Raw genomic sequence first — 57,671 nt, 5'->3', positions numbered from 1 at the left:
GTACACTTCATCATCGCGCACATCTTTTATGTAGCTGTCCGCACTATATTGTTTCTGTTCACGAGCATCCTGTTTTTTATCCGATTCTGGACTAACAACACAGCGAACAGAAGCGCCAGAGAAATAATCAGTAATTTTTTTTATTTCAGCCCCTGCAGAATCAATCCATAAAACAAAATTTTCATAAGAATAAATATCCGTCGTCGAAATCCATATCGCGACACCCTTTTGTTCATATTCTTGTCTGTGGCCATTTTTATCATACCACCAAAAATCTATACTGAAGGGCCCGTCCTGCAGCGCATTGAAGCCATCCACCGCCATCAACGAATCAGCAGCACTTTTCCCGGCACCACCATATTGTAACAACAAATTTTCAACTTCGTCATATCGAGGCAAACGAGATCCTACAGGGCAAATTTTCGATGCAGATTCATACTTGTACAAGTACACACTTTTAAAAGGCTTTGGGCCATACTGCAAATTGCTAATCATCCAAAAGGTATCCCCAAAGCGTTTCATCTTATATGTCTTTTGTTCTTGCAAATCAACTATTCGAGAAGAATCGGAGTCCGAAAAATCAGCGACACCCATCCAAATCCAATGCTTATGATAGTCTCCATCGCATTTAAACTTCATATTATAGAACTTGCTATGCTCATCTGCATTATTACGTATTTCACCCACGTTTTCATCACTACACTCACCAAGCCCATATTCTTTTACCCAAAAATCATACATATACACTTCCAAAGTAGAATCTGCATAATATTCCCTCTTCAAAGGGTCCACATTCCAAGACTCCACATTTTTCTTAATCTCGGTGATTAAGGGCCTAGTGGCACCATAACCTGCATCCCAATATTCCTTTTCTGTCAGGAACGCCCAATCCGCAACTTCAGCCTTTTCGGGTCCATTCCAGACTCCGCTATCCGCAAATGCAATGGCCGCTTTCGCGAGCAGTTCAGAGAACGCCGCTTCAGCTCTCTCGCCTTGCATCAAAACAGATATTGCAAGCAACACGGAACCATTTTTATTTTCAAACAAATCCAAATCTTCGCTATTTCCAACATCATCCGTAACAGCAAAAGATTTCAGAACTTCCCTTTCCGCCTGCTTTTTTGCTTCCACAAATGTTTTTCCATCGCGTCGAACCAAAGTCAAAATACGGTCTACCGTCAAATGGGTCAGAATATTCACATTCACATGGCTACGATCCGACAAATCCGTAAGAGCATTTAACGCAATCATTCCCTCGGATTTTTTCCAAGAGACTTCATTCAGATAATAACCGTTCACTTCCAACAAGGCATACGGCGAAACCAGATTTATACCACCAAGCACAAAATCGCCCCGATCGCTTTTCACACTCGTTCTAAAGCTTTTCCCAGTCTGAGCAAGCGTTTCACCATCGAGTTCCTGGACCGTCAACGAGGAACCTGTCAAGAACGGCCCCTTCTGCGTCACGCCCGCGATTTCACGATCCTTGATAGCGACAATGCCCTCGCTTTCATCACTCGTGCCGGCGGTATTATTTTCGGTACACGCCCAAAACACAAGCCCAAAAGCAAGCATTGCAAAATTTGATATAAACTTCATCACCTTCATAATCTCACTCACTCGTTTTTGTCAATTTTTTCCGTCAACGGGAAAAACTGAAAGTTCAATCGACAAATTTTTTCTGGATTTTTCTCGTCCGCGACCATTGACACAATGCGCTTGCGGAACGCTGCAATTTCATCCACAATTTTCGCATAGCTTTCTGATGTCACGCCCATCGTGATACCGCTAAAGTGGCGTTCCGAGATTGGAAGCGTGTCAAAAGCGTCCAGCGCAAATTCGCCCATCTGGCGCAAAAGCGAATGCACCGCCACAGCAACCACGTTCAAGCGCCCCGTCGAAAGCGATTGGTTCGCCTGGTGGTAATTGCCCTTGATGTCACGCCTCAAAAGTCCAGACTTGACAAGGAAATGCAGACTATCGCTCACATCCGCCGCAGAAATCGGAGGCCTGCAAACTTTCGCAATCTCGTTCGGTTTCGCACCCGGCATCGCAACAGCCAATTCACGGACAACAGAATGTTTCCACGTTTCATAGAACGTGTACATTTCGCTCCCGAGGATTTTCACACGGCTAGCCTCAGCAAGCGTCTGCATCTCTTCAAAGCACTTTTTCTTCTCTTGGTCCGTTTTCGCATTTTCGTAACGCACCATCAAGACAAAATAATCAAACTCAAAACCCACCAGGCCCATCGCTAGCGCAGTCTTTTTCGCGCTCTCTTCGCGCAAACGAGTCTTGCCATCGCAAACCAGCTTCAAGTACGAGCCCGAAGCAAATCCGGCATCCTTTGCAAATTCGCGCCACGTAAATGCAGAACACCGCTTGCGCTCGCGATAGTAATCCAGCACATATTCGCGGTATTCCTTATATTCAGTTACAGACTTCATGAATTTAAAATTAAAAATTCGCACTCTTGCCTGCAATATTTTCGCGAAAACAAAAATGGCGTTTTTAAACAAATTTCGGCAATTATAAATTAAAACACAAAAAAGTATTTATCCATAAAACAAAAGTGAAATTCTATAAAACAAAAAAATCCCCCGGCGCATTGCCGAGGGAATTTAAAGTTTTCATTTCGTCATCCTGAACAACGTGAAGGATCCAGTAATATCTGGAGATTGCTACACGCTATTCGCAATGACGAATCGGTAAACTAGCTCAAGCGGCTGATCATATAACCAGCGCAAACTGCCGTACCAATCACACCAGAGACGTTCGGGCCCATAGCGTGCATGAGGAGGAAGTTCTGCGGGTCATACTTGGCACCTTCAACCTGAGAAACACGGGCAGCCATCGGCACAGCGGAAACGCCTGCGGAACCGATAAGCGGGTTCACCGGGTTCTTCGGAGAGCACTTGTTCATGATCTTTGCGAGGAGCAAACCGCCGAAAGTGGAGAAGCCAAAGGCAACCACACCCATAGCGATGATCATGAGAGTCTGCGGCTTGAGGAAGATGTCAGCAGACATCGTGAGACCCACGGACGTGCCGAGGAAGATCGTCACAATGTTCATGAGTTCGTTCGAAGAAGTCTTCACGAGGCGTTCAACGACACCAGCTTCCTTGAAGATGTTGCCCATCATAAGCATGATGATAAGGGCAGAAGCATCCGGCACGACGAGCACGCAAACGATCATCACCATCACGGCAAACACGATGCGTTCGGCCTTGGAAACCTGGCGGAGAGCCTTCATGCGAATCTTGCGTTCAGCGTCGTTCGTCATAGCGCGCATGATAGGCGGCTGGATGAGCGGCACGAGAGCCATGTAGGTGTAAGCAGCAACGGCGATGGGGCCGATGAGGTGCTTAGCAAGCTTGTTCGCAGTGAAGATGGACGTCGGACCGTCAGCACCACCGATGATACCAATGGAAGCTGCTTCACCGAGCGTAAAGCCACCAAGAGCGACAGCTGCAAACATGGTCATGAACACGCCAAACTGTGCGCCACCACCGAGGATGAGCGTACGCGGATTAGCGATAAGCGGTCCAAAGTCCGTCATGGCACCCACGCCCAAGAAGATGATGGGCGGGAAGAGTTCCAGATGGATACCCTGGCTGATGTAGTAGTAGAGACCGCCAGTCGGGCTGAACATACCTTCGATGCTCCAGCCACCGTCGTAGAACGCGACGGACGGGATGTTCACCGCAAGTGCACCGATAGCAATCGGCAAGAGCAGAAGCGGTTCGTATTTTTTGACAATCGCAAGGAACATCAACACGAAGCTCACGATCCACATGATTACCATCGGAACGGTAATCTGCGCGAATCCTGTGCTCGAGGCGAAGTCCGCGACTGAGTTAATAATTCCACTCATTGACTTTTACCTCATTAGGCAATGGTCATCAAGACCTGGCCATCAGTAACGGTGTCGGTTTCCTTGACGGAGATAGAGGTGACCTTGCCTGCGCACGGAGCGACGACCGGGTTTTCCATCTTGAGGGCTTCGATAACAGCCACTTCCTGGTTGGCAGCAACAGTGTCGCCAACAGCAACCTTGAGCTTGAACACAGAGCCAGCGAGCGGGCTCTTGACTTCGGTGCCACCAGCGACGGCCGGAGCGGCTGCCGGAGCAGCAGGAGCCGGTGCCGGAGCAGCAACCGGAGCAGCAGGAGCTGCAGCAACTGCGGAATCAAGAACTTCTACTTCGACGTCGTAGGTCTTGCCTTCGAAACTGATACGGACTGTTTTCTTCATTTTTATTTTTCCTGGCTTAAAAGCCTGTTAAGTTTTAAAAGTTGAACCTTACTTGACGATCGTCCAAGCAGGGGAGTTAATGTTTCTGTAAGCGGTCACGCGGCAGGGCTGACCAAGAGCCTGCGTTGCAGCAGCGGTAGCAATCACGAGGAACTGTTCGTTTGTCAGTCCCGGATGTTCTTCGAGGGCGGCGACGGCGGCAATGCCGAGGAACGCCTGGAGCTGCTTGTTGGTGAATCCCGGATGGATGCTCTTTGCATTCGGATCCCAGTCGCAGTGTGCCGGAGCACGAACCGCAGGAGCCGGAGCGGCAGCAGCGGCAGCAGCCGGAGCAGCCTTCTTAGCAGGAGCCGGAGCCTTGACCTTGTCCAAACCGAGCTTCTTCATGATTGCGCTCATGATAGTGCAGAGGACGAGGAGGCCAATGATCACAGACATCACGACGATGAGGCCTGTTGCCTGGAATTCGACTAGCTTGCCAAGGGTGAACTTCTGGACTTCACCATGGCACTTGCCACCTTCCATCTTGCCCTGGCAGTATTCGCTGCCGAGCTTAGCCTTAGCAATCGGGAGCACGGCCGTACCGTTCGCATTTTCGACGGAATCGCGAATATCGCGGGCGCGAACGGACTGTTCGTATGTCTTATAAAGAATGGAATAGCCACCACCGTGAGTTTCCACAATCTGGAAAACAGTAGATTCATCCATCCACTTGAGCTGTTCCTTGATCGGAGCGGCAATGGAGTCCGGCATCAGAGCGATCTGCTCGTCAAAACGGCCAACCTTTGCAGCCTGGGAAGCAGCAGGTTGAGCTACGATTTCAGACGCGAAGGCACCGGAAACCGTTGTCACCGCGGCAAAAAGCATAGCTTTCTTTAGTGTATCATTCATATCGGAATGCGTCCATGTTTAATTAAGTGAACTGTTTGATAAAAATCAACGCGCGTGAATATAGCAATTTTTGGTGGGCAGTAGACAGTAGGAAGTAGGAAGTAGGCAGTGGGAAGCCGACAATTAGGAATTCGGATTTCGGAATGTGGAATTTAAATAATCGCGGCGAAGCCGCCAAACTAAACAATTGTACTTTCGTTTTACTCAAGTACCTAATGTTGGGCTCGGAAATAGGCTTGCAAGCAATCCTGCTTCACTCGCCCTATGCATTAGTCCTAATTCATACTTCCTAATTCCGAATTCCAAAATCACATCGTCATCGTGCCGGAAGTTAGGCCCTTCACAGGCACATAGCGAAGCGAGCCGTCGGTACCCAGGATGATCGCCACGCCGGCAAGGTAATTGATCCACTGCTTTGTGTCAAAATAGCGCAGATTGACCTTTCCGTCCGTGCAGAACACCGTGAGCGGAACGACAAGCATGTCATGAGAAATCCACACAGCCACCTTATTGACCTTTTCAAAACGCGGCTTCACAACCTCGGTTATAAATTCTTCGCCACGGGACTTGAGCGGGTAGAACGCATCCATATAAATTCCTTTGTACGCATAGGCCGATGTAACCACCCAGCCACCGCCATCGGAATTCTTGTAGCTTTCGAACTTCGCTTCGTCTTTTTCAAACCAAGCACCGTCCAAATCCGGAATCGTATCGCTCACAAGGCTTGTGAATCCCGCACCGGCCGCCACATTTTCGCAAGTCTCATAGCTTCGCGTATAAGTCGAGTTTGCAAAGTAAATATTTTCACCCTTGAACTTTTCGCCCACAGTTTGTGACTGCTTCTTTCCGTTACTCGTCAAGTGCCCGCTCTTACCAGTATCATCTGTACGCTCCGCATGGCGCAAAATAAAGATGACCTTTTCACCGGCTGCAACAGTCTTCAAAACATCGCCAACATCTTCAAATTCAAGAATTTCGCCCGGCTCGGGTTCACGCCAGGTCTTTTTGCCCTGGTCGTAAATGTAAGACTTATCCTGATTGACTTTTCCGCTCTTGATTTGTCCATCGTAATCACCAGCGCCCAAGCCATACGTATCTTTTTCAAGGTCAGTCGCCACGCGCCAGTTCTTAGTGGTCCTGTCGCAAATAAAACGGATCTTCGGGCCATCCGGCTGTTCATAGTAAGAGACAAAGTATTCGCTCTGGCTGTTACCCACATGCTTCACCTGGCCAGCATTCATCGTACCGCAAGTTTCAAAGCCGTGAGTCTTTGTCCAGAAATTCCGCACATGCTTTTCAAAATCCGGTACCTTGCCAAGGTTCCAGCCTTCCATGTTCTTGCGGATTTTTTCAAGGCCACCTTCAGCATCGAGCATCAAAAGCTTATCAGCAAGTTTCGCCTTGGAAGAATTATCGCCCCAGTTGCCATCGCCACGGATATCATCGGCCACGGAATTTGCAAACTTGAGCATATCGCTTACCGAGCCATAGCTCTGTATCATCACAGAAACCGCCAAAAGCGCCGCACTGTAATCGTCCGAACCGAACAAGCTAATATCTTCTGCGGACTTGCTCGACGCTGTCGTCTGTCCACCGCGATTCCAGCCGCCAAAACCGCCATAGCCTCCACCGCCAGAACCGCCAAGGCTAATCCCGAAAGACGAAAGCACATCGCTCAGGGCGCGACCGCTCTGGCTCCCGATTGGCTGGTTATTGCCGGAATCTTCGACAAGCTTCCTCACACGCGGAGCTGCCATGTGCGTTAGCATGTTAACGTTGAACGAATCGCGCTTAGACAAGTCCACAACAGCATTGAGCTTTATCAGTGACGAGGAAACCCCGCCAGTCAGCTCATCCACATAAAAGCCATTCGCCTCGACCCTCACATACGGCGAAACAAGATTGATATTTGCAAAATTAAACGAGCCATCCGTAGTGACAATGCATGTTTCATGCGACCTGTCAGAATCGGCCAAGCGCTTTACGCTATCCAGCTCAACAATCTTTACCGAAGTCCCGTAACGGAACGGACCCTTCTCGGCTAAGCCCGAGATCGCAACTCCCGCTCTACGGAAATCAGCCGCTTTGTCTTCCGTTTCCTCAGCAGCTTCAGCAGGAACAAGAACACCATCGTGACATGTGAATGTCCCGGTTATAGTCGTATCGATAATGGGATTCTGAACTTCCGAAGTATCCTTGCCGGACCCTTTACTACTAGAGCTTCGATGACGGTGTTCCCTTTGCGAAGAACCGTTCACTGAAGAAGAGCTACTCTTATTATCTTTGCGCGGATTTTCACTAGAAAGGCTATCCTTCGAATCAGAACTTTCTATTTCGGATATATCACCGCATTCATCGCCTTCACACGGCACAGAGCCATAACGGACAGAATCACACGCTGTCCACAGCAAAAACGACAATACTATTATCCAAACCCGCATAAATTGAATATTAGTAATTTCTAGTTCGCGTACCCAGACTTGAGACCGCGAATAGCGACATAACGGCGGTTTCCGTCCTTGTCGATGATGATCGCGACACCAGCCAGGTAGTTGATCCACTTGCCGTTATTCTCGTACTTCTTGAGTTCCACCTGCAAATTCGAGCAGTAAGCGACAAGGGGTACCATAAGCTTGTCATGAGAACTCAAAAGGACGAACTTTTCTGTCGGATACTTTTTGACAAGAACATCTTCGATGAGTTCCACCGAGCGTTCCGCAAGATTATAGTATGCGGCATCGGCACCCGTCGAATAAGCCCCCGTGTAAGCATACTTGGAAGTCACTTCCCAACCGCCACCGCATTCATTTTTCGCCTTTTCGACCGCCTCGTTATTCTTGGCATACCAGTCATCATTCAGCTGCGGGATCGTATCGCGCTTGTCATAAGACTGTCCGCGGCCTTTCGCAATCGATTCCACAGTCTGGTGCGCGCGCAAGAATTCAGAAGCACCAAGGACAAAGTCTTCCTTGAACTTCGTGAGTCGAGCGCCAACTTCTTCGGACTGCTTTTTACCGTTGTCCGTGAGCGTCCCGCCCTTGCTTGTATCGTCACCGCGTTCTGCATGGCGTAGCACAAAGATAACGCGCTCGTCATCCTTGATGCTTTCGTAGACATCCTGAATATCCACAAATTCCTTTGCATCGGAGTTCAGGACAAAATAACGGTCTTTTTCAACAGCAGTCGCCTTGCGCCACTGTTTTGAGCTTCCGTCATACGTAAAGAACTCTCCAGAGAAAGTACCACGGCGAACTTCGCCATCTTTTGCTGGAGTAGTTTCGCCCATGAAGTCCTTCAAGCTATCCGGAATAGACGTCCAGCCGGACTTTTCATCACAGACAAATCTTTCCCTAGACTTTGAAACATCGCCATAATTCGCTGCATAAAATTTACTCGCCTTATTTTTCACGAAGAAAATTTCACCAGCGGATTCCGCATCGCACTTCGGGAATTCCAATTCCGTCAAATAAAAGTTCCTGACGAACTTTTCAAATTCAGCAGCCTTGCTCCATTTCTTTTCAAGAGCCTTACGGACCGATGCGTAGCCATCTTCCAGGTCGTTCGACAAAGCCCAATCAGCAATTGCGATTTTTGCATCAGAGTCGTCCCACACTCCATCCTTGCGGACATCAGCTGCAACCGCCTTGAAGGACTTCGCAAAATCGCCGTTTGCCCCCGCCTGCAACAGGAGCGTTGACGCCAAGAGCGCAGCACCAGACTCGCTGAGGTCAGAAACATGTATCAGTTCGCTTGCATCAAAGTCAGCAGCGGCCAAATGGAACACGCCCCATACATCTTCCGAAGCCTTTTTCTTCGCATCTTCAAACGAGACTTTCTGCCGCCCACTCAAAAGGCCAAGAGTACGTTCCGACTCAAGCGTCGTAAGCAAGTTCAAATTGAACACTTCGCCCGAAGTCGCATCACTCAAAGCCGAAAGCGTAATTGAAGCAGACTTACCGTCTACAATGTTATCGACTTTACCATCTACAGAAAAGATCACATAAGGCTGCGGCAGGTCTATTTTGTCTATACCGTACGTTCCACCCTTGCCGACTTTGCCCGAAAATACGTTTTTCGTTTCCTTGTACGAATTTGCCGTATCCAGCTGCACCATTTTGACTTTAGCAGTACTTGCAAACCCATCCAGGGCAATAGAACCCGACACGGATCCATTGACAAGCACATAAACGATATCTTGACCGTCAAGGGGATCAACCTCCTTCAGGCTACTGGAAGACGAGACCTTGCCTTTAGAGCTACTCGACGAGGATCTACTGGGAGTCTTCGAACTTGATGAAGATTGCAAGCTATCGATCTTGCCAGACGAGCTGGAATCATCCTTCAAATCATCTTTCTGTCCGCTGACGGGATCGTCACCGCAAGCGAAAAGGAGTGCAGCAAGTAACGCGGAACAAGAAACCTTGAACCCAAAATTCCAACCCTTAGAACTCTTTTGAGAAAAAATCCCCATAGAAGTTGCCCCTTACCATCAAGTTTTTTTTTCAAAAACACCCCGTATCAAAAATATAACTATTGCACAATTTGCGCAATAGCTAACAGGAATAAATTATCGCAAACAAGGGCTTAAAAGGACCAAAAATATAGATGGTAAGGGTTACAGCATCTTGCCTGTTTCGAGGAAGCGGGTATGCATCTCGAAAGCGCGGGAAAGTGCAAGCGGCAAGTGGACGCCTTTCGCATGCTTGAGACCGTACTCCAGAACATCCGTGAGCGCATCGCGGTAGTCCGGGTGGGCACAGTTCTTGATAATCAGACGGGCGCGTTCTTCGACCGGCAAGCCGCGAAGATCCGCAAGGCCTTGCTCCGTCACAAAGATCTGCGTATCGTGATCGGTATGGTCCACATGGCTCACGTAAGGCACAATGCTCGAAATCGCACCGCCCTTCGCCACAGACGGCGTGAGGAAAAATCCGAGAGCGCAATGGCGAGCAAAGTCAGCCGAGCCGCCGATGCCGTTCATCATCGCCGAACCGCACACAAGCGAACTGTTCACATTGCCAAAGATATCCGCTTCCAGAGCCGTATTCATGGAAATCACGCCCAGGCGGCGAATTACATCCGGGCTGTTGCTCACTTCCTGCTGGCGGATAATGAAATGCTTTTTCCATTCGGCGCTATTTTCAACAAATTCTTTCTGCGCCGCCTGCGAAAGCGTAAGTGCCGTTCCAGACGCGATGCCAAGCTTGCCTTTTTTCAAAAGCGGGAGCACCGCTTCCTGAATCACTTCAGTAAACAAGTCAATTTGCCCAAGGCGGTCATCGTCCGCCATCGCGCAAAGCACCGCATTTGCGACCTTGCCCACGCCACTCTGGTAAGCAAGCCCCTTCGGAAGTCTGCCGTGCGATTCTTCGAACCGGATAAAGTCCAAGATGCGTTCGCCGATGTTCTTAGAAACTTCATCAGGTTCCACAAACGGAGTCACTTCATCATACGCTTCGTTCTCGACAATCGCAATGACCTTGTTCGGGTCAATCTGTACAAATTCACCACCCACGCGGTCTCCGGCGCTGTATATTGCAAGCGGTCTTGCATGCGGCGGAAGTTCCGGAAGGGCGTTATCGTGCATGCCGATACAGCTATCGCCCAGACGAGTGTTCAATTCAAGGATAATCTTCGGTGCCATTTCTAGGTAGCAGACGGAGTTACCGCCCGAAGTCGAAAGGCAAACGCGTCCATCCGGCAAAATCGCAGAAACTTCAATAATCGCAACCGTCGGCGCAGGGACAGCCCCAGTACGCACAAGATAACCCATCTTACCCAAATGCGCGTCAATGTAGCGGATGCTTCCATCGTTAATCGCCTTGCGCAAACTCGGATTGGACTGGTATGGCATGCGAAGTTTCAGAGCCTTCGCGCGGGCAAGAGCGCCATCGCAACTGTCGCCTGTCGAGGCGCCTGCGAACAACGTTACCTTAAATTCCTGACCCGCTTCGTGCAATTTTTCAGCACGTGCTGCAATCGCCAAGGGAACCGCTTTGGGGTATCCTGCCAAAGTAAATCCGGAAACCCCGAGAACATCGCCATTACGAATCATATCTGCAGCGCTGGCAGCACTGCATTTCTTAGTTGTAATCCAGGTCATATCGTAGCAAAAATAGTATTTTTACCGCCGTGAAACATTTTATCAAATACAACGCCATCGGTGTAATGAACACCTTGATCACCCTTGCCGCCGTCTGGATATTGCACCAGGTCCTGGACTGGAATCTGGAACTTTCGAACTTTCTTGGTTTCGTTGCCGGCGGCCTCAACAGCTACATCATGAACCGCATTTGGAACTTCAAGAGCACCAACAAGAAGCGCACGGAAGTCGTACGTTTTATCATCGTTTTCCTCTGCTCTTACGGCATAAACCTACTTGTTCTGGAAGGTTCCGCCCACGTGCTCACGAACGCTTCCTGGTGCGCAGACTTTACCGCCTTCATCTCCAGATTCATGAAGCCGACCTACTTCGCGAACATCATCGCAAACGTCGTTTACGTCCTCGTAAGCTTTACGCTCTATAAGAAATGGGTGTTTAAGAGTTAATTCGGAATTGTCATCCTGAGCGGCCCCTGGAGCCGTAGGCGATAGGGGGAGTCGAAGGATCCAGTTATTTCTGGTTAACAGAATTTAAAGTTTAACTACTAGTCATTGGTTATTAAAAAGGCGCACGGAGTAACCGTGCGCTTTTTCGTTGTTCAATTTATGTTATTGAGCAACACTTGGAATTGCGCAGCTCGTTCATAACGGCCTGCAGCATTCTCCAAATACAGACTTTCTTCACATACAAAAAGGGCGTCCTTGCGGACGCCCCTTTTTAGTTCTCAGTTAAGATCGAAGATTACTTTTCGAACGGAACGAGTTCAACACGGCGGTTGAGCTTGCGGCCCTTCTTAGTCTTGTTATCTGCGATCGGCTTGTCAGAACCGTAACCGACTGCGCGGAGACGTTCGCTGTCAATGCCCTTCTTGACGAGGTACTTGACAACAGCCTGTGCACGCTGTTCGGAGATCTTCTTGTTCTTTTCTTCCTTACCAGTGTCATCCGTGTGGCCCTGGATTTCGAGGTTGACAGCCGGGAGCTTCTTGAGCAACTTAGCGATATTGTTCAAGGTCTTGTTGCTGCTTGCGGTGAGCTTAGCAGAACCGGTCTTGAACTGGATACCCTTCTTGAGCTTGTCGAGGTCCTGGTTCTTGTTCGGGCAGCCGTTCTTGTCAACTGCAACGCCAACGAGGGTGTTCGGGCACTTGTCGAGGTGATCGGCAACGCCATCCTTGTCGGAGTCAACCGGGCAACCAACTTCGTCAACAGAGACGCCAGCCGGAGTATTCGGGCACTTGTCGAGAGCATCAACGATGCCGTCGCTATCGCCGTCCGGGCTGCAGCCATCAGCGTTAACCGGGAGACCAGCAGCAGTGTTCGGGCACTTGTCGAGGTAGTCAGCAACGCCGTCGTTATCAGCGTCAACCGGGCAACCCTTAGCGTCAACAGCAACACCAGCCGGAGTATTCGGGCACTGATCGAGGTAGTCAGCAACGCCGTCCTTGTCAGAATCGATCGGGCAGCCGTTAGCATCGATAGTAGCACCAGCAGCAGTGTTCGGGCACTTGTCGAGGTAATCAGCAACGCCATCCTTATCAGAGTCAACCGGGCAGCCAGCAGCGTCAACAACTACGCCAGCCGGAGTTTCAGCGCACTGGTCGATACCATCAGCAACACCGTCATTGTCGGAGTCAACCGGGCAGCCAGCAGCGTCAACAACAGCACCAGCCGGAGTTTCAGCGCACTGGTCGAGACCGTCGAAGACACCGTCATTGTCGCCGTCAATCGGGCAGCCGTTAGCGTCAACAACAGCACCTGCCGGAGTAGCGGCGCACTGGTCAACATTGTTTGCTACGCCATCGTTATCTTCGTCAGCACCACGGACGTTACCGAAGCGCCAGGTAAGAGCGGCGGTACCAGCATAACGCGGAGTCGGGGTGTAGCCGTAAACGATCTTGTTACCATGCTTGTCACCGTAGTGGAGCTGGTAAGATTCAGCAGCGTGCATTTCGTCCTTGTACTTCCAAGTGAAGTTGGAGAGAGCACGGATACCCACATCGAGACCGAGGGCGATGTCGATGTTTGCCGGGAGGTGGAAACGGAAGCCCGGAGTAAGAGTGAACGGATCATAACCCGGATCACGCGGATATTCACCCTTTTCTACACGGAATTCACCGTTAGCTTCAACGAAGAAGTCCATCCAGTCAGTCGGGAGGACGTTGATGCCACCACCGTAGACCAACGTGTTGGAACCACGGCCAACAGTACCGACGAAACCGACGTTACCGTTGAAGCGGAGCGGAGCGCCAACCTTCTGGAGGTCGAGAGTGAGGATCAATTCACCACCAAAAGCCATGCCATTGAGGGTGTACGGGTGAGTCTGTTCGCCCTTAGCGTTCAAGTACCAAGCGTGACGCGGACGTACGCCAACGGACTTGTCGCCAGTCGGGAAGTAGAACTGAGCAGCGATAGCAGCATTGAAGATGCCATCAGTTGCTTCATCGAGCGGAAGCTTTGCCTTTGCCCAGAGTTCGAGGTCACCACGGCTAGCCTTCCACATGTCGCCTTCACCGACCTTGTGTGCGTTAGCATGGTCGTAGTAAAGCGGGAGGGCAAGACCGATATCCATGAAGTCCGTCACGCCAGCTGCAAAGTTGATATTTGCAGTCAAGCTACCAACGTTGTCATGGAAGCTGTCCTTGTTGCCAGCCTTGCTGAAATGGCCACCGCGAGTGAGGGACCAAGAGTCATAAGAAGCCTGGCCACCGAAACCGGCAGCAAAGCCACCCTGACCGAGGGTTTGGGCTGTTTTCTGGTTGAGACCATCGGCTCCGCCCATCAGACCGGACTGCGCGAACGCGAAGCTACCGGCCAAGAGAGACATTGCGACTATTTTTTTCATCTATTCTCCTTGTTATTGGTTAATATTTCTTGTGATAGCCATAGTAGCCGTAGCTACCATAGCCGGACCCCGCATGACGCTCGCACTTGTTGAAGACGAAAGCCTTCTGCAACGGTGTTTCCGTACTGCGGTCAAAAGTATTCAAGGCATCTTGGATGCTTTCAATGGTATGAGCTGCATGCTTCAAAACACACAACAGATAGTCCGCATGCTTTTCGACAAGCAATGCGTCACTGCACTGGAATACCGGAGGAGTATCCAGAACAATCAAGTCATACTTATCCCTGAATGCATCAAGGAAAGCGCTAAATCTAGAACTGGTCAAAAGTCCACCCGGATTCACGACACGGGCGCCTGCACCTAGGACATGGAAATTGTCCATCACCTTGACAACATAGTCGTCGCCATAGTTTTCTTCTTCAAGCATTTCGCACAAGCCCTTCTGGCTATGCTTGAACAGGTGACCACGACGAAGGTCCATATCGACCAGCAAAACTTTCTTGCCCGACATGGCAAAGGACGCAGCAAGGTTTGTAGAGACAAAGGACTTACCGACTCCCTGCACAAGGCCAGACACCATCAACACCTTCTTGCCATCCGAGAAGACAGAAAATTCAAGAGCCGTACGAAGAGCGCGGATGCCTTCTGCAAACGGATCGTCCGGGTTAGTGGCAACGCAAGGCTTATATACATCGTTCAACGTCTTACCGTCAAGCATAGGAAGCTTGCCGTAAACGCCCACGCCTGTAGCCTGCTCCACTTCGCTGCTGCTGCAAACACCGTTCGAGAGCAAGCGACGGATATAGACAATAAAGCAGCCCAGAAGCAGAAATGCACCCATAACCCCAAGGAAGATAAGCTTCCTGTTGGGCTTATTCGGCTTAAGCGGTTCATAAGCCTGGTCCACAATGCGGACATTGCCAACTTCACCGGCCTGGACAACTCGCAACTGCTGGATATTGTTCAGCAAGTTCGTGTAAAGCTTGTTGTTGACTTCAACTTCTTCCTGCAACGAAAGCACTTCCTGCTGCAAGACCGGCAAGCTAGATGCGGAACGCTGCTGTCTGGCAAGTTCGCGACGCAGTCTGGCCTGCTGTTCTTCAATCGTACGGACCGTCGGGTGTTCCGCACGGAACAGGCGAAGGACTTCTTGCTTTTTCTGTTCCAGCTCGATGATGCGCTGCTGGAGAGTCACGTCCTTTTCAAGGTGCAAACGAGTTTCGCCCGAAAGGTCAATAGTTCCCTTTGCATTGCGGAACGAGGTCAACTTCTGTTCAGCAGAATCGAGCTTGGCCTTAACGCCCGGCAACTGCTCTTCAAGGAACATCAAAGTTTTCTTGGCTTCGGCACTGCGCATTTCGATATTCTGTTTCAGATATGTATTAGCGACAGTGTTCAAAATAGCAGCAACTCGATCCGCGTAACGGTTTTCAAGAGACACTCTGATAATGCCAGAACTCTTACCTTCTTCCGAAATGCTAAGACCCTTGAGGAGATTCCCAGCAGCAACCTGCGGATGCACGGCAGTGAGCAAGAAAGTCTGACCAACGGTTGCGGTCAGGTTCTTGACACAAATGGCTAAAGTATCACCAGCAAAAGGCTTACGGTAAGTTTCACCGACCTTGCCGGACAGTACGACCTCGCCCTCTAGTCCGATTACTTCGTATGCACTGGAGTCGGCTGTGACGCGGGCCACAAGTTCACCCTTCGCTTCTTCGAACGCGCGCGGAATAACCAGAAGTTCAAGATCCATGCGGCCTTCGCGATGCATAAGACGATCAAGCTTATTGAGCGGAACAGCAGAATAGCACAGTCTCTCGTCCTGGACGACCTGATCCAGAATGACACGGCTCTTGATGAGTTCCATTTCGGCAGCGGAAGGCGTCGAGACATCAAACAACGCACCCATTTCGCCAAGAGCAAGGCCCTGCTTATTTCCCTTAACATTTACCTGGAGAAGAATGTCGCTCTTAAAGGACGGGCGAATCCACATTGCGGCAAGGCAGCCAAAAACAACGCCAAAGAACAAGAAAACGAGCAAGAATTTCCACTTGCTTTTCAAATACACAATTATCTCAAGAATATCGATTTCGCCATCAGCAGACGCATTCGACATATTCTGAGTCATTTTCTCATTCATTAAAATCTCCAAGGGCACATGAACCAACCACCTGCTGTGGTCCAATTCGGAATATAAAATAAAAAAAAAATTATTGTTTATACATTGAAACATAACAATCATCTGATTTTTTGGTGTTTTTCCAATATTTCACTCAGCAAAGAGCGAAAAACCATATTTATTCGATGTAAAAGCAACCAATTCAACAGGTTAGAGCATCCAAAGAGGCAAATAAAAGGTCTTTATGCAAACCGCTTCACCGATTCTTTCTGTACAAAATTTGCGCCGTGATTTTAAAATGGGCGACGAGACCGTCCACGCTCTCCGGGGAGTAAGTTTCGACATCTACCCAGGGGAATTCGTAACGATCATGGGAACATCCGGTTCCGGCAAGTCCACCATGCTGAACATTCTGGGGTGCATGGATCGACCGACTTCCGGACACTATATATTGGACGGACAGCATACCGAAACACTGAAACGCGATGCGCTCGCCCGCATCCGGAGCCAGAAACTCGGATTCGTTTTCCAGAGCTACAACCTGCTCAGCCGCACGACCGCCATCGAAAACGTGGAACTCCCGTTACTGTACAATTCCAAAATTTCCGCTGAAGAGCGCCACCACCGCGCCATCGAAGCGTTAAAGATGGTCGGACTCGAAAGCCGCATGAACCATTTGCCGAACCAGCTCTCGGGCGGCCAGCAGCAACGCGTAGCCATCGCCCGTGCGCTCGTGAACGACCCCGTAATCATTCTCGCCGACGAAGCGACCGGCAACCTCGACACCCGCACTAGCTACGAAATCATGATGATTTTCCAGGAGCTGCACAGGCAGGGCAAGACAATCGCCTTCGTGACGCACGAACCCGACATCGCCACGTTCAGCGGACGCACCATCACACTTCGCGACGGTTTACTGAAAAAAGATGTCATCAACGAAAAAGTGCAAGATGCAAAAGTCGCATTCGAGATGCTCCCGCCACCAGAAACATTTGAAGACGATGATGAAGGAGAAGTGGAATGAACCCGTTTACCTTAGCTAAGATTGCACTCCGCGCACTGCTCCGCAACCGGATGCGCACATTCCTCTCGGTGCTCGGCATCGTCATCGGCGTTGCAGCCGTCATCACCATGGTCGCCATGGGTGAAGGCTCCAAGAAATCCATCAAGGAACAGATGACCGCGATGGGCACAAACGCAATCACCATCATGCCAAACCAGAGCCGCCGAGGCGGCGTCCAGACGGAATCGGCCGAATCCCTTGAAGAAGAAGACGTCATCGCCATCCGCGAAAACGCAAGCTACATCAACGGCGTATCGCCAATGGTCTCAGTCGGCGGGCAAGCCATAGTCGGAAACAATAACTCCCCCACGACGCTTTCCGGCGTCTCGGCAGACTACCTCAAGATCCGCAACTACGAAATCCAGGACGGCGTGATGTTCGACGACGAAGCGGACCGCATGGCAAAAGTCTGCGTCATCGGGCAAACCGTCGTGAAAAACCTCTTCCCGGACACAGACCCGATTGGAAAAACAATCCGCTACAAGAGCATTCCGCTCAAGGTCATCGGCACATTAAAAGCAAAAGGCTCCGGCGATTTCGGGCAGGACCAGGACGACGTGATATTCACGCCGTACCAGACCGTAATGAGGCGCTTCTCCGCAACGACGAACATCCGGCAGATTTACGCAAACTCCATCGGCGAAGGCTACGCCGCAAAAGCCACCGAAGAAATCATGACCATCCTGAAGGAACGCCGCAACTGGACAAAACCGACCGACCCGTTCCGCGTGTTTACGCAAGAAGAAATGATCCAGATGGTCACAAGCACATCCGACATGCTCTCGCTCGTGCTTACCGCCATCGCTGGAATTAGTTTGTTTGTTGGCGGTATCGGCATCATGAACATCATGTACGTGTCCGTCACGGAACGCACCAAGGAAATCGGGCTTCGCATGGCCATCGGCGCCCGCGGCCGCGACATCCTTTTGCAGTTCCTCTTTGAATCCGTGATCATCAGTTTGCTCGGAGGAGCCATCGGAATTGCACTTGGCATTGCCGCCTCCGAAACGGTAAAGATTGCCATGAACTGGCCCATGAGCGTTTCCGTCACAAGCGTCATCGTGAGCTTTGGCGTGTGCTTTGCGACAGGCGTGTTCTTCGGATGGTACCCCGCCCGCAAGGCAAGCAGACTTGACCCGATCGAAGCGCTGAGGTTTGAATAGGTTATATTCTCTGTAAATAAAAAAACAACACTTTTTTATTTTCTTTCGTCTCTCGTCTTTCGTCTATAAACTATTTTAAAGTCATGAATTTTCTTGAATTTTTACAACCGATGCCGGTCGTGGGCATTCTCCGCGACATTCCTCAGGGTGCCGAAGAAGCGTGCGTGAACGCGTCCGCAAAGTGCGGGCTCAAGGCGATTGAGGTCACGATGAACACCGCAGCAGCAACCGAAATTATCGCAAAGCTCAAGTCCATTGCAAAGCCGCTTGGAATCAAGGTCGGCGCAGGTACAGTCCGTCACGGGAGCGATGTGGAAAAAGCGATTTCTGCAGGTGCCGAATTCATCGTCACGCCAAACACGCGTCACGAAGTCATCCGTCTTTCGAACACGGCAGGCATTCCGATTATCCCGGGTGCACTCACGCCGACCGAAGTGCAGAAGGCTTACGACCTTGGCGCAACCGCCATCAAGATTTTCCCGGTGAACTGCGTGGGCGGTCCGGAATACATCAGGGCTTTGCGCGGACCGTTCCGCGACATCCCGCTGATGGCATGCGGTGGCGTGAATGCAGAGAACGCCGCAAGCTACCTCAAGGCCAGTGCGAACCTGCTATCGTTCGGCGGAAGCATCTTCAATGCAGAACTGATGAAGGCTGGCGACTGGGCGACCATCGAAGCAAGGATGCAGAAACTGCTGGAAGCTGTCAAAGCAGCAATTGCGTAAGCAGCCCGATGAGACAATTGCGAAAATGCGACAAAGCCGCGGAAAATTCCGCGGCATTTTTTTTAGATCCTTCGACTTCGCTCAGGATGACACAATCAGAACGACTAACCGCGTTCTGCGCGCATTTTGCGCTTGCATTCGTACATGGAAGAGTCCGCGCTGCGCAACATCTCGTCCATGTCCTTGTAGTCTTCGGTGGAACTTGCCGTGCCATAAGCAAAGCAAACCGTCTGGTCTACAATCGTAAGCGACTTCACCGCCTCCTGCATTCTCTCGGCACAGACGAACGCACCCTTCAGATCGGTGTCCGGGCAGATGACCAGGAACTCGTCGCCGCCCATGCGGAACAGCATATCCGATTCACGGAGCAGCTTGTTGCAAGCGTTCACGACAGAACGCAGCAGCAAGTCGCCTGCCAAATGCCCGTGCTGATCGTTGACCTTTTTAAGACCGTTCAAGTCAAAATAAACTATTGAGAAATTCGTGCCGTAGCGCTTGCTGCGCGCGAACAGTTCACGCAAAGAACAAATCGCATGCCTGCGGTTGTAGGCGCCCGTCAGATCGTCCGTCAAGGAAATCTCGCGCAAGTTGCGAAGCGAACGCGTCAGGCGCAGATGCACAGCAATTCTTGCAAGCAGGATATCCGGCGCAGAATTTTTGCAAACAAAGTCAGAAGCCCCCGACTGGAACCCCTGCGTTACGCTGGCCTCGTTCTCCTGATTCGTGAGGAATATAATCGGCAGGTCATCTAGCGGGAACTGCTTGCGTATATTCAGGCAAACGTCGTAGCCGTTCATTCCCGGCATGTTGACATCGAGCAGAACAAGCTCCACGGGATTATCGTTCAAGTACTCCAAAGCCTCGGCACCGGACTTGCAGCCAATAACATCGTACCCAACTGCTTTCAGAACATCCGAGTCCCTTTTCAATTCAACATCATCATCGTCGACGATAAGAATTTTTTCCTCTACCATTTTATTCTCCTTACCATCCCTACACTCATTCCAACAGCTATAAAATAAAATTACTCGAGAAACTCTATCGGCGGCGCAGATTCAACGAGCCTCATTTGAGCGGCCAATTTGAAAAACAACGTCAGCGACTGTTTGCGTTCGTCGGTGAATCGGTAATCGAGTACGCTAAAGTAATCTTCGACAAGAGGGCGCGGCAACTTCACCGGATACTTCGCAAGCCATACGTCCAGAGCCTGCGACGGATTTTTGCGGAACTCGCGGATGCTCGTTTCCAGGCGCGCCATGTAATCGTCGAGAACAAGCCGCAAGCGGGCCGAAAGCGCCTCCTTCGAAATAAGCCATGCACCAAACACAAAAGGTAATCCTTGCCATTCCTGCCAAAGTGTCCCCAAGTCATAGCTATACGCAAAGCGATGGCGTTCATTTTCTTCAAGCGCAAGGTCGCCTATCAAGAGACACGCATCATCGGTCGATTCGGCAGCAAGCCCCGGCACATATTCGGGCGAAAGTCCATAGCGGTTTTCAAGAAGAATCCTCAATAAAGTAACAGACGTTTTGCTCTGCGAAGTCATGCGGATGTTCTTGCCCGAAAGTTCACTGATCGGGTAGCGCGAAAAAAGCTTGACCGACCGCACCTCGAAAGAGCACGACGTGCAGAGCGATGGCGAAAGCACAAAGGCGCCCGGCTTTTGCGCAAACGTAATCGAGGACGCCGGGGAAAGGTGGATCGAGCCGTCCTTGAGGCCTGTACTATGGGCACTCGGCGGACCATCGACAAAAGCCACCTCGGGAAATTCATTTTCGCGCCCGACAGAATTGAAGAAAAACGGCGCACAGACCAAAAAAGGGATTCGACCAACACGGAGAGTCATGTAAAAAAGTTAAATTTTTACGAGTGGCGAAATTGTATGCCACATCAAAACAAACCGATTAATTTAAAAGTTAATGGCTAAAGAATAATGGCTGTATTTCACGTGAAGAAGACCTCGCTCGGCGACGACCAGACCAGTCTGGTTTTCAAGGGCAAGATTGTAGAAGGCCCCATCAGCAAGGGTATGACCATCGAAATTCCTGTAACGCAGGAAGCTGTCATCAAAATGAAAATTTACGACGTCGTCCAGTTCGACAAGCAGAAGGACGAAGACAAGAAGGTGGGCCTGGTTGTAGATTTTTATAACCTTCCCGACGATATGGAAGTCATCATGGACTTGAATATCGCCGACGAAGATTTGAACATCGTAAACGAATAACCTATTCATTCAAACAGGCGGCTTCGGCCGCCAAAGTATGGGATACACGCATGAATAAAGAAAGATTGCGCGGAGTGAATTTGGGCGGATGGTTCAGTCAGGTTGACTGCATCGAAGAAAAGGATCCTGTCGGTTTTCCAGGGGTCGTAGGTCACATCAAGACGTTCCTTGGAACAAGCGATTTCAAGCGCATCCACGATGCGGGGTTCAACCACGTTCGCTTGCCGGTTGACTACTTTAATTTATTTAAAGGCGACGACCTCAAGCCGGACGAAGAAATCTTTGCGCTCCTGGACAAGGCGCTCAAGGACATCCAGGATGCAGATCTGGACGTGATTCTCGACCTTCACAAGTGCCCGGGTCACGATTTCCACCTCGCCAGCAACCACGAACAAGCTTTCTTTGCCGATGCGAACGCCCGCAAGGACACGCGCAAGATCTGGGCTTTCATGGCCGAACGCTACAGCTCCATGCCGCGCGTGATGATGGAACTTTTGAATGAACCCGCCGCAAGCGATTCCAAGGTTTGGGATAAAGTCAAGGACGAAATCTTCTGGGAAATCCGCAAGCACGCTCCGAAGAACACTATCGTCGTAGGCGCCAACAAGTGGAACAGCGCCAGGGAATTCGAATTCTTGACACCGCTCGATGACGACAACGCAATCTACAGCTTCCATACCTACACGCCGGTGACGTTTACGCACCAGGGCGCCGCATGGATCGACGACCCGTTCTTCAAGATTGAACGCCCGTGGCCAGGCGATTACGCCGCCCCCGAAGTTGGCGGCACAACACGTTTGAACGTGGAATACGGCAGATGGGACAAGGCCCAGTTGCAGGCCAGCATCCAGAACGCCCTCGATTTCCGCGCCAAGTATGACTTGCCGGTAAGCTGCAACGAGTTCGGCGTTTACGTACAAGTTCCCCGCAAATATCAGCTTGCCTGGATGCGCGACTTCCTCGACATTCTCCGCGATGCCGACGTGGGCTACAGCTACTGGAACTACAAGAATCTGGACTTCGGTCTCGTTTCGAAGGGCGAATCACTCCACAACAATCTGGAACAGTACAATAACCCCGAACGCCTCGACACTGAACTCATGGAAATGATTGCGAAAGGGTAGAGACATCTTCGTCACCTTGAGACACGTTAGGGGCGAAAGGTCCAGTTAAATCTCGTGATTAATAAACTGCAAGACATAATTACAATAAAGGCGGACGAAAGTCCGCTTTTTATTATTCCACATTAAAGATTTTCATCGGCAAAAGATGTCTTTGTTTTGCTTTTAGAACTTCAAGAGTAACTGTACTTTCGCCTTGAGGTGCTTTTGACTTTATCGTCACCTTCTTAATCGTTCCCGGTAATGAGCAAGAATTATCGCAATACTCGAATTCGCTCACAGCCCCCATTCCATTCACGGCAACATTCATTTTCATCACACGTTTGTTTTTCTGCGAATAGTAAAGCGTCGGCTTAGCCGGATCCTTGGGCGTCAATTTCCAAAGATTTCCTTCAGCAATAGGATTGTTGTAATCCTCAGGAGAACCGATAGTTCGTGGAATCCATATAAATTTTGCCGTTTCGGTACTGATAATCCTCAAAAACAGCGGAATCAAGCCAGTAGGTAAGCTTTTTCTCCCCTTCATTTTCATAATCGCCAAGCATACCCGCAGCACCACCCAACTGCGAAGCAATTGATTGCGGAGAGTTAAAATGCCCCGACATCATCGTATTGGCATCATATATATCATCTGAATTACACTCGCTTTCAAAGCCTTTTTCTTCCGGTGCAGCCCCATGAATAAGCACAACATTGTACCGAGAAAGAGCCTCCATCGGTCTCGGAGCGGCGAATACGAAACAGGCAACGGAAACAACAACACAAAGAAATGTCTTCACAAAAACCTCTTATTTCGTAACAATTAAATCCTCAGAGGGGTAATAACTTATTGTAGAACCCGTAGAATCAATAAATGAATTGTCTCTTAGCCATGTTTCAGGATAATTCGCATCAAAGCCATCTTTCTTCACTTTAGTTATAAGCATTCCTTTCTTATATACCTGCGTTATCATAAAATTTCCATACAACACAGGAGAATAGCCCAAAAAATCTCGTTCTTTCGTATTTTCCAAGGAATCAACAACACCATCTGAAGTCAGCATGCTTATGGCCCCCATGACTTCTCCCAACCTCTTCACGCACACAGTCTCACCATCAATGTACGTAATGTCATCACACCCCTCAAGCCATGCGTATTCGTTCTTAAATTCTAATTTATTCACATATCCCGTTAGTGTATCCAAAACCGCGTAAGGACAAGGATCAGCATCCTTTAATAAAACATTACCTTCTTTCCACGGCCTTGTTCGCACGACAACATAACGATGCTCTAATTTACATCCATCTTTCCATTTCATTTTTTTACGGATATCAATATTTTTTCCAACTTTCCAGAATCCAAAATTTCCTTTTTTATCGTAAAAAAGCACCGTCGAATCAGCCGCCAATCCCCCAATTATGGTTATGGCACCATCAATCGTATCCCCCCACAAGGGTTTCTGCTTGTTACGATAATTCACAAGAAAAAGGCCTTGGTTGATAGTTCCGCCATCGCAATTTTCCCAATAATCACAGTTTTCCGTATGATCCGTCCAACCACGGCCATTTGTTTCCAGAGCAAGCGAATCATCCAAAATCGCAATTACAAGCCCACTGTGCCTTTTTTCATGCACTTCATGAGTCACCTCTTCATCCAACAGCCCACACCCCCACATGCACACGCATGCGAGCACAACTGCCAAAACAGCGAGCATCTTTTCAAATCCAAACTTGTTCATTTTATTTTCCATAAGAGATTTTCCTATGTTTAAAATTTTCCAATATAAATTTACATATAAAAGTGTTATATGCGATAACTAGATTTGACTGGACCCTTCGCGTTGCTCAGGGTGACAAAGAAGCGGGTTCAGGATGACGAGAAAGGCGATGCCCGCACAAATGTAAGGAATAAACATAATGGATCCCCTACGCTCCGCTTCGAGGATGACTAGCAGGCATGACAGCGTAAAAAATAACTGGATCCTTCGCGCTAACGCGCTCTGGATGACGACAATGAGCACTCGTTTCTACGCGTTGCTCAGGGTGACGGAGACGCAGATTCAGGATGACAGCAGGCTTTACATCTCTATCAAAATTCCAGCTTGCAAGTACCAGTAGCCTTCGCCGGAGTGGTTCAAAAATTGATAGCCGGTCGAAACGATAATCGATGTGCGGTCGCCATTTTTGATGTCGAGTCCGCCGCCAGCTCGCCAGAACATCTGATCATCCTTGCCGAACATGTAGCCGAAATCGCCTGTAGCGACAGGCAATATGGTACGCCCAATCGGGAGGCGCACCCAGAAGCTTCCAGACAACGGCATATAGCCGACATTGTCGAGTTCCTGATAGCCAACGCCAACGCCTGCAAAAACCATCTGGTCAATGGGATACCACAGATGACCATAGAAGCTCATGTTGAAGTGCCCCATGTGGCTCACGCGATTGCAGATACCGCCCTGCGCATCCATCGTGAAGGCATTTGCTGGAACGGCGACAAACGCAAGCGCGAAAAGTAATGTTATCAAAATTTTCTTCATATCTCGACACTCTAATATATAATTTCTATTCACTTACGAGATGGCGATCCCGCAACAAGTGCGGGATGACAACATGGTACAAGACATTACTGGATCCTTCACGCTTTGCGTTCAGGATGACGCGAACGAAAGGCCTCAGGATGACACTGCGAAACAAGACTTGACTAGATCCTTCGACTCCGTTACACTTCGCTCAGGATGACGAATTCCTTTCGTCTAATACTACTCGTCGCTGCGGGCTTCGCGGGCCCAGCCACCACTGCGTTCGCGCTTAAACGCGAGGAAGAATCCCTTGAGCATCGCGAGGTTCATGAGCAAGAAGTAATAGGCACTTGGCAAAAGCTTTGTCACTGCGACAAGGAACGCAAGCGTCATGCATCCAAAAGTCACCTGATAGAACAAGCCCTTCGTCAAAAGAAGCGCATTCGCTACGTACAAAAGAATAATGATATGCGGCGAGAACCAGCGCACAATCTTGTGCGAGAAGAACAGGTAAGCCAACAGCGGGCGGAACGGATTCAAAAGCGGCAAGTAAGAGAACAAATAGTTGAAGTTCGCACGACCAATGCGCACCTTGCGCCTGTATTCACCGCTCGATTCCTTCGAAGTCTGCTCCGTACCAATGGCGCTATCCACAAACGTACAGAAATAACCCTTCTGCAAAATCTTCGTTGTCACAAAGAAGTCGTCCATGACGCTCTTCTTGACCGGAAGCTCCGTATAAAGTTCACGGCGAATGGCATAAAGGGCGCCGTTGCCACCAATCAGACGGTCAAGCACGCCTTCGAACTTTTTGATTTCACTTTCCAGATCCCAGTAAGAGCTTTCGCCCTTGCCAAGCACACTTCCGCTCTTGTCCGAAAGAATCAAGTGGCCGCAAGCGCAACCAATCTTCTTGTCCTTGAACGGGTCCACAAGCTTACGCACTACATTCGGGAAGAACATCGTATTTGCATCGCAGAACAACAAAATATCGTTCTTTGCAATTTTCTGCAAGCGGTTCAGCATGGCCGCCTTGCCGGCATTTTTCGGAGCCTTGACCAAGGTGATTCCCTGGTCGGCATAGCGGGCGATAATTTCTGCAGTCTTGTCCGCAGAGCCATCATCGCCGATCAAAACTTCAAGCTTTTCCTTGGGGTAGTCAATTTCGAGAATGTTGTGGATCTTACGTTCGATCACCGCTTCTTCGTTATACGCCGAAATCAGGATAGACACGGTCGGGAGTTCGGGAGTGCCATCCACCATCTTTTTCTTGCGCTTGAAAATTTCACTCACAAACGGGAGCGTCATCGGAAAAAGCAAATAGCAATGAACAATCAGGAACAAAAGAACCCAGAATGCAATCTGAGCATAAAAGAGTACATTTTCACTCATTTCGAAATCCATTCCTTCTCTTTTTCGAGAATCTGGTAAAGCAAATACTTCATTTCTTCGGCGGTAAACGAATCCTTTATCGTCAAAATAGAAAGCCCTTTCGGGGCAATAAGGACAAATGCAGGGAGTACGCTCAAGTTCCAGACGTCAAAATAGCAACGCTGGACAGTCTTGCGCTTTCCGTCACAAACAATCGTATCTTGCGAATCCACGTCGAGTTTCACCGGGAAAAATCTTGTATTCAAAAGCGACGCCACCGTCGGATCCGAATAAGTGTTTGCATCCATGATACGGCATGGAACACACCAGTCTGCATAAAGGTCCACAAAAATAAGCTTGTTCGAACCTTTAGCCTTCTCCAGCGCTTCGGTGTAGTTCATCCAGTGTACAAGCTTTGGCCTCGCCGGAGGAGCCGCAAAAGCCGAAAGCGCAAGGCTTAGCACCAGAACAATCCACAAACACGCTCTCATCATTTCTTCCCCTTCTTTTGTACAGGCACAATTTTAGGGATTCCAAGCAAAGAATCTATCCTATCCGAAACGGCAGCCTGAAACGGCAACCAAAGCTTATCATTATCAAGAACTTTATTTGCTGCCCTAAGATATTCCTCGCGAGTATAGCCATACTTTTTCAAGACATCCAGGCGGGCAAGGCGAGCCGTGGGAGAATCGCCCCCGTAAATTTGCTCTGCGACTCGCATTTCTACAAATGCAGCAACAAGGCGGTCATCGGCCTTCGGAGGAGAATCCGAACACGCGCAAAACGCAAACGCCACTGCACAGAAAAATGCAAACCGCTTCAAGACTACTCCCTGTTTTCCAGAGCGTTTTCAAAAAGCCCGTCAACGTAGTCGCGCTTGTTAAATTCCACGAGCTGGTCGATGCGTTCGCCCATGCCGACCCAGCGGATCGGAATTTGCAGAGAACTTGCAATCGAGAGCACGGAGCCACCACGCGCGGTTCCATCGAGCTTTGTCACCACAAGACCGGTCAAGGGGAAGCTCTGGTTAAAGATCTTCGTCTGGTTGATGGTGTTCTGTCCGGTGTTGCCGTCAATCACGAGCCACATGTCATGCGGCATGTCCGGGCTTACCTTCTTGATGACGCGGACAATCTTCTTGAGTTCTTCCATCAAGTAGTCTTTGTTGTGCAGACGGCCAGCGGTATCGATCAAGACAACATCGCAACCGCGGGCGACAGCAGCACTGCAAGCATCGTACGCCACAGCAGCCGGGTCAGAGCCTTCCTGGTGCTTCACGAATTCAGCACCCGAGCGCTCGGCCCATGTTTCAAGCTGGTCAATGGCCGCAGCACGGAACGTATCGCAAGCAGCAATCATGACCTTCTTGCCTTCGTTCTTGAGACGGGCAGCAAGCTTACCGATCGTCGTCGTCTTGCCGGCACCGTTCACGCCAATCACGAGCACCACATGCGGCTTACCCTTGAGTTCAAACGGCGGCGGGTCCTTGAGCAAGCGTTCCGCTTCGTTACGCATGATGTCGAGCACCTGCTCTGTCGTAAGCGACTTGCCCAAAGCGTTTTCGCGGAGCGCATCCGTCAAAAGGAACGCCGCTTCGACGCCGACATCAGCCTTGATGAGATGCTCTTCGAGTTCTTCGAGCGTCTCGTCCGTAATCTTACCGGCACCGACAATACCCTTCAACTCCCCGAGGAGAGCGTCACGGGTCTTGGCAAGGCCGCTCTTAATTGCAGAAAATAAACCCATTAGATAATACTCTCGACTTTATCCACGAGACCGTAAGCCTTGGCCTCTTCGGCAGACATGAAGTTGTCGCGTTCGGTATCGCGGTCAATCTGTTCAATCGTATGGCCAGAAGTTTCAGCAAGGATCTTGCCCGTGATGCCACGGATGCGAAGCATTTCTTCGGCCTGGATCTGGATATCGCTTGCAGGCGCCACAATCTCGCCGTGAATGAGCGGCTGGTGGATCATGATGCGGGCGTTCGGCCATGCAGCGCGCTTGCCCTTTGCACCGGCAGTGAGGAGCACGGCGCCCATCGAGGCTGCCTGTCCGCAGCAAACCGTCACGACATCACTCTGGATTGCATTCATGCAGTCGTAAATCGCAAGGCCACTAGAAATCACGCCACCCGGGCTGTTGATGAAGAAATAAATATCATCGTGATTCAGGGAATCCAGGTAAAGGAGCTGCTTCACAATGCGTTCGGCACTTTCGTCATCGACACCACCCCACAAGAAAATTCTGCGCTTGGAGGCGAGGTATTCTTCAGCCTTCTTGAGCATGTCTGGGGTCTGCTTTTCTTTGTTTTCGTTACAATCTGCCATAAAAAATCCTTTTGTTCCATTACAATGTAGAAAATTCGCAATTAGCAGCAGGAAGTAGACAGAGTTTTAATGGTAGAAGTTAGTTACAAGATTTCAACATCGTCATTCTAAAGTTGTCATCCTGAGGAGCTTGCGACGAAGGATCCAGTCATATTCCGTTCAATACGAGACTTTACTGGATGTTTCGTGGCTTCGCCACTCAACATGACGCGATGAGAATTCCTAACTCCTACTTCCTATTTCCTAATTGCTAAATTTTAGGCCATGCCAACTGATTCTCGAAAATACCTGGTCGGGCTCGTGAGTCCCGAGACGCTTACCGCCGCCGAGAGCGAAGAGTTCCACCCGGCGCGCATCGACTACGAAAGCTGCGATATCCTTGAAATCCGCTACGACTTTTTTGACGAATCCGAATGGGCAGGGCTTTCTGCAAGAATCCGCAAGCTCGTTCCGAAGGCGATCCAGCTTGGCACCATCCGCCTCAAGCGTGACGGCGGCACATTCCCCGACGCCCGCGCCATCGAGCGCCTCGGACTTTTCGAACAAATTCTAAACGCATCGGACATCCCGGAATGGCTCGACCTTGAACGCGACTGCCTGCACGACTACGACAAGCTTCGCGAGCTTACTGCCCCGAAAGGCGTAAAGATCCTCATTTCCGAACACAACTTTACCCGAATCCCGAACGACCTCGAACTCAAGAACTACCTCAACGACGTTAAACGGGTAAAGGCAGACGGCATCAAAATCGCCGCCATGAGCAACTCCGACGACGACTGCTCACGCCTCTACAAGTTCGCCAAAAAAGCAAAAGGACTCAAGTTCATCGCCGCATTCGGCATGGGCGAAACCGGTAAAACCAGCCGAATCTGGTCCTTGAAGGAGGGCGCAAACCTCACTTACGGATCCATCGGGAAAGCAGCCGCCCCTGGTCAAATTGACGTCGCTCTCATGAGAAAAGCCATCGACAGGCTAGAAACATCATCTTCCCAGTTAGAAATTTCTTCTTTTTTGGACACATTTTAGATATAAATCTTACCAAACTTCAATAATTATTCTAAAATAATTGTTTGAGGGATACATAAAAAGGAATATTATAAACCATGCGTCTTTCTGAAAGATTTGTAGATAATTGCATCTTGATTAACTCTTCCAGCGAAACTAAGGAAGCCATTCTTAACGAATTGGTAGATACTCTTTGCAGCGCCTACAAACTTGATCACCGCGACGAAATCTTCGAAGCCATCTGGACACGCGAACAGAGCCGTTCCACGGGCATCGGTTGCGGACTCGCCGTTCCGCATGCAAAGATAGACTACGTGGACCGTATGTGCATGGTTGCCGCCACAATCGAAAAAGGCCTGGACTTCCAGTCCTTTGACGGTGAACCGGTATACCTGCTCATCCTCATCGTGAGCCCGGGCAATACTGTGGGTCCGCACCTCAAGGCTCTCTCCTCCGTGAGCCGCCTCCTCGCCGACGGCAACGTGCGCAAGGACCTCATCGCCTCGAAGACTCCGGCCGAGTTCCTCACCATCCTCCGCGCCGCCGAAGACAAGTTCCTGTAGTTAGACGAAAGAACGGCTCTACGAGCCTACAGACGACAAATGCAAAGGGCGAATGTTGCAGGGCTGCTTGCAGACCTATAACTGAGTCCAGCATTTGGGACTTGTCCAGAGACTAGAGATTTTCAATATCATCCCGGACTCCGTTCCGGGATTGAATTTTATAGAAAGCAACTTCTTTCGTCTCTCGTCTACCAGCGTAAGCGGTCTTTCGTCTAAAACCACTTGACAACATTCAATAGCTTTTCTATATTTGCTCTCACCTCGGACGGTTAGCTCAGTTGGTTTAGAGCGCTGCTTTCACACGGCAGAGGTCACTGGTTCAAATCCAGTACCGTCCATTCGAAAAGGCTTCCGCAAGGAAGCCTTTTTGTGTATGCGCATTTTCTGCAATTTCCATAATCCAACACAAACATTATAAACCTCGCAATAACTAGACCAATACATCTTCAGTATTAAGCGAGATAAATGTTCATCTCCAAGCAAATAAATTAACGTTTAGAGAATGAAAGCGTCGGCCAAGGATGGGGAGGGTGCAGGGAGGGGCCCGTGCGGCCTTCGCAACTCCGAGCTGGGGCCCCGCCCGCATGACGTACTTTTCAAGATTTATAGATACAAAAGAACATACTTCAGGCGTCTAGCCAAAATTTTCTATCTTAAAATTCACGCAACCAAAATATATAGCTGGGGCATCTAAAAGGTATGAATTACAGAAAAGCAATCGTTCTCGGTATTTTTGCGTCAGCATCACTTGTCTTCGCTGATGGTCCCTGGACCTTAAGCGCATGCCTCAAGCAGGCCAAAGAAAAGAGCCTCAAGCTCGAATCCGCAAAGCTCCGCGAACAGAAAGCAGATGTGAGCCTCGAACAGGCCAAAGTCGGTAACTACCCCACGCTTTCCGCCAGCATCGGCAACTCCCTTTACGATTCCCCGTTCAGAGACGGTCCACAGGACCATTACCGCTTAAACGCTGGCCTCAGCGCTTCCTACACGCTCTGGGACGGCGGCTCTACGAGACTTTCCATTCAGGCAAACGAAATCAACAAGCAAGCGACGCGACTCTCGACAAAGGAAACCGAGCGTTCCGTGCAAGAAAGCGTCCTGAACGCATACATGAACTTGCTCGCCGCAATCGAAAAACTGCACACCGCAGATGCTTCCGTTGAACTGGCCAAGGCTGAATTCGAGCACTACAACACGCTGTTCGAAGCAGGCTCCATCACCAAGAAGGACTTGACGCAGTCGCAGGCAAACGTGCTCCAGAAAGAAGCTGCCCAGCTTGCCGCACAGCTTAGCGTGAGCACCGCAAAGACTACGCTCCGCCAGCTCTTGGAACTCCCGGAAAGCGAAGCGTTCGAAGTCTCCGCTCCGGAATCCGAAATCCAGACGCCGGACGCCCTCACGCCGATTCCGGCTCTTGACGCGCTCCAGGCTACAGCCACGGAAACGAATCCGGGATTAAAGTCCGACAGCCTCGCCATCCAGGTTGCAAAGAAGAATACCGAAATTGCAGGCAAGGGCAAGTCCATCAAGGTATCGCTCGGCGCAAGCGCAAGCACCGGCCTCCAGGCCTGGGAATCCAAGAAGTACGGAAGCCAGCTCAAGAACGGATACTCGCACAGCATTTCGTTGAACATCAACATCCCGATTATCGACGGCGGTGCCACGGAGAACAAAATCTTGCAAGCTCAGATTAGCGAAACCGAAAGTCAGGTCGCCTTGAAGGAACAGGCAAAGACGCTCGAAAACAATATCGAAAAGCTCTACCTGAACGCACTCAGCGCCGACATGCAGTGGAAGGCCGCAATCCTCCAGGTCGAAGCGGAAAACGAAGCATTGCAGGTTGCCGAAGAACAGCGTAACGTAGGCGCCCTCACGTACACCGATTACCTCACGCAAAAGAATCGCCTCGAAAGCGCACAGTCCACGCTCACCAACGCCAAGTACACAAGCCTCTTGGCCCGCAATCTGCTGGATCTGTATCAAGGCAAGTTAGATTAGACTATCGCAACCGTCATTCTGACGCCGAAGGCGGAAGAATCCAGTCATTTCTGGTATGTAGAACAAGATATAACTGGTATCTTCGTTGCACTCAGAACGACGAAGCGTAGCCGCTAAACAAGCTTCTCGGCTTCGCCGTCGGCGTACTTTCCGTACAAAATAGCGACGATATCTTTCTTGGGGACTTTCTGGCCAGTCTCCTTGAGGCTCACGCGGAGCCTGTCGAGCATCGCCTTGTCAATCTCTTTCCAGTACTGATTCGTCTCGGTGACCGTCCAGAGCTTGTCATCGCCACCGCTGATGGTCACGAGTTTCGCCTTGAAGAACGTGCTCAGTGCACGGTTGATAATGCTGCTCGTCGTACCCGCAATGTTCTTTGCAACAATTTCCTGAACCAAGTCCTGCTTGTTCATCGGAACAAACGAAGTAAGGTCGCAAGCTTCGGCATAAATCTTCTTGAGCATGTTGCGCGGGAACATGTCCCAGCCCTTGCGCTTGAGCGCCTTTGCTAAAACCATCTGCGCATCTTCTTCGACAGCGACTTTCTGCTCGGCGAGTGCGACCATGTAAGAGCCGCCGCCCACATCCGTCATTTGCACAAAGTCAGCGGACTTCACGAAATCCTTGAACGTCTTGAAACCGAGGCGCTTCTCATTAAACGCGTTATCGAGACCGAGCATTTTGGGCTTGATCGCCGCAAGTGCAATCGGTCCATCTTCCTTTTGCAATACGCTACGGAGCATTTCCATGGAATCGATTTTCTCGGAAACAATCAGGTTTGCGCGCTCCTTTGCATCGGCGACTTCATCGCCGGAATCTTCATCTGCAGCAGTCGCATCGTCTGTGTAAATGTAGCGGGAGCAGGAATTCTTGACGCATTCGCTCAGCGGGGACTTGGGTCCAACGCCAATCACTTCCTTGCCCTGTTCACGCAGCTTGCGGAAAAGCGGCGAAAAGTCGGAATCACCCGTGGCAAGCACAATCCACTGCACCTGGGAATCGAGCGCCACTTCCATCGTATCGACCGTCATCTTGATGTCCGTCGAATTCTTGCCGCTCACCGGGTGGAACGTGTGCACGAGTTCAAAGCCATTTTCATTGAGCGCAGACTGTAACGGGATCAGCTGCGGCGTGGACCATTTGCCATACGCCTTGCGCACGACAATCTGCCCCAGCGGCAAAAGCTCGTCCATGAGCGACTGTACACCGTTATTCTTGACCCAGTTGGTCAGGTTTTCTGCGTCGATAAAAATTGCAATGTGGTTCATGCGCTAATAATAGCAAAGGATTTGCAAAGTTACTAGCTATTAGTCAATGGTCATCCTCCGTTAGGAGGATCCATACTTGAGCCGAGTATAAGTTTACAATTTTCTCACAAAAGCAAAATTTCACCACAAGTCATTGACAAATTGTCCATAACAATATATTTACATTCGTAAAGTCTTTCACTCGAAAGAGTAAATTTACCTTGGGTATGGGAGTCCAAAGAGAATTTTTTGGATTTTAAAAAGGAGTGTTCGATGAAAGCAAAACGTCTTTCGTTTGTTACCGCAGCATGCGTTGCGGCATTATGTTCCACATCATTCGCCTACACGATTAGCGGAAAAGTCTCCGACGACCAGGGCAAGGCAATCAAGGACGTCGATGTAAGCTTGCTCAAGGAAGGCAAGACCGCAAAGACCGATGACGAAGGTAAGTTCACCATCCACGAAGACGAAAACGTGGGCATCCACCCGGCATACAAGAACTCCGTCGGCTACATCAGCATCAACAACGGTATCCTCTCCTACTCCCAGAGCAGCACATCGCCTGTCCAGGTAAAGATTTACAACTCGCTCGGCAACCAGGTTTTCAAGAAGACCTTGCATGGATCCGGCACTTACGACTTGAGCAAAGGTCTCGAAGCCCGCGGCACGTACTTTGCACAGGTCTCCGTCGGTAACGCCAAGCAAAACATCAAGTTCACAACCGATGGCAGCTACAGCCAGACGCTCGGCGCCCAGGCAAGCAACAGCGCACTCATGAAAGACGCCGCAGAAGGCGAAGCCATCCGCTTTGTCCTCGATGGCTACGACACGCTCTCCATCGCCCTCAATACGCTTGACACGATCCTCAACGTGAAGCTTACGAAGACGGTTCCTCCCGAACCGACATTCAAATTCGGCTATGCCCTCGGCAACAAGCCGACCCCGAGTAAGGGCTGCGGCACGACGTCAAAGCTGCAGAAGACCAAGAGCGTCGAAAACGGCGACCGCTTCGAAATGAGAGTCGGTAGCGACAACCGCGAATACTTCATCACGCTACCGAAGAACTACGACAACAAGAAACCTTACAAGTTGCTCTTCGCCATGCACTGCATGGGCTCTAACGCCGAAGACTTCGTCCACCACAATGCGGACCAGGACCATCCGAGTCCGTACTACGGCCAGCAGAAACTCGACACCGAAGGCAACTATATCTTCGTTTCTCCGCGTGGCGATACCGACGGTATGCCGTGGAGCGTATCTAGCGACAAGGACCACAAGTTCATCAACCAGTTGCTTACGACTCTCGAAGAAAACTACTGCATTGACACCAGCCGCGTGTTCATGACGGGCTTCAGCTTCGGCGCCATGGTCACGAACTCCATGGCCCAGGATATGCAAGACCGCCTGCGCGCAGTCGCTGTCTATGCAACCGCCGACTACAACATCTACTTGCCGCAGAACAAGGGCTTGCCCATCGCCTGGATGGCAGTGCACGGCAAGAATGACGGCACCTGCCAGTACAACCGCGCACGTGACAGTGCACTGAAGCGCATCCTCAAGAACAACGGCAAGGCCGATGCAGATGGCAACTTCACCGACGCCAGCGCAGAAAAGCCGAAGGAAGTCGGTGGCAGCGGACACCTCTGCTATGATTTCACTACCGTCGACGAACGCTTCCCGGTCAAATTCTGCAGCTGGAACGGTCAGCACCAGTGGACCGCCTACGACAACGGCAACTGGCAGAACACCTGGGTACCTCAGGAAGTTCACAAGTTCTTCGAACAGTTCTAATCAAGTTTCATAAATCAGCTCTCTACCAAAAAGCGGTTCCTCCCCCAGGGACCGTTTTTTTTGTACCGTCATCCTAACGCCACTCACGCCCGTCATCCTGAGGGGTAAAAGCCCGAAGGATCCAGTAATTTTTTGTCGTAACTTTCTAGACTTCACAGGATTCTTCGTTTCACTCAGAATGACGACAATCCCCAATCAAAATGACCTCAGAATAGAGGCACGTTCATCTCTTTACTGTAAATATCTTTTTATAGACAATTCATCAACAGACATAAAATCTCGCCGTGTAATTTCAACCCCATTCGAAAATAGATTCGCATATATAGAGGTGTGTTCAATTAGGAGTTTTGGTAAAAGGAGTAAACATGAAATTCAAATCACCTAAGCTTTTCACGGCAGCAAGTCTTTTGGCGTTCTGCGGAATCGCGTCGGCATACACAATTACAGGAACCGTTTCTGACGATCAGGGCAAGGCCCTCAAGGACGTTGATGTAAGCTTGCTCAAGGAAGGCAAGACTGCAAAGACCGATGACAAGGGCAAATTCACCATCCATGAAGACGAAAACATAGGCATCCACCCGGCATACAAGAACTCTGTTGGCTACATCAGCATCAACAACGGCATACTCTCCTACTCCCAGAGCAGCACATCGCCTGTCCAGGTAAAGATTTACAACTCGCTCGGCAACCAGGTTTTCAAGAAGACCTTGCATGGATCCGGCACTTACGACTTGAGCAAAGGTCTCGAAGCCCGCGGCACGTACTTTGCACAGGTCTCCGTCGGTAACGCCAAGCAAAACATCAAGTTCACAACCGATGGCAACTACAGCCAGACGCTCGGCGCCCAGGCAAGCAACAGCGCACTCATGAAGGACGCCGCCGAAGGCGAAGCCATCCGTTTTGTCCTCGATGGCTACGACACACTCTCCATCGCCCTCAATACGCTTGACACGACACTCGATGTAAAACTCGCAAAGACCATCCCTCCTGAACCGACGTTCTCCTTTGGCTACGCCTTGAAAAATGATCCTCGCAAGAGTAAAGGTTGCGGCACAACTTCTACCTTGAAGTCCAGCAAAAAAGTCGAAAATGGCGAGCAATTCCAAATCAATGTCGGCGGCAAGAACCGCACATTCTTCATCACCTTGCCGAAGAACTACGACAATACCAAGGCCCACAAGCTCCTCATCGCAAACCACTGCATGGGTTCTAAAGCCGAAGACTTCGTACACCACAGTCCGGACTATGACCATCCGACTCCGTACTATGGCCAGCAGAAACTGGATACCGAGGGCAACTACATCTTCATTGCTCCGCAGGGTAACGACAACGGTACATGGAACGGCAAGGAAGACCACCAGTTCGTTGACGAAATGATCACGACGATGTTCGACAACTACTGCATCGACACGACCCGCGTGTTTGCAACAGGCTTCAGCTTTGGCGCCATGTTCACGAACTCTCTCGCCCAGGACATGCAGGAAAGACTCCGCGCTGTAGCCGTCTACGCCACTGCCGACTATAACATTTGGCTGCCCGCAGCATCTGCAAATCCAGGCCGCTATGATGCAAAGGATCTGCCGATCGCCTGGATGGCCGTACACGGCAAGAACGACGGTATGTGCAACTACGACCGCGCCAAGAACAGCGCCCTTCCGCGAATCCTCAAGCGTAACGGCAAGGCCGACGCCAACGGAAAGTTCACCGATGCAAGTGCCGAAAAGCCCAAGGAAAACAACGGCAATACCGGACACGTCTGCTACGACTTCACGACCGTCGACGAACGCTTCCCGGTCAAGTGGTGCAGCTGGCCGGGTGGACACCAGTGGACCGCACACGACAACGGCAGCATGAGTGTCGGTGCCGGCTGGCAGGAAACCTGGGTCCCCGAAGAAGTTCACAAGTTCTTCGAACAGTTCTAATAAAGTTTCATAAATCAGCTCTCTACCAAAAGCGGTTCCTCCCCAGGGACCGCTTTTTTTGTACCATCATCCTAACGCCACTCACGCCCGTTATCCTGAGGGGTAAAAGCCTGAAGGATCCAGTAATTTCTTGTCGTAACTTTCTAGACCTCACTGGATTCTTCGTTTCAATGAGAATGACGACAATCCCAATCAAAATTAACTCAGAATAGCGGCATATTCATCTCTTTACTGTAAATATCTTTTTATAGACAATTCGTCAACAGGCACAAAGTCTCGCCATGTAATTTTAATTGCATTCGAAATTAGATTCATTTATATGGAGGTGTGCACATTAGGAGTTTTTGGTAAAAGGAGTCAACATGAGTTTCAAATCACCTAAGCTTTTCACGGTAGCAAGCCTTTTGGCGTTCTGCGGAATCGCGTCGGCATACACAATCACAGGAACAGTTTCCGACGATGAAGGCAAGGCCCTAAAAGGGGTCTCGGTCAACTTACTCAAAGAAGGCAAGACCGCCACAACCGACGACAAGGGCAAATTCACCATCCACGAAGACGAAGACGTGGGCATTAAAACGGCCTTCAGAAATTCCGTCGGGTACATCAGTATCAACAACGGCATACTCTCTTACTCCCAGAGCAGCACATCGCCTGTCCAGGTAAAGATTTACAATTCGCTCGGCAACCAGGTCTTCAAGAAGACTTTGCAGGGTTCTGGCACTTATGACTTGAGCAAAGGTCTCGAAGCCCGCGGCACGTACTTTGCACAGGTCTCCGTCGGTAACGCCAAGCAAAACATCAAGTTCACAACCGATGGCAACTACAGCCAGACGCTGGGCGCCCAGGCAAGCAACGGCGCTCTCATGAAAGACGCCGCCCAAGGCGAAGCGCTCCGCTTTACACTCGATGGCTTTGACACGCTCACCGTGCCACTGGGAACGCTCGACACGACACTCGATGTGAAACTCGCAAAGACCATCCCTCCTGAACCGACGTTCAAATTCGGCTATGCCCTCGGCAACAAGCCCACCCCGAGTAAGGGCTGCGGCAGCAACTCCAAGTTGCAAAAGGTCAAGAGCGTCGAAAATGGCGACCAGTTCCAGATCCAGGTAGGCAGCGACAGCCGCAAATACTTTATCACCTTGCCCAAGAACTACGACAACACAAAACCGCACAAGGTTCTGTTTGCATTGCACTGCTACGGTAGCACCGGCGAAGACTTTGTGCACCACAGCGCCGATTATGACCACCCCACGCCGTATTACGGCCAGCAAGTGCTCGACAAGAACGGCGACTACATCTTTGTTTCACTCGATGCAATCGGTGGCCTATGGAACAAGGGTCAGAGCGACCACGATTTCTTCGCCCAGACGCTCACGACTCTGAACGAAAACTATTGCATTGACACGAGCCGCGTGTTCATTACGGGCTTCAGCTATGGCGCCATGTTCAGCTATTCCTTGATGCAGGACATGCAGACCCGCGTACGTGCCGCTGCCACCTACGCCGTGGCCGATTATAACATCTGGCTCCCCGAAGGCAACAACATGAAGAACTTGCCGATTGCCTGGATGAACGTTCATGGTGTGAACGATGGCCGCTGTGATTACAACCGCGCGAAGAACAGCGCCCTCCCGAGAATCCTCAAGCGTAACGGCAAGGCCGACGCAAACGGAGACTTCACCGATGCAAGCGCCGAAAAGCCAAAGGAAGTAAGCGGCAAAACCGGGCACGTCTGCTACGACTTCACGACTGTTGACGAACGCTTCCCAGTCAAGTGGTGCTGCTGGCCGGGAGACCACCAGTGGACAGCCCACGACACCGGCAACATGGGCGTGGGTTGGAACTGGGAACAGACATGGGTCCCCGAAGAAGTCCACAAGTTCTTCGAACAGTTCTAGAAATTTCTACACACTCTCTAAACGTTCATGGGTTCGCCGGAAATGGCGAACCCTTTTTCGAACAAATTTTAACATCATTACATATTTTATTCTTACGGAAATTAGATTATATTAAAGATAAGAGGAGTGTGTTTGAATCATGAAAAAATCCGTAGCCTTCACTCTACCCTTCGTGCTGGCATCAGCACTTACAACGGCATCCGCATTCACGCTAAACGGAACAGTCTTTGACGAATCCGGGAATCTAGTTTCAGGTGCGCTCGTAAAACTCATCGTCAAGGGAGACTCCGCCCAAACGGATAAAGACGGCAAGTTTTCCATCCACGAAGATGAAGAAGTATCCTTGCGTCCCGGCAATTTCACGCCCGGACACATCAGCGTCAGCGATGGTGTGCTACGTTATGCACAGAGCAGCAACACTCCCGTGCAAGTAAGCATCTTCGATGCGACAGGGAATCAAGTCCTTCGACAGGAACTGCTCGGTTCAGGGCAGGTGGACTTGAGACAAGGCGTCACCACCCAAGGTTCCTATTTTGCAAAAATCCGTGTCGGTAGCGCCGTCAAGACAGTGCAATTCACCGCAAACGGCAAACAGTTCAACAGCGCCATCCGCGAAAACCGAGGCCACAAGGCATTGCTAAAACCCAGCGAAGGAGACTCGCTGCGCGTCACGGCGCCCGGGTTCGATACATTAAACGTCGCCCTCTCCAATCTCGACACAACCATAACACTGAGACTCCTAAAGACATCCAACGAGCGGACTTATGCATTCGGCTATGCCATTGGCAACAGGCCCACGCCAAGCAAGGGCTGCGGCAAAGACAACACGTTAAAGGACTACTTCAAATTCACGGGTGGCGGCATCGAACACGAGATTTACCTCACCATGCCCGAAAATTACAACAAGAACAAGCCCTACCGTCTTGTATTCGGTATGCACTACATGGGCGGTTCCGCCAAAAACGTGGCAACGAGAGAGGCTTATTACGGATTCCGCAACCAGGAGGGAGCCAAGGAAAACACCATCTTCGTGGCACCGCACGGATACACGGATGAAAACGGCAAAGAAAATCCATGGCGTTGCGGAGACGACAAAGACCACCTCTTCTTTGACGAACTCCTCACCTACCTGAACGAAAACCTCTGCGTCGATACATCGCGCGTTTTCTCTATCGGGTTCAGCTTTGGCGCTATGTTCAGCAACGCACTTGCCCAGGATTTCCAGCACCGTTTGCGTGGCGTGGTGGTATTCGCGACCATGGACCAGGTAATCTACATGCCGAAAAACAAAGGCTTACCCATCGCATGGATGGGAACGGTCGGCATGGAAGACAACCTGTGTACACCAAAGCTCGGACGCAGCGCCCGCGATAGGATCCTCAAGAACAACGGCAAGCCCGATGACGACGGAAACTTCACCGACGCCAGAAGCGAAGTGGCCGAAGAATACACCGGCAGCGGCAAGCACGTGTGCTATGATTACAAGACCGTCGATCCGCGCTTCCCCGTGAAGTGGTGCACGTTCAAGGGCGAGCACACATATAACCCCCGCGAAGACGGCGAAGTGTGGACAACCAAAACCGGTTGGGAATTTATCACACAGTTCTAGAAAATGCCCCAAAAAAAAGCGACCCCGGAATAAATCCGGGGTGACTTTACCACCAACCGAGCTAGGCAAGGCGCGAGAAACGCCGCATAGCGAAGGTTCCGTGAGCGAAAAACGCCCAGTATTAACTGGGCGTGGTCGCGAGAGCGAGGCGATATTACATTTTATTTTTGCAATAGAGCCGAGCGGTCTTATATGAGCTTTTCGACCTTAGCGCACAAGTTTTCGGCTTCCTCAGCAGTCGGCGCTTCGGCAATCACGCGGATCACGGGTTCCGTGTTGCTGGCGCGCACATGCACCCAGGACTTTTCGGAACCGAGCCAGAGACCGTCGCGTTCATCAGTCTTCCAGCCGGCAAATTCAGCCTTGACCTTCGGGAGAATGTCAGCAACCTTCTTGTCGCCGAGTTCGAACTTTTTCTTCGGCATCACGTAAGCCGGATTTTCTGCCACGAACTTTTCCGGGCCGCCATTGTGGTGGGCCATCCAGCTAAGCACAAGTGCTGCCGCCACGAGGCTATCGCGACCGTAATGGAGTGCCGGGAGAATCACGCCGCCGTTACCTTCACCGCCGATAACGCAACCGTTTTCGATCATCTGGAGGCTCACGTTGATTTCACCGACCTTGGCGCGGCTGAATTCGCAACCGTACTTGGCGGCAACATCTTCGTTCATGCGGCTCGTGGAGAGGTTCACGCAAACACTACCCTTCTTCTGGGCAAGCACTTCGTCCGTTGCAATCGCAAGCGTGTATTCTTCACCGATACTTTGTCCCAAGCCATCGACGAGAGCGCAGCGGTCTGCATCCGGGTCCACGGCAAAGCCAACTGCGCAGCCGTTATCCTTGACAGCCTTGCGCAAGTCACCGAGATTTTCAGGAATCGGTTCTGCACCGCGCGGGAACGTGCCATCCGGGCTGCAATGGACGCGAACAACTTCACAACCGAGCTGTTCCAAAAGACGCGGCACAATAAAGCTACCAGCACCGTTCACAGCATCGACAGCAACCTTAAAATGCTTGGCCTTGATGGCTTCGACATCTACGAACGGGATCTTGAGTGTTCCATCGATGTGAATGCCATCGGCATCCGGGGCAACTTCGTACTTGCCCATCGTGCGGTAATCCGGATAGCTGAACTGGTTTGCATCGGCAAGAGCAAAGAGCTGCTTCACGTCATCCGGGCCGAGGAAAAGTCCCTTGTTGTTGAGGAACTTGAGAGCGTTCCATTCGAGCGGGTTATGGCTTGCGGTAATGATGATGCCCGCATCAGCCTTGAAATGCGTCGTCAAGAGTTCCACGGACGGAGTCGTCGAAAGGCCAACATCCACCACGTCCACACCAGAAAGGCGGCAGATGCCAGCGACATACTGCACAATCGCATCACCTGTGGGGCGGCTATCACGGCCAATCACCACGCGCTTTGCCTTCGTGATTTCGAGGAATGCACGCACATGGCTCTGCAAAACCTGCGGAGTAAGGGTATCGCCAACGATTCCGCGGATACCAGAAATAGAACGCATTAATTTAGACATATTTTCTCCATTAAATTAAACTTATCCGAGTTCTGGAACCGTCGCATAAAAGACGAGATCTTCCGGACCTTCGTTAATCAAGCTGTGGGAGTGGCCCTTCGGGCAGAAATGGCACTGGCCAGCTTCGACATATTCAACGCCGTCATCAAAAAGAACCTTGCCTTTCCCCGAGACAAAGAACATAATTTCGCTGTTGGTTTCGTGCTTGTGATAACCGATAGAAGCGCCAGCCTCGAGCGTCCCGTGCATAATGCGCGTCGTACCGTCGAAATACATTTTGGCCTTGTATTCTTTTTCGCCGCCCTTAAAATTCGGGAGCACCGTTGTTTCCATGCCTTTTAAATCAATAATCATTATGACCTCTTTGAACGAGGAAATAATAGAATTTTAAAAAGCAAGCGCCACCCTGATCACCTAGCCGCCACGGCGATATCCGCTCAAAGCAAGGGACACAATCGCAGGAACATAGAACAGCCATATAAAATTATTCGAGACAGAAGCCAGAACTTCCATGGTCGAATGATCTGCGCCTGTCAAAAGCGAAATCCCAGTAAGTATGTCGCAACACGAGAAAAGCACCATTCCAAGCATTATAAGCCAAGCATTGTTCTTCGGGAAAAATCCAACACCCGTCGTTTTGCACGCAACAATCAGAGAACACAACAGCGTTGGTGCATAAGCGAGGGCCGCCATGAGCATCAGGGATTCGAGCACCTGAAAATACGAAAGAAAAACCATCGCAATAATCGCCGCAAGCGGAATACAGCAGATCCACGGAAAACTCCAATCGTCATCGCTAGTGCGCGTATGACGATAAATAAAAATCATTTGTGCGAAAAAGAAAAAGCAAATTCCAAGCGAAATAAAATTTTCGCGATTTTCAACCGTACCAAAATAATTATACAGAATTTTAAAACAAAAGTCGGCACAAAGAATCATCACAAAAGCCGACTGCACAAAGAAACGATCTCGATCAGTTATCTTACGCTTACCAATAAAGAAAGCAAGTAAAGTCGTCAAAAAAGTCACAATAAACTTGGTAATATTCTGATAATCACTCGTAGAATCCAGGCAAGACTGTACAGCACCGCACTGGTGAAGGACAAACCAGTCACGAGCAAAGAAAGTCACAAAAAGCGCGGCGATAATAGCAACAAATAATGAAACTACTTTCGAGTAAACCATATTTTAAATATACAGCGGACTCGAGCAAAAAGGAAAAGAAAGTTTGAAAATTTTCTTGTATGCGACAATTAATATTATTTATTTTGTCATATCCGCACATGTTCTCGTTATAAAAAGGAGATGCCCTGCCGGAGCAGGGCATGACATTTCTATTTCAGAAATATTCTAAGTTCTAATTGTCTTTCTTCGGCTTGATTTTTGCAGTCATGTAGCTGAGCACGAGGTTTTGCCATACAACGTAGCATGTCGGGGCGAGCGCCACCACCGGGCCTGCATAAAGGCTAGAAACCCAGATAACAAGCGTCGTGTTCTTTTGTCCCATGCTCTGCGAACCTTCAATCGGACGGCGACCGCGTTCGCAAACCCAGCCAAGCCAGAACTGCAAAAGGCAAAGCACGAGCGAAACCGCAGCCATAAGCGGGAGCTTTCCGCTATTCCACAAATCAGCAAAGCCCATCTCGCGAATATCGAAGCTAGCCTTGGACAAAATAATGAACACCGAGAACGTCCACACAAACATTGTGTACTTCTGGTATTTTGCGGCACGGTCAGCAAGTTCCGGGTAAAAGTTGCGAAGTCCAAACGCAAACGCGAGCGGGATGCTGATAATCGGCTGGATCGTGTTGAAAATCTTCATCGCGATTTCAGAAAGGTCCGCTTCGGCACCCGTCAAATAGCCAAAAATCACTGGGATGCTAAAGCATGCAATCAGGTTACCGCTGAGGAAAATCTTCAGCGCAAGGGACGCACTGCCGCCAAGCATTTTCGCCATCGCAGGCGCCGCATTCGCAGGCGGGCAAAGCGCAATAATCGCACCGCCCAAAAGCACTTCACGCGGCAAGTGAAAAAGCTCCACAACGCCCCAGAGGGCAGCAATCATCACGAGGCTTGCAATAAACGCGCGGGCTTCAATCTTGAACGTGTAACCATGCGTCTGCGGCGGAATTTTCGTCACGAACGTAAGGAACATCATGATGCCAATAGTGAACGGCAAGAGCGGCGACAGAAAGTGCGCCTGAGGAATGAGGATGCCAGCAAGAATGGCGATCGGCATGAGAATAGCGCGTAAGTTACCCATAGCGAGAGCAAAGGTAGTAATTTAGGTATGGGCTATGGGGTCGCTTCGCTTTGGGGTTGTGGGCGAAAAACTCGTTATAAAAAGGCGACCCCGGCACAGAGGCCGGGGTGACAAGCGCTTTTGCGAGAGCGGCTCATTACCGCAACGCAATAATGCGATTCGAATTTCATTATTGAATTAGAAACGAGCAGAGCAAGGCACGAGCCTCCGTAGCGTACTAAAATGTACGTGAGGAGGCGAGCAACGCCGCTATGCGAAGTTTATAATTCGATAATGCGATCGTTTTGCAGCAATTGTTCGAAAGTCTGGCGTTCACGAATAAGCTTGATTTCGCCCTTCGTGTACATCGTTTCGGCAGCGTAGCGACGGCTGTTGTAGTTGCTGCTCATGGCGGCACCGTAAGCACCGGCATCATGGAGAATCAAGAGGTCACCCACCTGAGCCTTCGGGAGCTTGCGCGTTACGACAAAGCCGCCTTCTTCCTGCGTAAACACGTCACCGGATTCGCAAAGCGGGCCAGCCACAACGGCGTCAACCGTTTCGTTGAGTTCACGACCGTCACGGGCAACCACAGAAATAGCGTGGTAGCTACCGTAGAAGCTCGGGCGAACGAGATCGGTGAAACCAGCGTCGAGCAAGTAGAACAAATTATTTCCCTGCTTCTTGACAGCGCGGATTTCAGCAACGAGGTAGCCACTTTCTGCAACAAGGTAACGGCCCGGTTCCACTTCGAGATGGACATCGTGACCAATGCTCTGCTGAATGCGCTTGCGAGCGTTGTCCCACAAGTCGTAGTAAGCCTTCACGTCAATGCGGTTGCCCTTTTCTTCTTCGTGATACGGAATCGGGAGGCCACCACCAGCGCTGATCGTGCGGAGGTGAGAACCGAGATGACGGCTGGCATCAACCATGGCATCGCAAACCTGGGCCAAGTGTTCAAAATCCGTGCCGGAACCGATGTGCATATGCAAACCGGTAATCCACATGCCGTTGCTCTGGGCGAGCTTGATGCAGTCCTTGATCTGTTCGTGCCAAATGCCGTGCTTGGAAAGGTCGCCACCAGTGTTCGTCTTGCGGGAGTGGCCATGGCCAAAGCCCGGATTCACGCGGATCGTAAGTTCAGACTTCACGCCGAAATCAGCGAGCTGCTGAATCATATCCGGAGAGCCCACGTTCACGGCGATGTCGTACTTCTTCACGAGTTCAAGTGCATCGCGGTCAAAGATATCGGCAGTGTAAACAATTTCAGGGACCTTGCCCTTCTGCTGTCCACCCTTGAAGCCAGCCTTGAGGGCGCGCACGATTTCGCCAGCAGAGACAGCGTCAACAACGCAGCCAAGCTTGCGGATGAGCGAAACCACAGAAAGGTTCGGGCATGCCTTCTGAGCAAAGCGCACAGTGTCAAAAACCTGCACGTCCTTTACAGCACGTTCAATCGTCGCACGGTCATAAATCCAAAGCGGGGTGCCGTATTCACTGGCCGCTTTCAAAAGCACTGAATCAGGGATGGAATATTTCATACGGCGCAAATTTAGAAAAAGGCGAGCGATGCGCGAGTCAAACTTGTTTGAACGAGCATATCCGAGCCGAGCTAAATGCAGAAAATGAATTTTACAAAAAATGAAAAACGCCGTCCTTCAGCAACAAAGAACGGCGTCCACTAAAATGAATCCTTAAAATTACTTTACGTTAATTACAGAAGATTTGCTTCCTACACGGACTATGTACATTCCTTTGGACGGAAGTTGAATTTTCTTTTCAGCAAAATCAGCCTTGCCCTTAACAATATTCTGACCAATCATATTGAAAACTCTAACATCAGAGCCTAATTCCATATCAGAAATCACCAAATCCAAGCCCTGCACATCGAACTTAGGAGACTTCGGTGAAGTAACCTGAGGTTTTCCTTCATCAACAGATGGCTCAGAGAGAGAAGGATGCGATTTATGGACAGCTCCATAAGCGCTCTTTACCGGATACAAACTATAGTTAGGCACTAAATAATAATCTCCCTTATATTTCGATGTATAGAAATAAAGTTTTGAAGTCTTTCTATCAGCAAGAATAACATCTGAAGCAGCATCACCATCATAATTGCCAACAAGCAACTGATAGTTTTCACCAACAATCGTCTTACCATTATACCGGCTCATTATAGGTTCCGAGCTTCCACCTATTATATTCCTGAGTCCATTCGCAGAAAAATAATTAAGCACAAACCCGCCTTCAAAATAATTATCCTTATTAGCAATCTTGGCCGAACGAAGCGTAAAATCATCTATACAAAAAATAGTTCTATCACTTATTCCATCACCATTAAAATCACCGACAATCGGTTTATGAGCATAATCCATACCACCAAAGGCATAAGGCCATACAACACGCCATTGATACAGGACCTTACCCTTAGAGTCCCTTTTCGCATTACCATTAGCATCTGTCAACACATAAGCTTCTTCCAATGCGGAATACGGTCCCGCAGCACGGCTTGTATACGAATACCACAAACCCATCGTGTTATCCACAATAGCACGATCTGTTTTTCCATCACCATCAAAATCGCCTTCTTGCACAACATGAATTGGAGGATTCTGCATTCCACTCCATACCCAATAATCTGGAACTAAAGGATTGTCTCTTTTACCCGTTTTGCTAGAAAGAACATACCACTCACAATAACCCTTTTCACGAGACATGGAACAATCAACAGCACCAATATCACTCTTGCCATCGCCATCATAGTCTCCTGTAAGAACATGGGTAATTTCCCCAATTTTATTTCTTCTTTCCTGATCCTGAGGCCATCCCCAAACAGTTTCTCCGTTAGCAGTAACAAGAGCTTCGTAAGAACCTCTTGCACTAGAGTAAATATACCACGTTTTACTAGGTTTATGAACAATGGCTCGATCAGTCTTACCATCACCATCATAATCTCCTAAAGCAATGGCATAATTTTCATCCAAAGAAGCCAATCCAGGCCAACGCCATCCCCACTCAAACAGTCCCGGAATAACATCATTTTTTATCCCGTACATGCTAAAGATAACATACCATTTACTAGTCGTCCTATCTACAGCCCCAATATCAGTTATGCCGTCACCATCGAAATCACCAGCAATGAATTCCAAGTCACTTGATGTTACAGGAAACTGGAAATTCGCAGGAGTACTCCCAGTACCGTCACCTCTTATACCATAAGTTCCCAGATATTCTCGTCCACCAACCATAAATTGATACGTCGCCCAAGGCCTGCCAGGCTGTTGTTTTTTGGCAGATCCCTCCGTTTTCCAGCGTTCTATATCTCCACTCGACAGACTTAAACTTTCATCAGGGGCTCCAAACGTAACCAAAGTCCTGCCACCAACAATCCATCCATTTTCATCACCAGACATACCCACATTATTTGCAAATGGGTACGGTCCTTTATCGTCTTTTTCTTGGCGATCCCAACGAATACCATCTTTAGAAACATACCTTCTTATCACAACTTCATCATACAAATCAAAATGTCCCGAAGTTATCCACATTTCAAATTGATTATTAACTGGATCCCATTTGACATCGCCAAAATCATTTCGCTCAAATTTATTTTTATATTCGTATTTTCCCCATTTATTCCGTTCACCAAGAGATATAACATCTCTGTTTTCACCATCTAAATCTTCATAAGGACTATCTGATACAATATGGACAAACTTCCAATCTGTTTCTCCTCTTTTGGGGAATGCTGATGCTTCCGACACATCCGTAAACCAAAAATGATATTTTCCATCCTTCTTCACTACAGAAAGTTGCCCAGCTCCGTACGCATCTCCAGTAACAAAAGGTAGCTCTGGAGTTAAAATCGGTTCTGGATTACGCTCAGGTACATAATAATTAAGGTTATACGGATATTCTGGAAATTCAGGATACTCTTCCCATCCATCAAACCATTGTTTATAACCATATTCCCTATAATAGCGCTTATACGGACCTTCAATATTTTCCGATCTCGCAACATAAGTAACAGTATGTTGGTCGCTATTATGGCCTGTATAATACAAATACCAATAGCCATCATAGCCTTGAATGATAGCCGGGTCACAAGCACATTCCTCTTTATTACCAACAGTTGGAGTAAGCACAATACGAGAGGCAGACCATACAGAACCATTTCTTGACGTTCTCATTCGAATGTAATCATGTGATTCATCCAAAGATTCTCTATCTGGATGAGAAATAACGTGATACGTATCTATTCCCCTTCCAAGAGAGCAATAAAAGCGATAAAAAACACCGTTGTAATAAACCGTTGCAGCTCCATATTCATAGCCGTCAACTTCTGCCGGACTACTAACTTTTACCGGATCAAACGTCGTCAAAGCCATTGTCATTGACGCGCATAGTAGAATAAATGATAGAAGTTTTCTCATACCTTTTATTTCCTTAATTTTTAAAGAGTTTAATGATATTAAGGACAAAAATAAAGTAAAGAATGTTATTTATGCAAATTTATTCTACAAATACTTTATAGTCACCCCATATCAACGCGGCAATATAGAATAACTTAAACAACACTTGCAAGTTATCTAAAGTACTTTATTTAAATCTTAAACAAGAAAACAATAACAAAAATCATTCATATAAGTTAAAAATACGTTTATATAAAAGAGGAAAGATATAGTTTTATTTAGTTATTCTTAAATATTAGTCCATTTCAAAACAAATGGATTATATATAAAAAGACGAGAAACATCTTTCGTCTCTCGTCTGTAGGGTAACACCCGTTCTTGAATCAAACTTACACGTGCTTGATCTTATTGTCGCCCGCGTCCCAGTTCTTGCCGTCACAGACAAACTTGTACTCATAGTCACCCGGAACAAGGGAAATCTTTGCAACCCAAAGACCGGTCTTCTTGTCCTTCTTGAGCATGTCGGCATCGACAGTCCAGTTGTTGAACGTTCCAGCAACAGAGACTGTTGTTGCAAGCGGGCAATCGGCGACGAACTCGACAGCAACCTTTTTCGGGGCAGCGGCCTTCGGGGCCTTTGCAGCAGCTTTCTTTGCCGGTGCCTTGACAGCCTTCACTTCGGCTTTCGGGGCTTCAACTTTGGCAGCCCTCGCGACCTTGGCAGGAGCCTTAGCCGGTTTTTCAGCTTTCGGGAGAGCCTTCTTCGCAGGGGCCTTCACGGTTTTTGCAGCAGCTTTTGCGGCAACCTTCGTCTCGGTCTTCTTAGCAGCAACCTTCTTTGCAGGCTTTTCGACCACAGTTTTAGAATTCTTAGACATAATTATCTCCTCTTAATTCTTAGCAACTTAAAATTTAGTAAAAAAAATTTTATTTTGCTATATTTGAAATATGCTTAAACAAATCATCGCTCCCAGCGTCTTGAACGCAAACTTTCTCTCTCTCGGCGATGGTCTCAAGGCCATCGAAAACGGAGGCGCAGGCCTCGTTCACCTGGACATCATGGATGGGCACTTTGTTCCAAACATCAGCTTTGGACCGGGCATCTCTGCCTGCGTCAAGAAAGGCACCAAGCTCCCGCTCGATTGCCATTTGATGATCGAGAATCCAGAGAACTATGTGGGTGAATTTGCTAAAGCAGGCGCAAGCATCATCAGCGTACACGCCGAAACCACGAACCACCTCGACCGCCTGCTGCACCAGATTGCAGAACTCGGCGTCAAGCCCGCAGTCGCCATCAACCCGGCCACCCCGCTCGAAACCATCAAGTACGTGCTCGACATTGTGGACATGGTACTCATCATGTCCGTGAACCCAGGTTTCGGCGGCCAGAGCCTCATTCCCTACTGCCTCGACAAAATTCGTGAACTCCGTGCACTCAAGCCGGAACTCAACATCCAGATTGACGGCGGCGTAAAGCTCGACAACATCCTCGCCTGCAAGGAAGCCGGCGCAAACATCTTCGTCGTCGGGAGCGCCATCTTTGGCAAGCCCGATCCAGAAGCCGTCTGCCGCGAATTCGTGAATTTGGTCAAGTAGTCGTTTTCAACAAAATCTAGAAGCGGCGAAGTACACCGGTTTTATAAAGGACCGCAAGCACATTCAGATAGCGCCTATAATCGGGCATTTCGTCGCACTGATTCTCCTCGCAGTATTCATCCATCTCCTGAATAACTCTCGGTATAGAGGCAAACTCTCTATTTTTCAGGAGATTTCTTATTTTCTTACGGTTCCGCTCATCGTTTTCCTTATTGAGCAAGATCCTCTCAACTAGTTTGTACGGCAAGACCTTCACCGAATCTAGCGGAGCCTCGTTCGGATTATCCCATAGCACTTCGGAATACCCATCGCCAAAGAAAATCCGCTTCACTTTCGAATTCGGTATATAATAGCCATAGCGGCGGATATCAATCAGCGAATCGCTGTCCTGATAAAGGAAATACCCCGACTTGACAATCATCGTCATGGTCACTATCGAATCATGCGCCGGACGGACCCACGTTTTTCCAACACGATCGTAATAATAATCAACCCGGATTCTTACCCGTTCCAAATTGATGAAATTAAATCGACTTGAAAGTTGCCCGTACTTGTTCCGAACATCTGCCGACGCCCTTTTTAAGAGCGCCTCATTTCTCAGCATCAAGTGCTCGTTCACCGCGTTATAAAGGCTTTCAGCGGCAAACAAGTTTTCAGAATCGTCCAAAAAATCACGAGAGGCAGCACCACCCGCCTCGATAACATTGCCATATACAGGAACAAACCGACTACCGGGAACATCCAGCTTTGAACTCACCAAAGGAAGTTCCATTCGCTTCGATATCAGCGAATCGATTTTTTCTTCGAAGATCTTATCAGCACCACGGTTCGTTGCACCTTGTGTTTCTGCGATCAGGGAAACAAATACAAACAAAAAAAGGATAGAGCGCAATGTCATATCCACAATATATTTATTTAACTACATCGGGGCCGACGCAGTAGAAGCAAATAAGGCCGAAACAAAAACTATTGAAAGAACAATAATAAGATACCAGTTTTGCATGACATTAATATATACAGAAAAAAAGCAATAAATCATTCATTCAAAAAAAGTTACAAATTTACTACAAAGTTTATTTTACAAACAGGAAAGCCTTCCCGAATCCGGAAAGGCTTCATTACATATAGGGAGCGTTAAAAACTAGAACTGCGTAATAAATTCCCAGCCGATATCAGAGGCCCAGAGCTTGCCGTTTTCACGCATATCCCACTGGTGGCCGCCATTGAACGTGCACCACTTCACAGGGAAACGCGGATCTACAGTCTTGTAGTCATAGCAGACGTGGTTGCCGCCGGTATATTCGGTTGCCTTCTCGCTGGTGCAGTCGGTATGGCCTTCGGGGCCATTGTTCTTCAAGATCCTGTCACGGGCACTGCGTCCCATGCTCGGCGGGCACGTTCCATCGCTTAAACCCACGGTTCCCATCCAGGCAATAGGCTTGCCTGCATTTTTTGGAATGTAAATCACCTGGTCGGCAGTCGCAAATACAACTACGCCACGTAAGCGATGCTGGAACGTCTGAGCAAGCGAGTTCGAGTACATGGCACCGAAACTAAAGCCCGAAGAGAACACGCGAGACGTATCCACGCACAAGTTCTCGTTCAAATGCGTAAGAAGTTCATCAAAGAACAGGTGGTCTTTGTTATCGCCACAGCGCCATGGCATTTGGTCGGTGTAACCGTGCGGAGCCACAAAGATGGTGCTCTCCTTGGCGCCCTTCTGGTCGCGGTAACCATAATAGTGTTCGTTCTTCGCCACATTCTGTGCGGAACCGCCCATGCAGTGCATGCCGAACACCAAACGGTACGGCTTGTTCTTGTCGTAGTTGTCAGGCAAGTCGAGATAGACTTCGTGCTCGATACCGCCACCCGTGAACTTGAAGTAGTTCTTGAGCGTATTGTCCTTGCCGCAGCCCTTACTCGGCGTAGGATCGTTACCAATGGCATAGCCAAACGCAAACGTCTTCTTCGTGGCTGCCTTGCTGAGTTTCAGATTGAGAGTCGTATCGAGCTTCGCCAGGGGAACAAACAACGTATCATAATCTTCCGCAACGACACGCAGCGTATCAATTGCATCGCCTTCCTTATGAAGCGACTTCTTTTCTGCAGAACCGAAAGATCCAGAAGCATAGCCATAAGTGCTAAAGCGAACCGTTTCCTGCGCAGATCCCATCTGCACCTTTGCAACGAAAGTTCCCTGCGCCTGGATTGAAGCAGCAAGATCAACCGTCCCAGAACCTTGCAACGTCTTCGCAAGCACCTGGTTACCCATCATGTCAAAAACCTTGACCTGCACAGGAGCGCTACCGCCCTGGGTAAAATTCAAAATTCCATTAATCAAGCTGAAATGCCCAATAGCGGCACGAGAACCGTGCAAGGACACTTCCTCTTCCTTAATGACAAAATTTCCAGATCGGTCCGTTTTAGCTTCTTTGCCCTTTTGGAGCAATTTCACAGTCGCTGCGATTGGCGAAGAATCGTCTTTATCTTTAACAGTTCCTTTTAGGGTGTAGGCAGATGCCGCAGAAAAAGCGGTCGCCAAAACAATGGGAAAAACGGAAAAGAAAATTCTTTTCATCCTCAGTCTCCTTTCCCAAGACACCACAATCCTAGCTTTCAATATAAACCAATGGCAATCAAAAAGTACCAGGTAAAAATAATTTTCAGTAATCCCCATTATGCAATATTTATATTTGCGCCGTTTTCAGGAAATAAGCAGCCATGCAAATATACGTAAACAAAATATTTAAAAATCCCATTGAAATCATCGAGATTTTTAACCCCAATGATGTAAAATTTGCATTAGACCATATCGAAAAATTGCAAAGCCAAGGCTATTACCTTCTCGGCTACATACGCTATGACCTCAAGAACACCGCGGGCGACGCACCCCTCATCTATTTCGAAGCGTTCGATTCGTTCTTACCGTTTGAAGAAAAAATTCCCGACTATAAAATCGGCACCATCGTAAAGCCGCGCATAACCAAAGAAGAATACGCACAAAAAATTGACTACATCAAAGAGCAAATCAAGAACGGAATTACATACGAAGTCAATTACACATATCCTTCAACGTTAAGAACAAACGCAATTGGATTAGACTTGTACCAGTTTCTATTGCAAAACCAGAAGACTCCTTACAACGCCTTTTTGCAAAACAAGTACGAGACAATCTTATCGTTCTCGCCAGAACTGTTTTTCGTGAAGCGCGGCAACAAGATTTTGACAAAGCCCATGAAAGGCACACTCAAGCGCGGCAAGACTCCCGAAGAAGATGACGCATTGCAAGAACTCTTGCACAACGACTTAAAGAACCGCACCGAAAACGTCATGATTGTAGACTTGCTGCGAAACGATCTCGGGAGAATTTCAAAGCCGGGAACAGTACGCGCAGACAAATTGTTTGAAGTCGAAAAGCACAAGACCGTTTTCCAGATGACCTCCGAGATTTCATCAGAACTGAAAGACGGCACAACGCTTTACGACATCATCAACGCGATTTATCCGTGCGGATCCATCACAGGCGCGCCGAAAATTTCTACAATGGAAGTCATCGCCCATGCAGAACCGTTCCCGCGAGAGGTCTACTGCGGCGCCATCGGCTACATCCACGGCGACGAAATGATTTTCTCCGTCCCTATCAGGATCTTGCAGAAAAAGCAAGGCGAAACGGAATACAGATACGATGCAGGCGGCGCCATTACATGGGCCTCCACCGCAGACGACGAATGGAACGAGACAATGACCAAGGCAAGTTTTTTGAATACCGATTTTTCGCTGATTGAAACCGGCATCACCGATTTCGAAATGCATCTTGAACGTTTGAGAAATTCTGCAAACGCACTCGGTTTCACCTGGAATAGCGACCTTGAAAAAATCAAGTTCGACAGTTCCGTCGTGAACAGGATTGAGCTTTTCAAGGACGGTCACTTCGAACTCACGACAAGACCGATTCCCGCGCCCAAGCAAGATCCAAAAATTAAAATCGTACACAAGGTAAATTCATCCAACCCGTTCCTGTATCACAAAACGAGCATCCGCCTGCCGTTCCCGAAAGACGTCTTTGACGAAATCTGCGTGAATGAGAAGGGCGAAATCACCGAAGGCGCGTTCACGAATATCGGCATTCTGAAAGACGGCATCATCTACACGCCGCCCATCGAATGCGGACTTTTAAATGGCATCACAAGGCAAAAGCTTTTGAACGAAGGCAAGGCCAAGGAAAAAATCCTGTACCCGAGCGACCTCAAAACCGCCGAGAAAATCTACTGCTTCAATTCCGTCCGCGGCATCGTAGAAGTGACGCTCGACGAATAAACCCCAATCACGTCGTTCTGAGTGTAACGAAGAACCCAGTTATATCTTGTTCTACATACCAGAAATAACTGGATGGGGCAAGCCCCAACCTCTTGGGCTCGGTTATAGCCATGCAAGCATGTCTGCAACATTGACGCTTTGCGTCTTGCCAAACGGCTCAGCCATGCCCGTGCAAGCACGGTCGCGGCATTCGCCTTGGGGCATACTCACCTTTTGAGGTTGTCTTCACGCTTCGCGTTCAGGATGACGAGGTGCAAAAAAGGCGGGCCAAAGCCCGCCTAACCCTAAACACACAACCTAGCGCAAACTTACTTCACAACCGCGTTGGCATGCCCCAAGTAAATGGCCTGCAAAGCGCCAGCGAGGTATGCGAGCGGAGCGTTCCAGTTGATGGCCACTTCGTTTGTCGCGTAGCTGCAACGATTATCGATGTAAGCAAGTGCCGGCTTGTCCGCAACAGCGTAGTTCGGGCACTTCCAGAGTTCCTTGCCATCGAGGTTGATATCCTGCTTGCCCAAGTGCGGGCCGCCCACAAGCATGCCCGGGACCGGATCATCGACAAAGTCAGATTCGCTCACGCGATGGTGCGGGTTGCGCGGGCTTCTGTAACCAAAGCCAGTGACATACGTCATTTCAATCGGGTTCTTGCCCAAGAGATAATCGAGGCACTGCTGGGCGCCATCCAAGTAGCTCTTGTCGCCCGTGATGTAATAAGCGTGGAGTAACACGATTCCGTTGTTTGCCATGGCGCTGTTACTGCCCCAGTTCCAGCTCGACGGAGTTGCAGGGAGTCTATACGCACTCGTGTCGCCAATCGCGCGGAGTTCATTAGCAGCGGCAAGCAAAGCCTTGCGTGCAGCACCACCGAGCTTTGCGCCAAAATCAGCCGAATCAAGAGCCACATGGTAAACGGCGAGCATATTCACATCACCCCACCACGGTCCATCGCTTCTGAGCTTGTAAGCGCTCAAGTCATTGAGGTAATTCTTCTTCTTTGTAGCGCGGAAAAGTTCCGTTGCAGCAAGGGCAAATTCATCCTTGCCATCTTCGCCGCCATACGTATAGTCACCCGTCTGCACATCGGAGGGCTGCTTGTACAAGGCCTTCGGATTGTGCTTGGCCCAGTAATAGGCGGCACCAGAAGCCTTGAGCATGCGGTCTGCAAAAGCCTTGTCGAACGGAGCATACACGCGAGAAGCCTGCGCCATCACAGCGACAAAGTCAAGCGTTGCGGTCAAGCTCTTTTCAATGGCGTAACGCTTGGCGCCATCAATTTCAGGCATCGTGCTGGAGCCGAACTTGAGCGACGTGAGCTTGTGGTAAACAGCACCGTCCTTGTCCTGCATCGAAAGCATCCAGTCCAGATTCCAGCGGATTTCTTCGAGGAGCGCCGGCATCTTCGGGAATTCACGCGGGATGTTCCACTGGAGCGTATCCATGAACGTCGGGAAGTGTTCATAAAGTTCCAAGAGCGTAAACACGGTAATGCCCGAGTTCACAATGTACTTGCCGTAATCACCGGCATCGTACCAGCCGCGCTGCGACTTGATAATCTTCGGGTCAGCCTTCTTGGGAGCAGGCTTGCCCTTGGACTGCGCAACGACCGTCGCCGTCGGCAAGTCTGTACCGTAAACCGTCACGCTATCGTCGATGTGGCCTGCCGCACGTGCCCACTTGCCCGCATAGCGCGTATCAAGAGCCATGCCTGCGCGCTGGAAGTAGAACCACTTGAGGGCAGCCTTCGTCAAATCTTCGTAAACATGTTCGCCAATCACGACCGGGTTGCCGATATAGCCGTCCCTGTACAGGCGGTACGTGCCCGGCTTCTTGATCGAAGAAATGTCGTACGTCTGGACTTCTTCGCCACTGTAGTCCCAGTCATAGACCATCGGGGCTTCGAGCGCAAGCACCGTGTTGCCCGCCATGTCACGGACTTCGAACGGATTAGCATCATTGCCAGGGATAACCACAATCTTTTCAGATTCAGGAGCAAAACCGAGCTGGTTTACTAAAGGAATAGCGAAAGACGGCACCACCAATGCCAATGCAGCTATCAGATGTTTACGCATAGAAAACCTCACTTTTTGCTTTAAAAAATACCTTTTCTTTTGCGGAACCGTACCAACACCGCACATTATAATGTTTACCACAGGCAACGCCAAGTGTATCGAGCGTATCAAAAAGCAAGGCTGCATTGCCAGATAAAAAAAGAAGTCCGTCTCCAACACAGACGGACTTTCTTTTTGTGGCGGAAAGCTAGGCACCGATAAAAATCAGGACGCCGCTCAGTGCTATGAGCAGAACGCCCCACACCGTCTCGACGATGGGACCGAGCCTCCGGATCTCCTTTTCGTTGTTTTCCATAACTGTATCCTCTCTAAACCCAGGACCCGCGACATCGCTTGCCCATATTCCAAAACTACAATTAGTTTGGACGGGAAAACCATACATTTAGGCTATTTTTATGGACTTTTTATCAATGTGCCAGCCTGGAATATTCAGCCTGCAAATATTGCAGGTCCGCATAACGGCGCAGATTCAGTTCAAATTAAGTGTCACATTGTGTCTCTAAGACAATTGCAATTATAGGGGATCCGGGGAGCGCCAGGGAGAACGCACTTGCACCGGGCTGCAGTTTCAGGACGTGCATGCCGTTACGAGACTTGTAAGCCGATGCCGGACCGGAGTCCGGCATGACAGCGCCGAAAACGGGATCCGCGTAAGCCGCGGGCGGCACAGAACGAAAAAGCCCCCTCGGTCGTTTGTTCGACCAAGGGGGCGTGAATCCAGCGGCGACCTACTCTCCCGGACCCGAGGGCCAGGTACCATCGGCGAT

47 protein-coding genes and 1 tRNA gene (1 of these 48 running past the window's edge) are annotated in these 57,671 nt (G+C 49.6%); 16 read left to right on the top strand and 32 right to left on the bottom strand.

Annotation, left to right across the window (positions count from 1 at the left end; translation table 11 throughout):
• The 8 genes from B7990_RS12530 to B7990_RS12495 form a co-directional block, all read right to left on the bottom strand.
• On the bottom strand, positions 1-1,608 hold the 5' portion of the coding sequence (locus tag B7990_RS12530) for an FISUMP domain-containing protein (protein ID WP_088641260.1). Its footprint begins 501 nt before the window's first position; 1,608 of the gene's 2,109 nt are visible here — the first part of the coding sequence; its start codon is at positions 1,606-1,608; its stop codon lies beyond the left edge, outside the window.
• 8 nt (positions 1,609-1,616) lie between these two features.
• A complete protein-coding gene (locus tag B7990_RS12525) occupies positions 1,617-2,447 on the bottom strand; it encodes a TIGR02147 family protein (RefSeq protein ID WP_088641259.1) in 831 nt (276 codons plus the stop codon).
• 266 nt (positions 2,448-2,713) lie between these two features.
• Complete coding sequence (locus B7990_RS12520; RefSeq protein WP_014546278.1) at positions 2,714-3,874, bottom strand: sodium ion-translocating decarboxylase subunit beta; 1,161 nt, start codon at positions 3,872-3,874, stop codon at positions 2,714-2,716.
• A gap of 14 nt (positions 3,875-3,888) precedes the next feature.
• Positions 3,889-4,254 carry an acetyl-CoA carboxylase biotin carboxyl carrier protein subunit gene (locus B7990_RS12515; RefSeq protein WP_088641258.1) on the bottom strand — a complete coding sequence of 122 codons (366 nt, stop codon included), beginning with the start codon at positions 4,252-4,254 and terminating at the stop codon, positions 3,889-3,891.
• A 48-nt stretch (positions 4,255-4,302) separates the two neighbouring features.
• Complete coding sequence (locus B7990_RS12510; protein WP_088641257.1) at positions 4,303-5,145, bottom strand: hypothetical protein; 843 nt, start codon at positions 5,143-5,145, stop codon at positions 4,303-4,305.
• A gap of 308 nt (positions 5,146-5,453) precedes the next feature.
• Positions 5,454-7,565 carry a histidine phosphatase family protein gene (locus tag B7990_RS12505; protein WP_254917523.1) on the bottom strand — a complete coding sequence of 704 codons (2,112 nt, stop codon included), beginning with the start codon at positions 7,563-7,565 and terminating at the stop codon, positions 5,454-5,456.
• 41 nt (positions 7,566-7,606) lie between these two features.
• The gene (locus B7990_RS12500) at positions 7,607-9,616 is read right to left on the bottom strand and encodes a histidine phosphatase family protein (protein ID WP_088641255.1); all 2,010 of its coding nucleotides are present in this window, start codon (positions 9,614-9,616) and stop codon (positions 7,607-7,609) included.
• A 144-nt stretch (positions 9,617-9,760) separates the two neighbouring features.
• Positions 9,761-11,248, bottom strand: coding sequence for an acetyl-CoA hydrolase/transferase C-terminal domain-containing protein (locus tag B7990_RS12495; RefSeq protein ID WP_088641254.1), 1,488 nt, complete (start codon positions 11,246-11,248; stop codon positions 9,761-9,763).
• A 29-nt stretch (positions 11,249-11,277) separates the two neighbouring features.
• Between B7990_RS12495 and B7990_RS12490 the strand changes: the two genes are divergently transcribed.
• Complete coding sequence (locus tag B7990_RS12490) at positions 11,278-11,694, top strand: GtrA family protein (protein ID WP_088641253.1); 417 nt, start codon at positions 11,278-11,280, stop codon at positions 11,692-11,694.
• A 295-nt stretch (positions 11,695-11,989) separates the two neighbouring features.
• On the opposite strand, the gene B7990_RS12485 is transcribed toward B7990_RS12490, so the two are convergent.
• Positions 11,990-14,092: an OmpA family protein gene (locus B7990_RS12485; protein WP_088641252.1), complete on the bottom strand. Its 2,103-nt coding sequence runs from the start codon at positions 14,090-14,092 to the stop codon at positions 11,990-11,992.
• A 19-nt stretch (positions 14,093-14,111) separates the two neighbouring features.
• A complete protein-coding gene (locus B7990_RS12480) occupies positions 14,112-16,232 on the bottom strand; it encodes a polysaccharide biosynthesis tyrosine autokinase (protein ID WP_088641251.1) in 2,121 nt (706 codons plus the stop codon).
• A gap of 223 nt (positions 16,233-16,455) precedes the next feature.
• On the opposite strand from B7990_RS12480, the gene B7990_RS12475 reads away from it, so the two are divergent.
• The 3 genes from B7990_RS12475 to B7990_RS12465 all read left to right on the top strand — a co-directional run bounded on the left by B7990_RS12475 (position 16,456) and on the right by B7990_RS12465 (position 19,162).
• A complete protein-coding gene (locus B7990_RS12475; protein ID WP_088641250.1) occupies positions 16,456-17,235 on the top strand; it encodes an ABC transporter ATP-binding protein in 780 nt (259 codons plus the stop codon).
• On the top strand, positions 17,232-18,437 hold the full coding sequence (locus B7990_RS12470; RefSeq protein WP_088641249.1) for an ABC transporter permease: 1,206 nt from the start codon (positions 17,232-17,234) through the stop codon (positions 18,435-18,437). Before B7990_RS12475 ends, B7990_RS12470 begins: the two co-directional genes overlap by 4 nt.
• 83 nt (positions 18,438-18,520) lie before the next feature.
• Positions 18,521-19,162 (top strand): bifunctional 4-hydroxy-2-oxoglutarate aldolase/2-dehydro-3-deoxy-phosphogluconate aldolase, encoded by a 642-nt coding sequence (locus B7990_RS12465; protein WP_088641248.1) that lies wholly within the window; start codon positions 18,521-18,523, stop codon positions 19,160-19,162.
• 104 nt (positions 19,163-19,266) lie between these two features.
• Here the strand turns inward: B7990_RS12465 and B7990_RS12460 are convergent, their stop codons facing one another.
• Both B7990_RS12460 and B7990_RS12455 read right to left on the bottom strand, forming a co-directional pair.
• Positions 19,267-20,136 (bottom strand): diguanylate cyclase, encoded by an 870-nt coding sequence (locus B7990_RS12460; protein WP_088641247.1) that lies wholly within the window; start codon positions 20,134-20,136, stop codon positions 19,267-19,269.
• A 50-nt stretch (positions 20,137-20,186) separates the two neighbouring features.
• Positions 20,187-21,008 (bottom strand): menaquinone biosynthetic enzyme MqnA/MqnD family protein, encoded by an 822-nt coding sequence (locus B7990_RS12455; protein WP_088641246.1) that lies wholly within the window; start codon positions 21,006-21,008, stop codon positions 20,187-20,189.
• An 87-nt stretch (positions 21,009-21,095) separates the two neighbouring features.
• On the opposite strand from B7990_RS12455, the gene B7990_RS12450 reads away from it, so the two are divergent.
• Together B7990_RS12450 and B7990_RS12445 are read left to right on the top strand one after the other, a co-directional pair.
• Positions 21,096-21,386, top strand: coding sequence for a hypothetical protein (locus B7990_RS12450; RefSeq protein ID WP_088641245.1), 291 nt, complete (start codon positions 21,096-21,098; stop codon positions 21,384-21,386).
• 50 nt (positions 21,387-21,436) lie between these two features.
• Complete coding sequence (locus B7990_RS12445; protein WP_088641244.1) at positions 21,437-22,510, top strand: glycoside hydrolase family 5 protein; 1,074 nt, start codon at positions 21,437-21,439, stop codon at positions 22,508-22,510.
• A 112-nt stretch (positions 22,511-22,622) separates the two neighbouring features.
• Here B7990_RS12445 and B7990_RS12440 read toward each other — a convergent pair whose 3' ends face one another.
• The 9 genes from B7990_RS12440 to B7990_RS12400 all read right to left on the bottom strand — a co-directional run bounded on the left by B7990_RS12440 (position 22,623) and on the right by B7990_RS12400 (position 28,703).
• Positions 22,623-23,003: a hypothetical protein gene (locus tag B7990_RS12440; protein ID WP_176407325.1), complete on the bottom strand. Its 381-nt coding sequence runs from the start codon at positions 23,001-23,003 to the stop codon at positions 22,623-22,625.
• Complete coding sequence (locus B7990_RS12435) at positions 22,924-23,286, bottom strand: hypothetical protein (RefSeq protein WP_088641242.1); 363 nt, start codon at positions 23,284-23,286, stop codon at positions 22,924-22,926. Before B7990_RS12435 ends, B7990_RS12440 begins: the two co-directional genes overlap by 80 nt.
• 9 nt (positions 23,287-23,295) lie before the next feature.
• The gene (locus B7990_RS12430; protein WP_088641241.1) at positions 23,296-24,237 is read right to left on the bottom strand and encodes a hypothetical protein; all 942 of its coding nucleotides are present in this window, start codon (positions 24,235-24,237) and stop codon (positions 23,296-23,298) included.
• 327 nt (positions 24,238-24,564) lie between these two features.
• On the bottom strand, positions 24,565-25,023 hold the full coding sequence (locus B7990_RS12425; RefSeq protein WP_088641240.1) for a hypothetical protein: 459 nt from the start codon (positions 25,021-25,023) through the stop codon (positions 24,565-24,567).
• Between the two features lie 222 nt (positions 25,024-25,245).
• On the bottom strand, positions 25,246-26,397 hold the full coding sequence (locus B7990_RS12420) for a glycosyltransferase family 2 protein (RefSeq protein WP_088641331.1): 1,152 nt from the start codon (positions 26,395-26,397) through the stop codon (positions 25,246-25,248).
• Positions 26,394-26,870, bottom strand: a complete 477-nt coding sequence (locus tag B7990_RS12415; RefSeq protein ID WP_088641239.1) for a DUF255 domain-containing protein — start codon at positions 26,868-26,870, stop codon at positions 26,394-26,396. Before B7990_RS12415 ends, B7990_RS12420 begins: the two co-directional genes overlap by 4 nt.
• Positions 26,867-27,199: a hypothetical protein gene (locus tag B7990_RS12410; protein WP_088641238.1), complete on the bottom strand. Its 333-nt coding sequence runs from the start codon at positions 27,197-27,199 to the stop codon at positions 26,867-26,869. Before B7990_RS12410 ends, B7990_RS12415 begins: the two co-directional genes overlap by 4 nt.
• Before the next feature lie 2 nt (positions 27,200-27,201).
• Positions 27,202-28,122 (bottom strand): signal recognition particle-docking protein FtsY, encoded by a 921-nt coding sequence (gene ftsY / locus B7990_RS12405; protein WP_085492103.1) that lies wholly within the window; start codon positions 28,120-28,122, stop codon positions 27,202-27,204.
• A complete protein-coding gene (locus tag B7990_RS12400; RefSeq protein ID WP_088641237.1) occupies positions 28,122-28,703 on the bottom strand; it encodes an ATP-dependent Clp protease proteolytic subunit in 582 nt (193 codons plus the stop codon). The genes ftsY and B7990_RS12400 overlap by 1 nt, the downstream gene beginning before the upstream one ends.
• Positions 28,704-28,967: 264 nt before the next feature.
• Here B7990_RS12400 and B7990_RS12395 point away from each other — a divergent pair, with 264 nt between their 5' ends.
• From B7990_RS12395 to B7990_RS12375, 4 genes are all read left to right on the top strand, one after another.
• On the top strand, positions 28,968-29,729 hold the full coding sequence (locus B7990_RS12395) for a type I 3-dehydroquinate dehydratase (protein ID WP_088641236.1): 762 nt from the start codon (positions 28,968-28,970) through the stop codon (positions 29,727-29,729).
• A 77-nt stretch (positions 29,730-29,806) separates the two neighbouring features.
• A complete protein-coding gene (locus tag B7990_RS12390) occupies positions 29,807-30,271 on the top strand; it encodes a PTS sugar transporter subunit IIA (RefSeq protein WP_014546254.1) in 465 nt (154 codons plus the stop codon).
• Positions 30,272-30,534: 263 nt separating this feature from the next.
• Positions 30,535-30,609: transfer RNA gene (locus B7990_RS12385), tRNA-Val, on the top strand.
• 361 nt (positions 30,610-30,970) lie between these two features.
• Entirely contained in the window at positions 30,971-32,269 is a 1,299-nt protein-coding gene (locus B7990_RS12375) for a TolC family protein (protein WP_088641234.1), read from the top strand.
• A gap of 113 nt (positions 32,270-32,382) precedes the next feature.
• On the opposite strand, the gene B7990_RS12370 is transcribed toward B7990_RS12375, so the two are convergent.
• Entirely contained in the window at positions 32,383-33,537 is a 1,155-nt protein-coding gene (locus tag B7990_RS12370) for an NYN domain-containing protein (RefSeq protein WP_088641233.1), read from the bottom strand.
• A 252-nt stretch (positions 33,538-33,789) separates the two neighbouring features.
• Here B7990_RS12370 and B7990_RS12365 point away from each other — a divergent pair, with 252 nt between their 5' ends.
• The 4 genes from B7990_RS12365 to B7990_RS12345 all read left to right on the top strand — a co-directional run bounded on the left by B7990_RS12365 (position 33,790) and on the right by B7990_RS12345 (position 40,739).
• Positions 33,790-35,307 (top strand): T9SS type A sorting domain-containing protein, encoded by a 1,518-nt coding sequence (locus B7990_RS12365; RefSeq protein ID WP_088641232.1) that lies wholly within the window; start codon positions 33,790-33,792, stop codon positions 35,305-35,307.
• A 365-nt stretch (positions 35,308-35,672) separates the two neighbouring features.
• Positions 35,673-37,229 carry a T9SS type A sorting domain-containing protein gene (locus B7990_RS12355; protein ID WP_088641230.1) on the top strand — a complete coding sequence of 519 codons (1,557 nt, stop codon included), beginning with the start codon at positions 35,673-35,675 and terminating at the stop codon, positions 37,227-37,229.
• Between the two features lie 362 nt (positions 37,230-37,591).
• A complete protein-coding gene (locus B7990_RS12350) occupies positions 37,592-39,130 on the top strand; it encodes a T9SS type A sorting domain-containing protein (protein WP_088641229.1) in 1,539 nt (512 codons plus the stop codon).
• Positions 39,131-39,269: 139 nt separating this feature from the next.
• Positions 39,270-40,739: an esterase gene (locus tag B7990_RS12345; protein WP_088641228.1), complete on the top strand. Its 1,470-nt coding sequence runs from the start codon at positions 39,270-39,272 to the stop codon at positions 40,737-40,739.
• A gap of 188 nt (positions 40,740-40,927) precedes the next feature.
• Here the strand turns inward: B7990_RS12345 and glmM are convergent, their stop codons facing one another.
• From glmM to B7990_RS12305, 7 genes are all read right to left on the bottom strand, one after another.
• Positions 40,928-42,268 (bottom strand): phosphoglucosamine mutase, encoded by a 1,341-nt coding sequence (gene glmM / locus B7990_RS12340; RefSeq protein WP_088641227.1) that lies wholly within the window; start codon positions 42,266-42,268, stop codon positions 40,928-40,930.
• 21 nt (positions 42,269-42,289) lie between these two features.
• On the bottom strand, positions 42,290-42,622 hold the full coding sequence (locus B7990_RS12335; protein WP_015732050.1) for a cupin domain-containing protein: 333 nt from the start codon (positions 42,620-42,622) through the stop codon (positions 42,290-42,292).
• A gap of 60 nt (positions 42,623-42,682) precedes the next feature.
• Positions 42,683-43,453, bottom strand: a complete 771-nt coding sequence (locus tag B7990_RS12330; RefSeq protein WP_088641226.1) for a hypothetical protein — start codon at positions 43,451-43,453, stop codon at positions 42,683-42,685.
• A 172-nt stretch (positions 43,454-43,625) separates the two neighbouring features.
• Positions 43,626-44,531: a bile acid:sodium symporter gene (locus tag B7990_RS12325; protein ID WP_141099281.1), complete on the bottom strand. Its 906-nt coding sequence runs from the start codon at positions 44,529-44,531 to the stop codon at positions 43,626-43,628.
• 260 nt (positions 44,532-44,791) lie between these two features.
• Entirely contained in the window at positions 44,792-46,051 is a 1,260-nt protein-coding gene (gene lysA, locus B7990_RS12320; RefSeq protein WP_085492112.1) for a diaminopimelate decarboxylase, read from the bottom strand.
• Positions 46,052-46,210: 159 nt separating this feature from the next.
• Positions 46,211-48,904, bottom strand: a complete 2,694-nt coding sequence (locus B7990_RS12315) for a T9SS type A sorting domain-containing protein (protein WP_141099280.1) — start codon at positions 48,902-48,904, stop codon at positions 46,211-46,213.
• A gap of 407 nt (positions 48,905-49,311) precedes the next feature.
• Entirely contained in the window at positions 49,312-49,800 is a 489-nt protein-coding gene (locus B7990_RS12305) for a glycogen-binding domain-containing protein (protein ID WP_088641222.1), read from the bottom strand.
• 70 nt (positions 49,801-49,870) lie between these two features.
• Here B7990_RS12305 and rpe point away from each other — a divergent pair, with 70 nt between their 5' ends.
• Positions 49,871-50,518: a ribulose-phosphate 3-epimerase gene (gene rpe, locus B7990_RS12300; protein ID WP_088641221.1), complete on the top strand. Its 648-nt coding sequence runs from the start codon at positions 49,871-49,873 to the stop codon at positions 50,516-50,518.
• 16 nt (positions 50,519-50,534) lie between these two features.
• On the opposite strand, the gene B7990_RS12295 is transcribed toward rpe, so the two are convergent.
• Positions 50,535-51,416, bottom strand: coding sequence for a hypothetical protein (locus tag B7990_RS12295; RefSeq protein WP_088641220.1), 882 nt, complete (start codon positions 51,414-51,416; stop codon positions 50,535-50,537).
• A 243-nt stretch (positions 51,417-51,659) separates the two neighbouring features.
• The gene (locus B7990_RS12290) at positions 51,660-53,096 is read right to left on the bottom strand and encodes an esterase (protein ID WP_088641219.1); all 1,437 of its coding nucleotides are present in this window, start codon (positions 53,094-53,096) and stop codon (positions 51,660-51,662) included.
• Between the two features lie 143 nt (positions 53,097-53,239).
• Between B7990_RS12290 and B7990_RS12285 the strand changes: the two genes are divergently transcribed.
• Positions 53,240-54,835 carry a chorismate-binding protein gene (locus B7990_RS12285; RefSeq protein WP_088641218.1) on the top strand — a complete coding sequence of 532 codons (1,596 nt, stop codon included), beginning with the start codon at positions 53,240-53,242 and terminating at the stop codon, positions 54,833-54,835.
• A gap of 308 nt (positions 54,836-55,143) precedes the next feature.
• Here the strand turns inward: B7990_RS12285 and B7990_RS12280 are convergent, their stop codons facing one another.
• The gene (locus tag B7990_RS12280) at positions 55,144-56,904 is read right to left on the bottom strand and encodes a glycoside hydrolase family 9 protein (protein WP_088641330.1); all 1,761 of its coding nucleotides are present in this window, start codon (positions 56,902-56,904) and stop codon (positions 55,144-55,146) included.
• Between the last annotated feature and the right edge of the window lie 767 nt (positions 56,905-57,671).

This window comes from Fibrobacter sp. UWB4 (assembly GCF_002210345.1).
GTDB lineage: Bacteria > Fibrobacterota > Fibrobacteria > Fibrobacterales > Fibrobacteraceae > Fibrobacter.
Note: the sequence above shows the minus strand (reverse complement) of the source record. Positions and strands in the feature narration are given on the sequence as shown.

Bases quoted from the DNA above. Each gene is read 5' to 3' on its own strand.
- B7990_RS12525 (WP_088641259.1), bottom strand. From the start codon at position 2,447: ATGAAGTCTGTAACTGAATATAAGGAATACCGCGAATATGTGCTGGAT.
- B7990_RS12520 (WP_014546278.1), bottom strand. From the start codon at position 3,874: ATGAGTGGAATTATTAACTCAGTCGCGGACTTCGCCTCGAGCACAGGA.
- B7990_RS12515 (WP_088641258.1), bottom strand. From the start codon at position 4,254: ATGAAGAAAACAGTCCGTATCAGTTTCGAAGGCAAGACCTACGACGTC.
- B7990_RS12510 (WP_088641257.1), bottom strand. From the start codon at position 5,145: ATGAATGATACACTAAAGAAAGCTATGCTTTTTGCCGCGGTGACAACG.
- B7990_RS12500 (WP_088641255.1), bottom strand. From the start codon at position 9,616: ATGGGGATTTTTTCTCAAAAGAGTTCTAAGGGTTGGAATTTTGGGTTC.
- B7990_RS12495 (WP_088641254.1), bottom strand. From the start codon at position 11,248: ATGACCTGGATTACAACTAAGAAATGCAGTGCTGCCAGCGCTGCAGAT.
- B7990_RS12485 (WP_088641252.1), bottom strand. From the start codon at position 14,092: ATGAAAAAAATAGTCGCAATGTCTCTCTTGGCCGGTAGCTTCGCGTTC.
- B7990_RS12480 (WP_088641251.1), bottom strand. From the start codon at position 16,232: ATGAATGAGAAAATGACTCAGAATATGTCGAATGCGTCTGCTGATGGC.
- B7990_RS12475 (WP_088641250.1), top strand. From the start codon at position 16,456: ATGCAAACCGCTTCACCGATTCTTTCTGTACAAAATTTGCGCCGTGAT.
- B7990_RS12470 (WP_088641249.1), top strand. From the start codon at position 17,232: ATGAACCCGTTTACCTTAGCTAAGATTGCACTCCGCGCACTGCTCCGC.
- B7990_RS12465 (WP_088641248.1), top strand. From the start codon at position 18,521: ATGAATTTTCTTGAATTTTTACAACCGATGCCGGTCGTGGGCATTCTC.
- B7990_RS12460 (WP_088641247.1), bottom strand. From the start codon at position 20,136: ATGGTAGAGGAAAAAATTCTTATCGTCGACGATGATGATGTTGAATTG.
- B7990_RS12455 (WP_088641246.1), bottom strand. From the start codon at position 21,008: ATGACTCTCCGTGTTGGTCGAATCCCTTTTTTGGTCTGTGCGCCGTTT.
- B7990_RS12450 (WP_088641245.1), top strand. From the start codon at position 21,096: ATGGCTGTATTTCACGTGAAGAAGACCTCGCTCGGCGACGACCAGACC.
- B7990_RS12445 (WP_088641244.1), top strand. From the start codon at position 21,437: ATGAATAAAGAAAGATTGCGCGGAGTGAATTTGGGCGGATGGTTCAGT.
- B7990_RS12430 (WP_088641241.1), bottom strand. From the start codon at position 24,237: ATGGAAAATAAAATGAACAAGTTTGGATTTGAAAAGATGCTCGCTGTT.
- B7990_RS12425 (WP_088641240.1), bottom strand. From the start codon at position 25,023: ATGAAGAAAATTTTGATAACATTACTTTTCGCGCTTGCGTTTGTCGCC.
- B7990_RS12420 (WP_088641331.1), bottom strand. From the start codon at position 26,397: ATGAGTGAAAATGTACTCTTTTATGCTCAGATTGCATTCTGGGTTCTT.
- B7990_RS12415 (WP_088641239.1), bottom strand. From the start codon at position 26,870: ATGATGAGAGCGTGTTTGTGGATTGTTCTGGTGCTAAGCCTTGCGCTT.
- ftsY (WP_085492103.1), bottom strand. From the start codon at position 28,122: ATGGGTTTATTTTCTGCAATTAAGAGCGGCCTTGCCAAGACCCGTGAC.
- B7990_RS12400 (WP_088641237.1), bottom strand. From the start codon at position 28,703: ATGGCAGATTGTAACGAAAACAAAGAAAAGCAGACCCCAGACATGCTC.
- B7990_RS12395 (WP_088641236.1), top strand. From the start codon at position 28,968: ATGCCAACTGATTCTCGAAAATACCTGGTCGGGCTCGTGAGTCCCGAG.
- B7990_RS12390 (WP_014546254.1), top strand. From the start codon at position 29,807: ATGCGTCTTTCTGAAAGATTTGTAGATAATTGCATCTTGATTAACTCT.
- B7990_RS12375 (WP_088641234.1), top strand. From the start codon at position 30,971: ATGAATTACAGAAAAGCAATCGTTCTCGGTATTTTTGCGTCAGCATCA.
- B7990_RS12370 (WP_088641233.1), bottom strand. From the start codon at position 33,537: ATGAACCACATTGCAATTTTTATCGACGCAGAAAACCTGACCAACTGG.
- B7990_RS12365 (WP_088641232.1), top strand. From the start codon at position 33,790: ATGAAAGCAAAACGTCTTTCGTTTGTTACCGCAGCATGCGTTGCGGCA.
- B7990_RS12355 (WP_088641230.1), top strand. From the start codon at position 35,673: ATGAAATTCAAATCACCTAAGCTTTTCACGGCAGCAAGTCTTTTGGCG.
- B7990_RS12350 (WP_088641229.1), top strand. From the start codon at position 37,592: ATGAGTTTCAAATCACCTAAGCTTTTCACGGTAGCAAGCCTTTTGGCG.
- B7990_RS12345 (WP_088641228.1), top strand. From the start codon at position 39,270: ATGAAAAAATCCGTAGCCTTCACTCTACCCTTCGTGCTGGCATCAGCA.
- glmM (WP_088641227.1), bottom strand. From the start codon at position 42,268: ATGTCTAAATTAATGCGTTCTATTTCTGGTATCCGCGGAATCGTTGGC.
- B7990_RS12335 (WP_015732050.1), bottom strand. From the start codon at position 42,622: ATGATTATTGATTTAAAAGGCATGGAAACAACGGTGCTCCCGAATTTT.
- B7990_RS12330 (WP_088641226.1), bottom strand. From the start codon at position 43,453: ATGGTTTACTCGAAAGTAGTTTCATTATTTGTTGCTATTATCGCCGCG.
- B7990_RS12325 (WP_141099281.1), bottom strand. From the start codon at position 44,531: ATGGGTAACTTACGCGCTATTCTCATGCCGATCGCCATTCTTGCTGGC.
- lysA (WP_085492112.1), bottom strand. From the start codon at position 46,051: ATGAAATATTCCATCCCTGATTCAGTGCTTTTGAAAGCGGCCAGTGAA.
- B7990_RS12315 (WP_141099280.1), bottom strand. From the start codon at position 48,904: ATGACAATGGCTTTGACGACGTTTGATCCGGTAAAAGTTAGTAGTCCG.
- B7990_RS12305 (WP_088641222.1), bottom strand. From the start codon at position 49,800: ATGTCTAAGAATTCTAAAACTGTGGTCGAAAAGCCTGCAAAGAAGGTT.
- rpe (WP_088641221.1), top strand. From the start codon at position 49,871: ATGCTTAAACAAATCATCGCTCCCAGCGTCTTGAACGCAAACTTTCTC.
- B7990_RS12295 (WP_088641220.1), bottom strand. From the start codon at position 51,416: ATGACATTGCGCTCTATCCTTTTTTTGTTTGTATTTGTTTCCCTGATC.
- B7990_RS12290 (WP_088641219.1), bottom strand. From the start codon at position 53,096: ATGAAAAGAATTTTCTTTTCCGTTTTTCCCATTGTTTTGGCGACCGCT.
- B7990_RS12285 (WP_088641218.1), top strand. From the start codon at position 53,240: ATGCAAATATACGTAAACAAAATATTTAAAAATCCCATTGAAATCATC.
- B7990_RS12280 (WP_088641330.1), bottom strand. From the start codon at position 56,904: ATGCGTAAACATCTGATAGCTGCATTGGCATTGGTGGTGCCGTCTTTC.